The sequence below is a fragment of the Blastomonas ursincola genome (assembly GCF_013607875.1).
Lineage (GTDB): Bacteria > Pseudomonadota > Alphaproteobacteria > Sphingomonadales > Sphingomonadaceae > Blastomonas > Blastomonas ursincola.
Genome location: NZ_VDES01000002.1, coordinates 1,096,801 through 1,154,105, shown reverse-complemented (window position 1 = coordinate 1,154,105; position 57,305 = coordinate 1,096,801). Strand labels below are relative to the sequence as shown.

Sequence of the window (57,305 nt, the reverse complement as noted above, 5' to 3'; positions counted from 1 at the left end):
CAGCCGCGCGATTCGACGATCACCTGCTTGGAAACGCGCACCGCGAGCGGGCCATTGGCGCTGATCTTGTGCGCCAGTTCGAGCGCGCCATCGATCGCCGGGCCTTCGACCACGCGGTTGACGAAGCCGATCTCATAGCCGCGCTGCGCCGAGATGAAATCGCCGGTCAGCGCCAGTTCCATCGCGATGCGCGGCGGGATCTGGCGCGGCAGGCGCATCAGGCCGCCGGCGGCGGCAGCGAGGCCGCGCTTGGTTTCGGGAATGCCGAACTGCGCGCCGCTATTGGCGACGAGCAGGTCGCAGGTGATCGCCACCTCCATGCCGCCCGCCAGCGCATAGCCATCGACCGCGGCGATCAGCGGCTTCTTGGGCGGCGACTCCACAAAACCGGCGAAGCCCTTGCCCTTCACCATCGGCAGTTCGCCGGTGAGAAAGGCCTTGAGGTCCATGCCAGAGCAGAACGTGCCGCCCGCTCCCTTGATGATGCCGACCCGCAGCGCGTCATTGGCATCGAGCTCTTCCATCGCCGCAGCGACGCCTTCGGCCACCGCGCGGTTGACCGCATTCTTGGCCTCGGGCCGGTTGATGGTGATGATGAGGACGCCATCGTCGGCGAGGGTTTGCACTTCGGACATATCTAACTCTCCAGATCAAAACCGGCGCAGCCGGAACATTTCCTGTTTTCTTCGCGGCTTCGCGCCTTCGCGTGAACCCAGTCTTTTTGTTTCACGCGAAGACGCGAAGGCGCGAAGTTTTCTGTGTCTCCCGCCGCCAGGCTCAGAACAGCAATTCGGCCAGCTTCGCCCGGTGCCAGGCGGCATCGCCGAACTGGCTGGCGTGCCAGATCGCGCTGCGGCGATAGAGCCCGGCATCGCAATCGTGCGTGAAGCCGAAGCCGCCATGGAACTGGACCGCGCGATCGGCGGCGAAGCTGTACGCCTTGTCGGCGCTGGCCTTGGCCATGCGCACCGCGATCTCGCCCACGCCCTGCTGGCCGAAATTGTGCGCGGCGCTGAGCATGTGCGAGCGCGCCTTTTCGTAAGCGACATAGGCATTGGTGATCGGGTGCTTGAGCGCCTGATATTCGCCGATCAGCTTGCCGAACTGCTTGCGGGTTTTCAGATATTCGATCGTGTAGTCGATCGCGCTCTGCGTGCCGCCGCACATTTCCGCCGCCTGGAGCAGCGCGCTCGCCAGCTCGATCTGGGCGAGCGCGCTGGCCGATCGGCCCGCATCGAGCAGCGCCGAGGCCGGAATGCTGATGCCGTCGAGCGTGAGCTCGTAGGTGCGCCGGGTCTCGTCGACGATGATCTCGCGGCGCAAGGCGCTGTCCGCAATCGCGGCGCGCTCGATCAGCGCCAGCCGCACCGCGCCATCGACATTGACCGTGGCGATGACCAAGGCCGCGTCCTTGGCATAGGCGACGAACTGCTTGGTGCCGGACAGCGCATAGCCCTCGCCGCTCGGCTTCGCGGTCGACTCGACATGAGAGAGCGTCCAGTCACCGTGCGGCTCGTACAGCGCCAGCGTCGCGATCTCGCCCGCGACGATGCGCGGCAGCCACTCGCCGCACTGCGCCTCGTCGGCTGCGGTAAGCAGCGCCTGCGCCGCCACGGTGCAGCTCGCGAACGGCGTGGTCAGCAGCCGCCGCCCCATCTGCTCGGCGATCGGCGCGACCTCGGCCATCGACAGGCCGACGCCGCCATGCGCCTCGGGGATCGCGATGCCCAGCCAGCCCAGTTCGGCAATCTCCTGCCAGACTTGCGGGTCATAGCCGCGCTCGTCCTCCATCAGCTTGCGCACCTTGTCGATCGGCGACTTGTCGCGGCAGAAGCTGGTGGCGACGTCCATCAGCTCGATCTGCTCCTCGCTGTAACCAAGGCCGCCGAGGTGATTGGCGAGATTTTCTTCGCTAAAGGCCATGTTTAGCGTCCCTTCGGCAGGCCAAGCACATGCTCGGCGACGATGTTGCGCTGGATTTCGGACGTGCCGCCGCCGATCGTGGCGGAGAAGCTGTTGAGATAGCTGCGGTGCCAATAGCCATTGTCGACCGCGCACGGATCGTCGACATAATAACCGCCGCGCGTCCCCTGGAACGCCAGCGAGAATTCGGTCAGTTCGCGGATCATTTCGGTGCGCGCGAGCTTGTTCATCAGCGCGAGGCCCATCGGCCGGTCCTGCACCAGCGGCCCCATGCGGCGGCGCTGGTTGTTGAGGTTGAGCGCCTGGATGTCGATCATGAAATCGACCATCCGGTCCTTCATCACCGGATCGTCGAGCAGCGCCTTGCCGCCGCGCTGCGACTGGCGCGCCAGTTCGACCACGCCCATCGCATCGAGTTCCTTGAGGAAATAGCCGCCCGCCAGATTGACCTTGGCACCGCGTTCGTACTCGAGCGTCTTCATCGCGATCTGCCAGCCATCGCCTTCATTGCCCATCAGGCATTCGGCGGGGATGCGCGCATCGGTGAAGAAGCACTGGACGAAGCCATATTCGCCGGTCAGCTTCTTGATCCGCCGCGTCTCGATGCCCGGCGCGTGCATCGGCGCGAGGAAGAAGCTGAGGCCCGCGTACTTGTTCGGCCCCTCGTTCGAGGTGCGTGCGAGCAGGATCATGTATTTCGCGCGGTCGCCCAGCGAGGTCCAGATCTTGGAGCCGTTGAGCACATATTCATCGCCGTCCCGCACCGCCTTGAGCTGCGCATTGCCGAGGTCGGAGCCGTTTTCGGGCTCGGAGAAACCCTGGCACCAGATATCCTCTGCGCTCAGCATGCCCTTGATATATTTCTTCTTCTCTTCCTCGCTGCCGATGTCGAGGATCAGCGGTCCAGCCCAGCCGATGCCGATGGCGTTGAGCATGATCGGACCGTCGTACTTCTTCATCACCTTGGTGGCGATGCGCTGGAAATCGGGGTGCATGCCCCCGCCGCCATATTCCACCGGCCAGCTCGCGCCGAGATAGCCCGCCTCGTAGACCTTGCGCTGCCAGGCGCAGAGAAACTCAAACTGCTGGTCGGTGCTCACCTCCATGAAGGTCAGCGGCAGCATGAAGCCGGGGTCCTTGGGCGTGTTCTCGCGGAACCAGGCATCGGCCTGGGCCTCATAGTCCGCCAGCTCGGCAGCGGTGGGACGGGTTGCCATGTCGCTCTCCTGTTGCGCGTTCGATCCGGGCCGCTTCAAGGGATTCGCGGCCTCGTTTAATCGTTCGGTTAAAAGGAGATATGCAGGGGTCTGCGGCGCTTGTCTAGGGAGGGGAGCGAAATTCCTTACATCGCTGTCAGTGGGCCGCGCATCCTCGTCACCCCCGCGCAGGCGGGGGTCCCGCTTTCTGGCTCACCATTGACGCAGAAGCGGGATTCCCGCGTTCGCGGGAATGACGGATCAGCTTTTCAACGGCCTGCAGAACGACTTCTTCCGATAGGCATCCACCGCGCCGATCTCCGCCCGGTTGTTGAGCAGCACGCGGATCAGCGCGACGCCCTTGGCATCGGGCATCACGACCTTGCGCGCCGCCTTGGGCACGGCCTGATCCGCAGTCGCCAGCACAAGGCGGATCGGCTTGCCGCCGGTGTCGCGATCGCTTTCGACGAACGCGACATCGGTCACGCTGTCGAACACCGTCAGCGACCAGTAATGATCGGGCACCGGCGCGATCATCACCTCCAGCGGAGCCTGGGTGAGATCGAACGCGCAGATCGAATAGGCAAGGTCGGGGCTCGGCCGCACGATCGTCTGCCGCTCGGCGACGACCGGCGGGGTGTGCGCCATGCGGTTATAGCCCGCCTGATCCGCCAGCCGCATCCAGGCGCGGTCCATGATGACGCTGGGGGCGGCAGCGAGCGTGCCGTACCAGGCGGCGAGCGCGGCGATCACCGCCACGACAATGGGTCCGATCCAGCGGCTCATGCGTCGCACTCCCCGCGCTCGATCCGCGGCAGCGGCACGCTCCCGCGCCTGGCCAGCAGGTCGCGCGAGGGATGATAGGCGCGCAGCGTCAGTTCGAACGGCTGGTCGTCGGGCATCGCGATCCAGTGCGCGCCGGTGCGCTGGCGCGCGATATCGACGGTCCAGTTCGCCTTTTCCTCGGGCGGGATCGCTGCGCTGCCGACCGAATAGACACTGGCCGGGTTGGGGATGAGATAGCCCGCCTTGTCATAAAGCGTCAGGCTCCACCAACGCGCATTGATCGCACCGCCGGCGACGCGGTACCGGCACTTGCCGGACAGCTCGCGCCCTTGGCTGTCGGTCGATGCGTTGAAATAAATCGCCTCGCGCTCGGGCAGCGCCAGCAATCCGCGCAGCGCGACCGTCGCGCGGGTGGCGACGCTCGCATCGGCGGTGCCGACCTTCTCGCCGGTGCGCCACGGTCCGTTCTCGATCCCCATCGCGGCAAAGCTCTGCTTGAGCTGCAACGCCGCCGCGCCGGTGCCCAAAACGAGCCCGACGACCAGCATGATGCCATAGCGAAACCCGGTCCGCATGCGATCCCCTCCCTGTTTTGACACAGGCTATGCCGGAAGATCGGGGGGAATGGCAAGCGCGATTGGTGGGTGGGGCTGTGCGCCCTTTCTCCCCTGCCTGCCGGTCCCCTGCGCAGGCAGGGGCCCATCACCTGCCCAGGCGGCTCCTGCAATGGTTGCACGAGCGGGCAAAGCTCGGGAGATGGGCCCCTGCCTTCGCAGGGGACCGTATGATGCTCGGTGCTTCTCCCCTCCCCAAGGGAAGTGTGAGCACCCGCTCAGCCCTTCTTGAGCGCCGCCTGCGCCGCGGCCAGCCGGGCGATCGGCACGCGATAGGGCGAGGCGCTGACATAATCGAGGCCGGCGGTTTCGCAGAACGCGATGCTCGCCGGATCGCCGCCATGTTCGCCGCAGATGCCGAGCTTGATCTCGGGACGGGTCTTGCGGCCCTTTTCGACCGCGATCTCGATCAGCTGACCGACGCCCTCAATGTCGAGGCTGACGAACGGGTCGCGCGCAAAAATGCCCTTGTCGACATATTGGGTGAGGAACCGTCCGGCATCGTCGCGGCTGACGCCGAGCGTCGTCTGGGTGAGGTCATTGGTGCCGAAGCTGAAGAATTCGCCGACCTCGGCAATCTCGTCCGCCATCAGCGCGGCGCGCGGGAGTTCGATCATCGTGCCGACGAGATATTCGATCCGGCGGCCCTTCTCAGCGAACACCATCTCGGCGGCGGTATCGACCACCTTCTTCATCAGCTCGAGCTCGCGGCGGGTCGCGACCAGCGGGATCATCACCTCGGGGATAGGAGCCGCGCCGCTCTTCTCCGCGACATCGCACGCCGCCTCGAAGATCGCGCGCGCCTGCATCTCGTAGATTTCGGGATAGGTCACGCCCAGACGGCAGCCGCGATGGCCCAGCATCGGGTTGAACTCGTGCAGCTCGTTGGCGCGGCGCTTCAAGACCTCGACACCGACGCCGGCGGCTTCGGCGACCTCGGCAAACTCGCTCTCGCTGTGCGGCAGGAACTCGTGCAGCGGCGGATCGAGCAGGCGGATGGTGACCGGCAGGCCCGCCATCACCTCGAAGATGCTGTTGAAGTCGCCGCGCTGTTCGGGCAGCAGTTTCTCGAGCGCCGCGCGGCGGCCCGCTTCATCCTCGGCCAGGATCATCTGGCGCACCGCGGTGATGCGGCTCGCCTCGAAGAACATGTGCTCGGTGCGGCACAGACCGATGCCTTCCGCGCCGAAATCGCGCGCGACGCGGCAATCTTCGGGCGTCTCCGCATTGGTGCGCACCTTGAGGCGGCGGACCTTGTCGGCCCAGCCCATCAGCACGCCGAAATCGCCGACCAGCTCGGGCTGCACGGTGGGCACCTCGCCCAGCATCACTTCGCCCGAGGCGCCATCGATGGTGATCGTGTCGCCCTCGCGCAGCTCGCGCTTGCCGATGCGCAGCACGCGCTCCTTGTTGTCGATCGACAGGCTGCCCGCGCCCGAGACGCAGGGCCGGCCCATGCCGCGCGCCACCACCGCCGCGTGGCTGGTCATGCCGCCGCGCGCGGTGAGGATGCCCCTTGCGGCGTGCATGCCGTGAATGTCCTCGGGGCTGGTCTCGATGCGCACCAGGATCACCGCATCGCCCATCTCGTTGCGGCGCTCGGCGGTATCGGCGTCGAACACGATGATGCCGCTCGCCGCGCCCGGCGAGGCAGGCAGGCCCTTGGTGAGCACGTCGCGCGCCGCAGATGGGTCGAGCGACGGGTGGAGCAGCTGGTCGAGCGCCATCGGGTCGACGCGCGCGATCGCCTCTTCCTCGGTGATCAGGCCTTCATTGGCCATTTCCACCGCGATGCGCAAAGCCGCCTTGGCGGTGCGCTTGCCCGATCGGGTCTGCAGCATCCACAGCTTGCCGCGCTCGACGGTGAACTCGATGTCCTGCATGTCGCGATAGTGCTTTTCGAGAATGTCGAACACCCGCGCCAGCTCGGCATAGGTTTCCGGCATCGCCTCTTCCATGCTCAGCGGCTTGGCATTCGCCTCCTCGCGCGCCTGCTTGGTGAGATATTGCGGCGTGCGGATGCCCGCGACCACGTCCTCGCCCTGCGCGTTGATCAGGAACTCACCGTAATAGAGATTCTCGCCGGTCGAGGGGTTGCGCGTGAACGCCACGCCCGTCGCCGAGGTGTCGCCCATATTGCCGAACACCATCGCCTGCACGTTGACCGCAGTGCCCCATTCGGACGGAATGTCGTTGAGGCGGCGATAGACCTTCGCGCGCTCCGACTGCCAGGAGCCGAACACCGCCGCGACCGCGCCCCAGAGCTGGTCGTTCACGTCCTGCGGGAAGGGCTTGCCCCACTGGTCCTCGACCAGCGCCTTGTATTCGCCGACCAGCGCCTTCCAGTGCTTCGCCTCCATCTCGGTATCGCTGAAGAAGCCATTGTCTTCCTTCATGATTTCGAGCGCTTCCTCGAACGCATCATGGTCGAGGCCGAGCACCACGTCCGAATACATCTGGACGAAGCGGCGATAGCTGTCCCAGGCGAAACGCTCGTCGCCCGACACCTGGGCGAGGCCCTGCACGGTCTCGTCGTTGAGGCCGAGGTTGAGCACCGTGTCCATCATGCCCGGCATCGAGACGCGCGCGCCCGAACGGACCGAGACCAGCAGCGGATCGGCGGCATCGCCGAACTTCTTGCCGGTAACGCCCTCGATATGCGCGAGGCCCTCTGCCACTTCGGCCTTCAGGCTGTCGGGGAACACCTCGCCATCCTGATAATAGCGGGTGCACATTTCGGTGCTGATGGTGAAGCCGGGGGGCACCGGCAGGCCGATCGAGGCCATGCCATCGAGATTGGCGCCCTTGCCGCCGAGCAGATTCTTGTTGCCCGCACCGCCATCATTGGCGCCGCCCCCGAAACGGTACACATATTTGGTCATCAGCTTCAGCCTGTCCGTGTTTGAATGGGTTATCGGTCGAAGTTAACCCTCGATCTTCGAAAAATCGGCGACGCGGTGGACCGCAGCGCGGAACCGCGCGAGCAGGTTCAGCCGCGCCTCGCGCTTGGCCGCGTCCGCATCGTTGACGGTGACGCTCTCGAAAAACGCATCGATCGGCGCGCGCAAGGCCGCGAGCGCAGCCATCGCGCCTTCGAAATCCTCGGCGGCGATCGCAGCATCGGCAGCGGGTTCGGCGGCATCCAGCGCGGCGATCAACGCGGCCTCGGCAGGTTCCAGTTCGTAAGCCCTCTCCCCTTCAGGGGGGAGGGTTGGGAGGGGGGACTGCGCAAAGGTTGGCGACTTCCCCTCTCCTTCCGCCGCTTCGCGGCTCCCTCCTCTCCCCTCAAGGGGAGAGGGCATTTCCTTCTTCAGAATATTCGCCGCGCGCTTGTACCCGGCGAGCAGATTGCCCCCCTCGCCCGTCTCGACAAAGCCCTGCAAGGCCTTCACGCGGGCGAGCAGCCGGACCAGATCGTCCTCACCCCCGAGCGCGAACACCGCGTCGATCAGATCGTGCCGAACCCCTGCCTCGCGCTGCTGGACCTTGAGGCGGTCGGCGAAGAAATCACTCACCGACATCAAAGTTGCCCACATAATTACTGCAGCTAGACCATCGATCGGACCACTCGGATTACCCTCAAAGGTAGCTCGAATGCTCGACCGCCACTCATCAAAATTGATGTCAGGGAGAAGCAAGCCACGCTGTGTTTCAGCCAATGCATCAAGGAGTGGCAACCTGAGTTGATTGCGTGAAACCAAGCTGATTACAGCTAGGCCTGATCGTCTCAAGGCAAACGGGTCTCGCGATCCTGATGGGATCATCTCGTGAGAGAAAAATGAGAACAAAGTATCCAACTTGTCCGCCAGGCTCACCGCCACGGTCACCGGATCGGTCGGCACGTCATCGCCCTGGCCGACCGGCTTGTAATGGTCCCGGATGGCGGCGGCGACCTGGGGATCGAGGCCTTCCTTCGCCGCGTAATAACCGCCCATAAGGCCCTGAAGTTCGGGGAATTCGCCGACCATCTCGGTGACGAGATCGGCCTTGCAAAGGTGGGCGGCCTTTTCGGCGAGGGTGGCGAGATGCTCCCGATCCTCCCCGAGCGAGCTCGGGGAGGATTTGATGATCCCCTCTTCGCACAGCCAGCGGGCGAGCTTGGCGACGCGTTCGACCTTGTCGGCGACGGTGCCCAGCTTTTCGTGGAAGACGATATTCTTCAGCTTCTCGGCATGCTGTTCGAGCGTCTTCTTCTGGTCGAGCTCCCAGAAGAAGCGCGCGTCGGAGAGCCGCGCCGCCAGCACCTTCTCGTTGCCCGCGACGATCGCCCGGCCGCCGTCATGCGCGGCGATGTTGGCGGTGCAGACGAATGCCGGGGCGAGCGCGCCGCTCGCATCCTGCACAACGAAATATTTCTGGTTCACGCGGGCAGTTAGCTGGATGACCTCAGGCGGGACCTCAAGAAATGCCGGGTCGAAACGGCCGAGCAGCGGCACCGGCCATTCGGTCAGCCCGGCATTCTCGACGACCAGCCCCTCGTCCTCGACGAGGACAAAACCGGCGTCCGCCGCCGCCTTCACCGCGCCGTCGCGGATGATGCTCGCGCGTTCCTCATGGTCGACGATCACATGCGCGGCGCGCAGTGCATCGGCATAATCCTCGACACCCGAAACCGTGACCGCGCCCTTGTGGTGGAAGCGGTGGCCGACGGTGGTGTTGCCCGCGACCAGCCCGTCGACCTCGCACGGCACGACATAGCCGCCCAAGAGCGCGATGATGCCCTGCAGCGGACGCACCCAGCGCAGCGATTCCGTCGTCTGGCTCGCCGCACCCCAGCGCATCGACTTGGGCCAGGGAAAGGCGCGGACGATCGCGGGGATCGCGTCGGACAGCACATCGGCGGTGGCGCGGCCCGGCTTGGCGATGACCGCGAACAGCGTCGCACGCCCCTTGACGTCGCGGGTCTCGAGCGCGTCGCGGGTCAGCCCCGCCTTGCGCAGAAAGCCCTCGACTGCGGCATCGGGTGCATCGGCGGGCGGGCCTTTCAGCTCCTCGGACACCGCCTCGGTCGTCTCGGGCAACCCACGCGCGATCAGCACGAGACGGCGCGGGGTCGAGAAGGTCTGGAGGCTTTCCGCCTTCAGCCCGGCAGCAGCGAGCTGGTCGGCAAACAGCTTTTCGAGGTCGGTACGGGCCTTGGCCTGCATCCGCGCGGGGATTTCCTCGGAGAGGAGTTCGAGCAGGAAATCGGTCATGCCGCGCGCTCCCCGCCCATTTCGCATACCCCGTCATGCTGAACTTGTTTCAGCATCCATCGACCGTTACGAAGCCGATAGGGCGAAGGTGCTTGGTGCCCGATGGACCCTGAAACAAGTTCAGGGTGACGGTGGTTGGAGGTTCGCATCATCACGCCGCCCACCCGTTCTTCTCCATCCACGCCTGGCAGCTGCCTTTCGCCAGATCGCGCACGCGGCCCATATAGGCCTGGCGTTCGGCGACCGAGATCACGCCGCGCGCCTGGAGCAGGTTGAACACGTGGCTCGCCTGGATCGCCTGCTCGTACGCGGGAATCGGCAGCTTGGCGTCGAGGCAGTTCTCGCACTCGGCCACCGCCTTCCTGAACGCATCGAACAGGCTGTCGGTGTTCGCATGCTCGAAATTCCACGCGCTCATCTGGCGTTCGTTTTCGAGGAACACGTCGCCATAAGTCACGCCGCGACCATTGAAATCGAGGTCGTACACGCTGTCCTTGCCCTGGATGTACATGGCGAGACGTTCGAGCCCATAGGTCAGCTCGCCCGCCACCGGCTTGCAGTCGAACCCGCCCATCTGCTGGAAATAGGTGAACTGCGTCACCTCCATGCCGTCGCACCAGACCTCCCAGCCCAGGCCCCAGGCGCCCAGAGTCGGGCTTTCCCAGTCGTCCTCGACGAAGCGGATGTCGTGCAGCAGCGGGTCGACGCCGATCGCGGTGAGGCTGTCGAGATAGAGCTGCTGGATGTTGCCCGGCGAGGGCTTCAGGATCACCTGATACTGATAGTAATGCTGCAGCCGGTTGGGATTTTCGCCATAACGCCCGTCGGTGGGGCGGCGGCAGGGCTGGACAAACGCGGCGTTCCACGGATCGGGGCCAAGCGCGCGCAGGGTCGTGGCGGTGTGGAACGTGCCCGCACCCATCGGCATGTCATAAGGCTGCAGGATCAGGCAGCCGTGCTGGCTCCAGAAATTGTGCAGGGTCAGGATCATGTCCTGAAAGGAAAGGCTGTGCTCGCTCAAACGTCCGGCCTTTGCAGTTGCAAAAAGATGCGCCGCGCTTTGGCGGATGGGAGGGCGCGGGTCAAGGGAGAGGTGATTCAGGGTTGGTGTCAGGGGGTTTAGTTGAGCTTTGCCAACGATCACCCGTCATTCCCGCGAACGCGGGAATCCCGCTTCTGCGACCAAGCCGAAATGAAGCGGGACCCCCGTTTTCGCGGGGGTGACGGCTTTCGCTAGATACCGAAAGCTACTCCGCCGCCACCGCCTGTTCGACCTTTTCCAGCGTCACCGGCGTTCCGTTGAGCACGGCATTGCCCGAAATCGGGTCCATCGCCGCCGGATCGGTGAGGTCGTTGAGCGAGACGCCGGGACGCTTGGCCGCGACCGAGAGCCGCGTCCCCGGCTTGTCCTGGCCGAAGCCGTGCGGGATCGAGATCACGCCCGGCATCACATCCTCGCTCACTTCGGCCGCGAGTTGCACCGATCCCACGCGGCTGGTGACGCGCACCTGGTCGCCGGTGGCGATGCCGTGCGCCGCCGCGTCGTCGGGATGGATCATCGCGGTGCAGCGGTCGGGCCCCTTGGCGAGGCGCGGGCTGTTGTGCAGCCAGCTGTTGTTGTTGCGCACATGCCGCCGCCCGATCAGCAGCAACTGGCCTTCGGGCACCTGTGCCAGATCGGCGCGCCATTGCTTCAGCGCCTCGAGGCACAGCGGCGGCGCGCAGGCGATGCGCTTGTCGGGCGTCTGCAACCGCTCGGGCAAGCGCTGCACATGCGGTCCGAAATCGACGCCATTGGGGTTCGCCTCAAGCTCCTCCAGCGTCACCGGATAGTCCGAGCGCGCGAGCATCGAGGAGAGCACCGCGCGTGGCGGGACGATATTGGGCACCGCCTCGCCCTTGGCCGCCAGGATCGCGCGCGCCAGCTCTGCCACGATCTCCCAATCGGCCTTCGCCCCCTCCTCCATCGGCAGCGTGGGCGCCGAATAATCGGCATAGTTGCGGATCGCGATCGGGCCGAGCAGCAGCGGATAATGGTCCTTTTCCAGCGGCCCGCACGGCGGCAAGATGTAGTGCGCGTGCGCGCTGGTCGCGGTGACGTACATGTCGATCGACACCATCAGGTCGAGCTGCGGCAGCGCCTCGCCCCACGCGCCGGGAGCGGACAATGCAGGGTTGCCCGAGATCACGACCAGCGCCTTGACCTGCCCCTCGCCCGGCGTGGCGATCTCCTCGGGCAGCAGCGCGCAGGGGAATTCGCTGATCACCTCGGGCCGGTTGCCGATGCGTGAGCGGAAGCGGTCATAGGTGCCCGGCCCCGCCCCCGCGACCAGATCGACCACCGGCGAGGAGAACATCACCCCGCCCTCGCGGTCGAGATTGCCAGTGGCGATGTTGAGAAGCTGGATCAGCCAGAGGTTGAGCGTGCCTGCTTCGGTGACGGAAACGCCCATGCGGCCGTAGACGATCGCCGGATCGCCGCTGCCGAGCTTCGCGGCGAGATCGCGGATGACGGCTTCGTCGATCCCGCAATGCGCGGCGAGCGGTGCAACCTCGAAGCCGCGAATCGCCTGCCACGCGGCATCCCAGCCGTCGTCGAGCATCGGTGCGAGTCTGCCCGGCGCGACCAGCCCGGCCTCGTCGAGCGCCTTCAGCAGCGCGAGCAGCAGCGCGGTATCGGTGCCGGGGCGGATGAAATGGTGCGCGCTCGCGATCTTCGCGGTCTCGGTGCGGCGCGGATCAATGACGACCACCTGCCCGCCGCGCGCCTGCACCGCCTTCAGCCGCTTCTTCACATCGGGCACGGTCCAGACGCTGCCGTTGCTGGCGAGCGGATTGCCGCCAATGATGAGCATGAAGTGCGTGCGTTCGACATCGGGAATCGGGAACAGCGCATTGTGCCCGTACATCCACATCTGGACGAGCTGATGCGGGATCTGGTCGAGCGTCGAGGCGGAATAGAGCGTGCGCACCCCCAACGCCTTGCGCAGCACCCCGGTCTGCGTGCCGGTGGCATAATTGTGCGCATTGGGATTGCCCATATAGAGCGCGGGCTGGCCGCCGCTGGCGATGATCCCCGCCATCCGCGCGCCGATCTCGGCAAAGGCGGTTTCCCAGTCGATCTCCTGCCAGCCATCGGCGGTGCGCTTGATCGGGCGGCGAAGCCGGTCGGGATCGTCCTGAAGGTCGGCGAGCGCGGTCGCCTTGGGGCAGATATGGCCGCGGGAGAGCACATGATCGGGATTGCCTCTGATCGACACGGTCTTGCGCCCCTGCACCTCGACCAGAACGCCGCAATTGGCCTCGCACAGATGGCAGGTGCGCGCGTGGATGCTGGTCGCCGATTCGCTCGCCATGATGGTCTCTCCCTTGTCGCTTTTGGGCCAAGGCTATCAGCCGCCCGCCCCCCTGACCAGCCACTGGGAAACCGGCGTTTCCGTAGCGTATGTCAGGTGAGGATTGCAGATGGTAAGGGTCGCTTGACATAGTCAGCGAATCACGACATATAGTCAGGGTCACATGACAAAAGGTCAGTGTCCTTCGACACCTGGCAGAGAGTGTTTGGAATGAAAAACCGGCTGAAAGTGCTGCGTGCAGAGCGCGACTGGAGCCAGGCAGAACTGGGCGCGCGGCTCGATGTCTCGCGCCAGGCGGTCAATGCGATCGAGACGGGCAAGTACGACCCGTCGCTGCCGCTGGCTTTCCGGATCGCGCGGCTGTTCGGCATGACGATCGAGGAGATTTTCGATGATGGAGGCGACCATGGTTGATCAGGATTGGCAGATGCGCGCCCGGCAGCGGCAACGGCGCATCAACACCGTCGTCGGCGCGCTGTTCGCCGTCGGGCTGGTCTCGGGCTTTCTTGTCGGCTTTTTCGAGGATGACGAGGCCGGGCTGCTCGCAGCCAACAGCATTCCGCCCTGGCTGGCCGTCACCAGCGCGATCGTGTTCGTCGTCGCGATCGGCTTCGGCTCGTGGAAGCTGATGAAGGTATCCGACGAGCACGAACGTGTCATTCACACCAAGACCACGGTCGTTGCGGGCAATGTGATGCTGATCGGCTTTCCCACCTGGTTCATCCTGTGGAAGGGCGGCCTCGTCCCGGAGCCCGATGCGCTATGGCTGTTCATGGCCAGCATCATCGGCAGCGTGATTGCCTTTGCCTGGTACAAGTTCCGTTAAACCCCCTGCCCCTAACCCCTATCGACCCGAGAGGATGACCCCATGACCAAGTTGTTCAAGACGCTGAAATCGGGCGCGGCCACGCTGGCCGTCGCCGCGATCGCCACCATCGGCTTTGCCAGCGAGCCGCTGCTCGCCCAGCAGCCGACCTCGGTTGCCGAAGCACTCGGCCCCGCCCCTGCCCCGGCCATGAAGGACGTCAACCCCGCAATGTGGGTGGTGCGTGACCAGGACACGACCATCTATCTGTTCGGCACCGTCCATGTGCTGCGCCCCGGGCTCAACTGGCTGAAGGGCGACATCAAGACCGCGTTCGACGCTTCGGACGAGCTGATCCTGGAGGTGCAGGAACCGTCGGATCCCACCGCCATGCAGGCCACCGTCAACAAGCTGGCGACCAATCCGCAGGGCATCACGCTGCGCAGCCTGCTGACCCCGCCGGTGCTGACCAAGTACGAAAAGACGCTGGGCACGCTCAACATCCCGCCGGTGGCGCTCGACCAGTATGAGCCCTGGTTCGCCAGCGTCACGCTGACCACGCTGCCGCTGATGATGCAGGGCTATGACCTCAACAGCGGCGCGGAAAAGGTGCTGACCAGCGCCGCCAAGGCGCAGAACAAGCCGCTCGGCCAGCTCGAAACGGTCGAGCAGCAGCTCGGCATTTTCGACAGCCTGAGCACCGAGGAGCAGGTCGCGTTCCTTGACGTGACGCTTGACGGCGTGCCCGAAGTGACGACCCAGATCGATGCCCTGGTCGATGCCTGGGGCAAGGGCGATCAGGCTGCGCTCGACAAGCTGATGAACGAGGGCATGGAAAGCTATCCCGGCCTTTACGATGCGCTGCTGACGAACCGCAACGCGAACTGGGTCAGGTGGATCAAGGCGCGGATGGACAAGCCCGGCACCGTGTTCATGGCGGTCGGCGCAGCGCATCTGGTCGGCAAGGACAGCGTGCAGGCGCAGCTGGCCAAGGAAGGTATCAAGAGCGTTCAGGTCACCAGCAACTGATCTCCCCAGGTCGTGACCTGGCAGGCCCCGTCAGCGCGCTCGCGCTGGCGGGGTTTGCCGCTCAGAGACTGGCGCCCCGGAAACAGGCGCGAACTTCCTCGACAAAGATATCGGGCACTTCCAGCGCGGCGAAATGCCCGCCCTTGTCGACCTCGTTCCAGTAGATCAGGTTGCTGAAGCGCTTCTCCGCCCAGCGGCGCGAGGTCTGGAACAATTCCTTGGGGAAGATCGTCCCGCCGGTGGGCAGGCTGATCGGATCGAAGCCCATCGCATTGAAGCTGTGCCAGTAGAGCCGCGCCGACGAGGCCGCCGAGTTGGTCAGCCAGTAGAGCGTGATCGTATCGAGCAGCGCATCGCGGCTGAAGCCCGAGAACTGGTCGTCGCAATCTGACCAGTTGCGGAATTTCTCGAGGATCCACGCCATCTGCCCCACGGCGGAATCGGCGAGCGCATAGCCGATGGTCTGCGGCCGCGTCTTCTGGATCGACGAATAGCCGCTCTCTTTCTCCTGATAATATTGCATCCGCGCCGCCGCGCGCTTTTCCAAGTCGCTGAGGTCGCCCATCGTCGCAGGATCGGGCAGCGCCAGCACCATGTTCGAATGCACCGCCGCGCACGCACCCAGATTCTGCCGCGCGATCTCCAGCGTCACGCCGGATCCCCAGTCGCCGCCCTGCGCGAAATAGCGGTCATAACCCAAAGCCAGCATCAGGTCGTTCCACGCCGTCGCGATCTTCGTGATCGACCAGCCGGTCTCGCTCGGCTTGCCCGAAAAGCCGAAGCCGGGAAGCGAGGGGATGACCAGATGGAACGCATCCGCCGGGTCCGCCGGATTGGTCAGCGGCTCGATGACCCCCATGAACTCGAGCACCGATCCGGGCCAGCCATGCGTCATGATGAGCGGGCGCGCGCCCTCGTGCTTTGAGCGGATATGAAGGAAGTGGATGTCCACCCCATCGAGCTCGATCAGGAAATTGGGATAAGCGTTGAGCGCCGCCTCGCACGCGCGCCAGTCATATTGCTTGGCCCAATAGGTCGCGAAATCCTGCACTACGGCGAGCGGAATGCCCTGGTCCCAGTCGTCGACCTGCTCCTTGTCGGGCCAGCGGGCAGCGCGGATGCGGGCGTGGAGGTCGTCGATCGCGGCTTGCGGCACGTCGATGGTGAAGGGGCGTATCTCGGTCATGCCGCGAGGCTAGACCCGGCACCGGGCGTCTTGCAACTGACAATCGTGTCAGCGATCAGACCGGTCGGGCGCCCGATCCCTTGCCGCCGCGATTGGCATATTCCTGGGTGCCGAGGTGATAAACCTTGTCGCCGCCCAGCACGGCCTGGTTGGAATAGGTGAAGCCCGGCGTCAGACCGCGATACAGGTCGTCGAAATTGCGCTCGACCGTCTTGCGATAGAGCTCCTCGAAGCTGTCGATCACGAAATAGGTCGGCTGCATGTCCGAGATGACATAATCAGTTCGCATCACCCGGTCGACTTCGAGGTGAATCCGGTTGGGCGACTGCGCCTCGACCGAAAACACCGCTTCGAGCGGGCCTGACAGGATTCCCGCGCCGTAGGCCTTGATGCCGTCGGCCTCGCGGATCAGTCCGAATTCGACGGTGTACCAGTAGAGCGCCGACAGCGCCTTCAGCCGGTTATACGCCAGTGCCTTCCATCCGGCCCGGCCATATTCCTGCATGTAGTCGGCATAGACCGGGTCGGTCAGCATCGGCACATGGCCGAACACGTCGTGGAACACGTCGGGCTCGGAGATATAGTGGAATTCCTCGCGCGAGCGGATGAAATTGCCCGCCGGAAAGCGCCGGTTGGCGAGGTGATAAAAGAAGACGTGATCGGGGATCAGCATCGGCACCGGCACCACCGTCCAGCCGGTGATCGCCCGCAATTCCTCGCTCAAGCTGCCGAAATCGGGCACGCCGCCGCGTCCCAGATCGAGCCGGTCCAGCCCAGCCATGAAGCTGCTCGCCGCGCGGCCGGGCAGCACCTGCATCTGCTGCGCGAACAGATCGTCCCAGATGGCATGCTCTTCGCTCGTGTAGGCGCGCTGCTGCGGCTCCAGCCAGTCCTCGCCGAGATGCGCCGGGCGCACCAAGGGCGCGACAAAGGTGTCGGCGGGCACATCGGGAATGACCGAATAGTCCACCGCGCCGGGCGTGATGAGCAGGCTTTCCATGGCTTTCCCCCTGTTGAAGCTGAAGCGGGATGTATAGCACTGCGAAAGCGGAAAATCCTGCCTCATTCTTGCCCATGACGGACGATCGGAAGAAGGTTCTTCCATTTCGAGGCCAGAACTGGCAAATCCTTGCCATGATCGATCTGGACGCAGAAGACATCCGCATCCTGCGCGCGCTGCAGGACAACGGCCGCATGACCAATGCCGAGCTCGCCGAAACCGTCGGCATGTCCGCCTCGCCCTGCTGGCGGCGGGTGCGGCGGCTGGAGGCGGACGGCGTGATCCGCGGCTATGCGGCACGGCTGAGCAGGCGCGCGCTGGGCCTCGGCGTGCTCGCCTATGTCAGCGTCGAGATCGCCGACCATGGCGAGGCCGTGACGCGGGACTTCGAGGCAGCGGTGGCCGATCTCGACGAGGTCATCGCCTGCCACCAGGTCACCGGTGGCGCGGACTATATCCTCACCGTGGTGAGCCGCGACCTCGACAGCTATGCGGACTTCGCGAACAAGCGGTTGCGACCGATCGCAGGGACCAAGGCGATCAGCACCAGCTTCGTGCTGCGGGAAGCGAAGGCGCAGGGCGGGCTGCCAGTTTAGGGGATAAGTCCGGTTTTGGGGGCTGGTTATCAGGGCCTTGGCGGCGAGTTATGGGTGGAGTGCTGCCGCTGGCCAGTTTATCTCCGATCGCATGACCAACCGCGCCAACCTCACTGCTTTCGAAGTTGAAACGATGGGTGAAAGCACCGGTCACTGTGATTGTTGTGGAAAGGCAAGCCGCCGCGTCTGGGGGATGGTTCATCACCAAAACGGCCCCAGCGTAGCTGCATACTGGATCCACTGGACAGCCGGGCACCTCAGCGAACCGGGAGCCAGCCTCGACCTTGTCATCGGCAAATGGGGCGAGGGCACCGACGCAGACGACCGGTTTGGCGTTGCATTGGTGCATCGCCAACTGGATGACGGTACGCCGTCCCTCGTGGTTGTTGATCCGGATGAACGGTTCAGTGGCGTAGACTTGGCTGCCACAGCCTTGAAGCGAGACGATGTGATAAACACGCCATTAGCCGATCAGGTGTTTTCAGTCGTGGACGCAATTTACCTGCAGGACGGTCGCTTTTTTGAACTGGCTCATGTCTGAAGTGGGGTCGTTTGCAGCACGGCAGCTTCTTTTAGAGAGCCTCCAGAGCTGCCACTCACGTCGCTTAGCCTGAGCGTAGTCGAAGGCCCCACGCTAGCCACATCGTTACCCTGAACTCGTTTCAGGGTCCATTTCTCCCCACGCGGCTTCGGCTGTTGGGGCACGATGGATGCTGAAACAAGTTCAGCATGACGGGTTGTGGTCGGTCTTGCCCAATCTCCTGTTATCGCGCCGTTTTCCGGCGAAAGCCGGAATCCAGGGTTGTGCAAGCGACTCGATGCGCTTGACGGAGCCTTGAGACGACAGGCGACCTCTTCGCGGCTTCGCGGCTTCGCGGCTTCGCGTGAAACTGATCCTGAAACGGGTTCACGCGAAGGCGCGAAGCCGCGAAGAGGTTTTCGAATGGGGCCAGTTCGCGCTGCTGGACTCCCGGGCTCTGGCTTTCGCCGGAGAGCGGGCCTGGGATTGCCGTCTGCGCGGGGGCCTCGACAGGCTCAGCCTGAGCGGATGTGTGAAGCGACAGTGCGCCTCCTCACTCTTACCTCGCGATCACCCCGTACAGATCATGCTCGTCGGCATCCTCGACCAGCACATCGACGAACGATCCCGGCTCCAGCCCCTCAGGCACGTCGCGCAGATACACATGGCCGTCGATCTCGGGCGCATCGGCCTGCGAGCGGCCGGTGGCGCCGATCGAGCCGTCTTCCTCGTCGGGTTCGCCGACCTCGTCGATGATGACCGGCAGCGTGCGGCCGACCTTGGCGGCAAGCTTGGCGGCGCTGATCGCGGCGGTCTTCTCCATCAGCCGCTGGTAGCGCTCTTCCTTGACCTCTTCCGGCACCGGATCGGATAGCAGGTTCGCCGCCGCGCCCTCGACCGGTTCGAAGCGGAAGCCGCCGACGCGGTCGAGTTGCGCCTCGTCCAGCCAGTCGAGCAGATACTGGAAGTCCGCCTCGGTCTCGCCGGGAAAACCGACCACGAAGGACGAGCGGATGGTGATGTCGGGCGCGATCTGACGCCAGGCCTTGATCCGGTCGAGCACCTTCGCCTCGTTCGCCGGGCGCTTCATGCGCTTGAGCACGCTGGGCGCGGCGTGCTGGAACGGAATGTCGAGATAGGGGGTGAGCAGCCCTTCGGCCATCAGCGGGATGACCTGGTCGACATGCGGGTACGGGTAGACATAGTGCAGCCGTACCCAGGGGGCCTTGCCCTCTGCGGTGCGCAGGCCGCCCAGTTCGCGCGCCAGATCGGTCATGTGCGCGCGGACTTGTCGGCCCTTCCACTCGCGCGGTTCGTGCCGGGTGTCGACGCCATAAGCCGAAGTGTCCTGGCTGATGACCAGCAACTCGCGCGTGCCCGCCGCGACCAGCTTTTCCGCCTCGCGCAGCACCGCATCGATCCGGCGGCTGGCAAGATCGCCGCGCAAGGAAGGGATGATGCAGAACGAGCAGCGATGGTTGCAGCCTTCGGAAATCTTCAAATAGCTGTAATGGCGCGGGGTCAGCTTGATCCCGCCTTCGGGCACCAGATCGATGAACGCGCCGCGCGCGGGCGGGGCGGCATCGTGCACCGCCTGCACCACGTCCTCATACTGATGCGCGCCGGTGACGGCGAGCACGTCGGGGAAGCGCGCGCGGATCGCCTCCGCCTCGTTGCCCATGCAGCCGGTGACGATCACGCGGCCATTCTCGGCCATCGCCTCGCCGATCGCCTCCAGGCTTTCTTCCTTAGCGCTGTCGAGAAACCCGCAGGTGTTGACCAGCACCACGTCCGCACCGGCATAGTCGCCCGACATCTGATAGCCCTCGGCGCGCAGCTTGGTGAGGATGCGTTCGGAATCGACCAGGGCTTTCGGGCAGCCGAGCGAAACCATGCCGACTTTCGGCGGGGCGGGAATAGTGGTGGGGCTGGACATGATGGCCGGGCGCATAGGCGTTTTGCGCGGCTTTGTCATCGGGGAAGTCTTGCGGCCGGATTAGAGGCTTCGGGACAATCGGCAATAAGAGTGCGCAACGTCCTTCGACTTCCCGGCAAGCCGGGAAGTTTATCCTGAGCCGCTGGCTTGCCAGCCAACCGAAGGGCTCGGGACAAACGGAGGGGAGGCTTAATCCCGCTGCCAACCTTTCCGCGTTCCCGAGCGAAGTCGAGGGACGTATGCGCTACGATGCCTCGGAAGGTTCCTCCGCAAACAGCACCCGCCCCACGCCATAGGCCGCGAGCGCGCCTGCGAGCTGCGACACGATGAACAGCGGCACATCGTGCGGGGCGATTCCCGCAAAGCTGTTCGACAAGGACCGCGCCACCGCGATGGCCGGGTTGGCAAAGCTGGTCGAACTGGTGAACCAGTATCCCGCCACGATGTAGAGCGCGACCGCCGCGGGCACATTGTCCGGGCGGTGTCGCACCGCGCCCAAGATGGTCAGCAACAGGCCGAAGGTGGCGACGAACTCGCCCGTCCAGTTGCCGATCCCGGCGCGCGCCTTGGTCGAATATTGCAGGATCGGCAGGTCGAACATCAGGTGCGTCAGCCAGATGCCGATGATGCCACCTGCCAACTGGACGACGACGAAGGCCAGAGCCTCGCGCGTCGCGATCTCTCCGCGCAGCCGCATCACCAGCGTCACCGCCGGGTTGAAATGCGCGCCCGAAATCGGGCCGAATATCGTGATCAGCACATAGAGGATCGCACCGGTTGCCAGGGTGTTGCCCAGCAGCGCGATGGCGACATTGCCACCCGCCAGCGCCTCGGCCATGATGCCCGAACCGACGACACAGGCGAACAGCAGCCCCGATCCCAGCCCTTCAGCAATCAGCCGCCGCGTGCCCTGCCCCATCTGTCGCCCCCTCGAATCGGCCGATCGCCGCCAGCCGACGCTGGAGCACCTGCGGATCATCCGCAAGGTCGAGCTCGAGCAGCGCCGCGATCCGCGCCTGCATCTGGTCGTACGCGATTTCGAAAGCGGCACGCTGGCCCTCGCCTTCGACCGCTGCCGGATCGGCAATGCCCCAGTGCGCCTTGATCGCGCGGCCGGGGAAGATCGGGCAGAGCTCGCCCGCGGCATTGTCGCAGACGGTGATGACGATATCGATCGGCGGCGCGCCGGGCGCGGCAAATTCGTCCCAGCTCTTCGAGCGGAAGTCGCCCGTGATGCCGCGCTCGGCCAGAAGTTGCAGCGCCATCGGGTGCGGCGCGCCCTTGGGGAAGCTGCCCGCCGAATGGGCCTGGAGGCGCCCGCCACCCATATGGTTGGCGAGCGCTTCGGCCAGGATCGAGCGCGCCGAGTTGCCGGTGCACAGGAACAGGATGCTGGTCACGGCGCGCGATCCGTTCACATTGTCGGGCAGCAGGTGGTTTCGGGCGCGCTCAACGCCCCCTTGGCGAGCGGGCCGGGGTCGCCATAGACCGTCGCCTCGCCATCGGTGTAAAAGGCTTCCCACACGATGCCATTGGGATCCTTGACCCAGCTCTTTTCCGATCGGGCATAGCAGCAGGTGGTCTTGCCCTCTTCCAGCACCGGCTGGTCGGCCTTGGCAAGACCGGCATAGACTTGCGCCAGTTCATCGGTGTTTTCGGCCTGGATACCGAGATGTTCGATGCCCTCGCTGGCACCGCAACCGGCGACCGAGATGGCGAAATTGACGCGCGGATCGTCGAGTTGCCACTTGGCGTAATCGGGCTTCACCACCGTCGGCTCTGCGCCGAACATCGCGGAATAGAAGGCGATCGAGCCATCAAGATCGCGGGTCTTGGCGTGGACATGCATGCGCTTCATCGGACTTCTCCTTGGATGGGCGGGTTCAGCAGCCGGCGCCCCGGCAGCAATTTTCGGTGAGGAAGCCGACCAGCGCGGCCATCGCGGCGAAGTCGGCGGAATAGATCAGCGACCGGCTCTCGCGGCGCTGCACGATCAGCCCCGCCTGCATCATCTGGTTGAGGTGGAAGGACAGCGACGAGCGCGGGATGCTCAGCCGGTCGGCCAGATCGCCCGCGCTCACGCCATCGGGGCCAGCCTCCACCAGCAGGCGAAAGGCAGCGAGCCGATGCTCCTGCGCAAGCGCGGCGAGCGCGGCGATGACCTCCGCGCTGCCGAGAACGCGGCCTTCGGCAGGCGACGCGGCAACTGGCGAACATGGGGCAATCATCGATTCCATATTTCCAATATTATGGAAATGACAGTTTGAGTCAACCCGCCGCACGGTAAACTTTTCGTCAACCAATTTGCCGCAATTTTGCCGCGATGGCTCCCCGCTTTGCCCCCTTGCCCGTTCTGGCGATGGCCGCCGCGTTGCTGTTCGCCGCGCCCCCGGCCGCGGCGCAGGAACCGCTGCTGCAATGCGTGCCCTATGCCCGGCAGGTGAGCGGCATCCAGATCTTTGGCGATGCGCACAGCTGGTGGCAGCAGGCGGAGGGCAAATACCAGCGCGGCCAGCGCCCGGCGGTCGGTGCGGTGATGGCGTTCAAGCCCTATCGCTCGATGCAGCTTGGCCATGTCGCAACGGTCGCCAAGGTGATCGACAAGCGCCGCGTCCTGCTCGACCACGCCAACTGGTCGCCGATCGACGGCCGCAAGGGACAGATCGAACGCAATGTGCTGGCCGAGGATGTCTCGGTTGCCAATGACTGGAGCGAGGTGCGCGTCTGGTATGCGCCGATCGGCGCGCTGGGCACGACGCGCTACCCGGTACACGGCTTCATCTACCCGCAAGGCCGCGCGCCGAGCCAGCTGCAGGTCCCGCCGGTGCAGATCGCTTCAGCCGATCGCAGCGATGGACGCCTGAGCCGCGAGGAACGCCAGGCACAGCGTCAGGCCGAGAAGGAGGCGAAGCGCCGCCTCAAGCAGATCGAGAAGCAGCGCCGCGAATATGCGAAATATCTGAAACGCCAAGAAAAGGTGCGCAAGGCGACGGCCCAGGCCTCGCCGGCCCCGGTGCCCCGCCTGCAGGTCGATCCGATCGGTGACCTGATCGCCTCAACCGGCAGCTGAGCCGGGCGTTCAGGCCTTCGCGACCGGCGCGTCCTCGCCGAGATCCTTGTACCAGGCCTCGACCGGGCCGCTCAGCTTCAGCGTCAGCGGCTGGCCCTTGCGGTCCATGGTCTTGCCCGCCTGCACCCGGATCCAGCCCTCGGAAATGCAATATTCCTCGACATTGTTCTTCTCGACACCCTTGAACCGGATGCCGATGCCGCGGCCGAGCAGATCGGCGTCGAAATGAGGGCTGCGTGGATTGATCGCGAGCCGGTCCGGCGGCACGTCCGCGGCGCCGGTCGAAGCGGCGGGGGTCTGTTCGGGGGTTTCCGGGGTCTCGGTCATCATGGGGTCCGTTCTGGCAAAATCGTGCCGCGCCTTTAGACAGCCCTAGCGGACATCGCAATAGACCTGCCGGATGATCCCCCGGTCGAGCAACAGCTGAAACAGCCGCGCGGCACGATCCGGGCTGGACAGATCGGTAACCTCGCCGGACTCATCCACGGCCGCGCTGGCCACGACCAGCCGCAACACCGCCAGCGGGTCGGTTGTCAGCACCCGGCCCCGGCGCGGGGTGGACGCGGCGTTCACGCCGACCACCCTGCCCTGCTCGTCAAAGGTCGGCCCGCCGCTGATGCCGCCGAGCGGCCCATCGAAACTGGGGACGCGTTCGGCTTCGGCCCAGGCCAGGATCGGTTCGCTCTGCCCGCCCGGTCCACCACGCGAAGCATATGCAGCGCCCAGAAAGCGCGAGACCACCACCGCCGGATTGCCCGCTGGGAAACCCATATGATAGCCGAAGGCGCCCTCCTCCGGCAGCTCCTCGGTCAGCGCGAGCGCGAATTCGGGAAGCGGCCCCTGGCGGATGACCGACGCATCGGCCTCGCTGCTCTCGAGGACGTCGCTGATCGCATCGATACCGTCCTCCGCGACCAGCCCGATCCGGTCGCAGCCATGCGTGACATGCTGCGCGGTCAGCCAAGTGCCGTCGCGATCGACAGCGAAAGCCGTGCCTTGGCTGTCCTGCTGCGGGCCGGGATCGGCGATGACGAAGCTCTCCCCGATATCGGGCATCGGGCGGCGCGGGCTGCGCGGGTCGAACTGTTCGACGCTGAGCGGCGCATCGCCCCATTCCTCTTCGCTGCCGCCAAACCAGACGATCAGCAGCACCGCCCCCAGGACCCAGGGCAGGCAGCCGCGGCGGTTGGAAGTCCGCGCCTTGCTCATCCGCGCCGAGCGCTTTCGGAACCTTCCATCGCCTTGTGCATAATTGCGACGCTACCGGCGCTGGCGACAGAATCAAGCGGATAGGCATAGTTTCACGATACAAGTGTTGCTTGTCGCTGCGGCAATGCAACTGACCGCCAGTTTCTGAATATCGTGCTTACTTTCAATTAATGCTGCGTTCATGCTATCGATTCAGCATGATGCATGTGTGACAAAATCGCAACGCAAGCTCATCAATGTTCGTGATGTTGGAACCGAGCTGTGGGTCTGTAGGTTTGGCAACCGTCTGAATACCAAAAAGCAAGGACGCGAAACCATGAAGACCCCCATCAAATTTTCCGCCGCTTCGGCCATTGCTGTCGCCATGCTGGCGACGCCCGCATTCGCCCAGACGGTGAAGGACGATACCGATTTCGACGGCGTCTATGTCGGCGGCCATTTCGGCTATTCGGCTCAGTCGAGCCCGCGCGGTGAAGGCGTTGTCTTCGACACCAATGTCGATGGCGACTTCAACGACAGCGTGCTGAATACCGCAGGCCTCAATGCTTTCAGCCCGGGCTTCTGCCGTGGTTCGGCCAGGGGCAACAATGCTGATGCCGGCTGCCGTCAGGACCAGAACGGCATCGAATACGGTGTCCGCATCGGCGCCGACAAGCGCTATGGCAATTTCGTCATCGGTGCACTGGTCGAGGGCAGCAAGTCGGAAGCCAAGGATTTCGTCACCGCGTTCAGCACGACCCCGGCCAACTATACGTTCACGCGTGAACTCGATTACGCCATCTCGGCCCGAGCCCGCGCTGGCTATACCCCGGGCGGCGGCATCCTGTTCTACGGCACCGGCGGCGTCAGCTATGGTCGCATCGAGAACGGCTTCCGCACCTCGAACGCTGCCAACTCGTTCACGCCGCGCAACACCAAGGATTGGTCGTGGGGCTGGCAGGCCGGTGGCGGTGTTGAAGCCAAGATCGCTCCCAACATGAGCATCGGGCTCGAATATCTCTACAACACCTATACCAATGACGATTTCGCCGTGAACGTCGGTCCGGGCACTGCCCCTGCGACCAACCCGTTCCTGCTGCGTGCCGGCCAGACCGACATGCGCCGCAGCGATCCGAATTTCGAGTTCCACTCGATCCGCGTGACCACCGCGTTCCGCTTCTGATCGATGGCTGATCGTTGAAAATGGCGGGGCTGCGCAAGCGGCTCCGCCATTTTTCTATCCGGCGACGGCAGCCGCATTGAGCGCGGCCAAGGCGACCTTGGTCATGGCCAGGAAGATCGCAGCAGCCAGCTGATCCTCCTCGATCCGCTTCGACAGATTGCCGATCAGCAGATCGACCGCGCGAAACGCGATCAATTGCAGGATGAGCGTCACGCTGCCCCAGATCAGCACGTCCCAGACATTGACCGAAGCGGCGAGACAGAAGGCGAGCGGCAGCGCCAGCCCGAGTGCCGCACCGCCCAGTGAAACCGCCGCCGAGACATTGCCCGCGCGGATCAGCGCGAATTCCTTGTGCGGGGTAATCCACATATAGAGCGCCAGAGCCAGCGCCCACGCGACCGTCGCCGTGCCCAGATGCAGCATGAAGATAGGCAGCCCGGCAAACAGGCTCTGGATTACGGGCGCGGGATCGGTCATGGCCGCAACTGTTGACCCGAAAGGGCGGAACGATCAAGCCTGATCCGAACCCCGCCCCCTTCCCAGCCAGGCCAGTTCCATGCGCATCTGCATTCTCATCCCCGACGCCGCCGACCTCACCCGCTATGACGACTGGCAGGACCAGGCGGTCGTGATCGAGCCGCTGTTCGCCATGCATGGCCTGACGGTCGAATGGCGCGCCTGGACCGACAGCGCACCGTTCGAGGCCGATCTGGTGCTGCCGCTGATGGCCTGGGGCTATCATCGCGCGCTGCCGCGTTGGCACGCGCAGCTCGATCGCTGGCAGGGCGCACGCTTCCTCAACCCGCTCGAAATACTGCGCTGGAATACCGATAAACGCTATCTGCTCGAACTCGCACAGCGCGGCGTCGCCATCGTGCCGACGCGGTTTCACGAACGGCTGGACGCAGCCGCAGTGGACGAAGCACGCACCGCCTTCGGCACCGCCGATCTGGTGGTGAAGCCCCCGGTGTCGGCGGGATCGGACCATACCTGGCTGCTGCGCGATGGCGCCCCCTGCCCGCCCGAAGCGCTGGGCCGCGCGATGCTTGTCCAGCCGATGATGCCGATGATCGCCAGCGAGGGCGAATATTCGCTGTTCTGGCTGGCGGGCGAACTCGCGCATGCCATCCTCAAACGCCCGAAGAGCGGGGATTTTCGCGTGCAGGGCCAGTTCGGCGGCCAGTCGCAGGCGGTGGTGCCACCAGCGGCTGCGCGCGATCTCGCTCTTGCGACGCTCGGGGCGATCGATGCCGACCTGCTCTATGCCCGGATCGACATGGTCGGCGATGGCCGGGGAGGCTATGCGCTGATGGAAATCGAGCTGATCGAACCCTGGCTGTCGCTCGATCGCACCGCCGATGGCGGCAAGGCCTTTGCGGCAGCGATTGCAGCGGCGGCACGCCAGCCAGCCAGCGCCGGTTAAGGTCGAGCGCGTCACAGGAGCCGCCATGACGATATTCCCTGCTGTCTTGCTGCTCGCGGCCACCCAGGTCGGCCCCGCCGACGCCAATGCCTTGCCGCCCCTGCCTGCACCGGCACCCGCCGAGGCCGAGGTGCCGAAGCCCGGCCCCCGCGCGTCCGGCTTCACGGCGCCGCTGGCCGACGAGGCGCGCTTCGATGCCTGCATGGACACGGCAACCGACGATCCCAAGACAGGAATCGTCGCGGCCAATGAGTGGCTCATCGCGGGCGGCGGCTATTTCGCGCGGCATTGCCTGGGCTTTGCCTATTCCAAGGAAGGCCGCTGGGCCGCCGCAGCCGATGCGTTTGTCGACGCCGCGCGCGATGCCGAGCTTGCCCGCGACAAGCGCGCCGCGAATCTGTGGACCCAGGCGGGCAATGCGATGCTGGCGACCGGAGATGCCGACAAGGCGCTGACCTATTTCGACGCGGCGCTGGCGCAGGGCGTAGCGCAGGGGCTGCTGCTCGGCGAACTGCATCTCGACCGCGCCCGTGCGCTGGTGGTGGCAGGGCAGACCGATGCAGCGGAAATTGCGCTGGCCGAGGCGCACAAGCTTGCGCCCGAGGACCCGCTCGCCTGGCTGCTCTCGGCGACGCTGGCGCGCCGGCTGGGCAAGCTGGAGCGGGCGCAGGCCGATATTGACATTGCCGCGCGCCTCGCCCCGCGCGATCCCGAAGTCGCGCTGGAAGCCGGCAATATCGCGGCCAGCGCTGGCAAATACGACGTCGCCCGGCGCAACTGGACCCAGGCGATCGAGATCCGCCCCGAGGGGCCGATAGCGCGCACCGCGCGCGGCCATCTGAGCGACCTCGACCGGGCAGAGGCAGAGACGGCAGAGACCACCGCGAAGCCCTAGGCCTCTCCCCTCCCCAGGGGGAGGGGAAAGCAATGATCAATCCAGGTAGAAATCCACCGTCGTCACCACGCGTACCTTTTTGTACGGCGTGTCGCTGACGCCCCAGCCGCCACCGCTCTCGCCATCGCGCGATTCGACCGAGAAATAGCCCTGGGTCGCGCTCTTGATCCCGCCGACATCGGTGCCGCTGTCCTTGGCGAACTGCTCGGCCGAGGCACGCGCATCCTTGGTCGCTTCGGCCACCATCTTGGGTTTGATGTCGTTGAGCTTGGTAAAGCTGTACGCCATGCCCGATCCTTCGTCGAGCACGACGCCCCGCCGGATCAAGTCGAACTGGCGCTTCACCGCCGCCTGCGCCTTCTTGATGTCGTTGGTGCGCAGCGACATACGCTGGCGGATGGTATAGGTGGTCGATCCGTAATTGTTGTTGAACTGCGAGACGTTCGCGCCCGTGGGCTGCAGCGCGTCGCCATCGAAGCCGAGCTCGGTGAAGAAACCGCGCAGCGCCTTGGTATCGGCATCGATATCGGCCTGCGCGCTTGCGAGGTCGTCGGCCTGGGCCGAATAGGCGATGGTCCAGGTGGCAAGATCCGCCGTCACGTCCTTTTCGGCAAGGCCGCGCACGGTGACCGAACGGTCCGCCTGCTTGGCGCGCAACAGGCCATCGCCGAGCAGATAGCCGCCCGCGACCATGCCGATCGCCAGTATCCCGGCACCGGCGAGAAACACATTGTCGCGCACCCAGCCGCGCTTGCCCGATCCGTCCGATCCCCCACCATCAACCATGTCCGAAAGTCCTTCCAATGCGATGCGTGCCGCCTATATCTGCGGGGCACATCCACCCCCGACGACACGATGGATCGATTAGCCGAGCTGCGATGAACCGTGTCTTAACTGCGATGAATTGAGGCCAGTATAATGACCAAATATCTCCACACGATGATCCGCGTCACCGATCCCGATGCGACGATCAAGTTTTTCGAGCTGATCGGCCTCAAGGAAGTCCGCCGCTTCTCCAGCGAGCAGGGCCGCTTCACGCTGATCTTCCTCGCCGCGCCCGGTCAGGAGGGCGTGGCCGAGGTCGAGCTGACGCACAACTGGGACCCGGAGGAATATACCGGCGGACGCAATTTCGGGCACCTCGCCTATCGGGTGGAGAATGTCTACGAGACCTGCCAGCGGCTGATGGATGCGGGCGTGACGATCAACCGCCCTCCGCGCGACGGGCATATGGCTTTCGTGCGCAGCCCCGACGGCATCTCGGTCGAGCTGCTGCAGGAAGGCCATCTGGAACCTGCCGAGCCCTGGGTCTCGATGCCCAATACCGGCAGCTGGTAAGCCGCTGGCGACGCGCGGCGGGCTGGGGTATATTAAGGCTCTTCGGGGGCCCAGAACAAGGATGACGACCATGCGCAACATGCCCATCATGCTCAGCCTCGCCGCGCTCGCCTGTGCCACCCCGCTGATCGCCTCGGACAGCCGCGATGCAGAAATCCGCGCGCGCACCGCCGATGCCATCGCCAATCTCGACGAACGCGGTCAGAAGCTCGCGAAAATCTATCTCAAGGACCGGGTGGCGGGCGATCCGGTCGACTGCATCCCGCGCACCCGCCTGCGCCGCTCGACCGCGGCCAGCGACGACGTGCTGCTCTATGACGATGGCTCGGTGGTGTACGTCAATACGCCGTATCTCGGCTGCCCCCGCGCCCGCGACAACACGATGATCTCGCAGACCCCGGTCGGCCGCCTGTGCTCGGGCGACATCGTGCTGGTCCAGGACCTGCGCATCAACGTGCCCCTGGGCAGCTGCGCGCTGAGCGAGTTCGTGCCCTATCGCAAGGTGAAGAAGGGGGGCTAGGGGCAGCCCTTTCCGCCCCGCGCCTACACCCGCCTACCCAAACCCCGCCAGAAACGCTGCGACATTTGCGCCCAGCGCGTCGACCGCGTAGCCGCCTTCCATGACGATCACTGTCGGCAGATCGAGTGCGGCGATCGAGCGGGCGATGGGGGTATAATCGGCCGTCTGTAGCGCGAATTGCGAGATCGGGTCGCCGGCAAAGGTATCCGCGCCGAACGAGACGCACAGCATGTCCGCACCGAAAGCGCGGATCGCGGCCAGCCCCGTCTCCAGCGCCGCCATATAGCTGGCCAGGTCCGTGCCGCGCGGCAGCGGCAGGTTGAGCGTCGCGCCCTCGCCTGCCCCCTCGCCACGCTCGTCAGAATGGCCCCAGAAGAACGGATAGTCGGTCGCAGGATAGGCATGGATCGAGACGAACAGAACGTCGCCGCGATCGTAGAAAATATCCTGCGTGCCATTGCCATGGTGGTAATCGACATCGAGGATCGCAATGCGCTTCCGGCCCGCCGCGATGGCCGCTTCGGCCGCCACCGCGACATTGTTGATGAAGCAATAGCCGCCCAGATAATCCGCGCCGCAATGGTGTCCCGGCGGGCGGCACAGCGCGAAGGCTGAGCGATCGCCGCCGAGCACCGCCTCGGTCGCCGCGAGCGCCGATTGCGCCGCCCAATAGGCGCTGGACCAGGTTCCGGCAGCAATCGGGCTGGAAGCATCGAAGCTGAACTGGCCCAGATCCGCGTCGATCCGGTTCAGCTTGAGCGGCCGCCTGCCGACCACCGGCCAGGCATAGCCATGCGCATCGCCAGTGCGCCCTGCCTCGACCCAGCGCTTGTGCGCCGATTCCAGGAATTCGAGATAATTGTCGCGATGCACCCGGCGGATCGGTTCGAGCCCGTAATCGCGCGGCGTTTCGATATCGCTCAGCGCTTCGAGCACATTCTCCATGCGTCCGCGATGCTCGGCATAGGGCACATAAGCCCCGTTGTGCAGCTCCATCGCGGGCGCATGATCGTGCTGGCGCGGATCGAAGAACGTCCTCATTGTGCGAAGAGCTTCTTCAGGAACACCGTCTCGACCTCGCGGCGCAGATCGTTGTTCGCCTTCTTGAGGAAGCCATGGCCTTCATCGGCATAGAGCACGTACCAGGTCTCGACCCCGTTCGCGCGCAGCGCGGCGACCACCTGATCGGATTCGGATTGCGGCACGCGCGGGTCGTTCGCGCCCTGCATCACCAGCATCGGCTTGGTGATCTTGCCCACATTCTTGAGCGGCGCGATCCGTTCGAACACCGCGCGCATCTTGGGGTCGCGCTCGTCGCCATATTCGGCGCGGCGGTTGTCGCGGCGATAGGCTTCGGTATTGGCCATGAAGCTGATGAAATCGCTGATGCCATAGCGCTCGACCCCGCCGACCAGCTTGTCCGAATAGAAGGTCATGCTGGCGAGCGACATGTAGCCGCCATAGGACTGGCCATAAACCGCGATCCGCTTCGCATCCATGCCCGGCTGCTTGCCCGCCCAGTCGATCAGCGCGCCGATATCCTTGACGCTATCCTCGCGCAGCGGGCCGTTGTCGAGATTGAGATATTTGGTGCCATAGCCGTCCGATCCGCGCACGTTGGGCAGGATGACCACCGCGCCAAGCACATCGGCAAAATATTGCGCGCCTGGGTTCCAGCTCGGGCGCGTTTGTGCCTCGGGTCCGCCATGGATGTCGATGATCACCGGCAGCTTGGCATCGGGCGCGGCATTCTTCGGCCGATAGACAAAGGCAGGGACGGTGAGCCCGTCAAAGCTGGTGAAGCGCACGAGCTGCGGCTCGACGAGCTTGGCGGGATCGAGCTCGCCCGGCTCGGACTGGGTCCAGCGGGTGATCGCCTGGTTGCCCAGTTCCACGGTCCAGACATCTCCCGCAGTGGTCGCATTGGTCAGCCCCACCGCCAGCTTGCCACCGTCGGGCGAGAAGGACAGGGCCGTCACAACCCCGCGCGGAAGCGAGGGCGACATGCCCGCGCCACCCGCCAGCGGCATCACGATCACGCGCGAATAGCCGTCCTCGTTGAGCGTATAGGCGATCGTGCGGCCATCGGGCGACAGGTCATAGGCCTCGACATCCCAGCCCGGCTCGCGCGACAGCGCGGTCATCTTGCCAGTGGCGGCATCGATCCGCACCAGCCGCCGCGTGTCGGTGCCGGCGTTGGTGATCGCGACGATCGCCTTGCCGTCCTCGATGAAGCGCGGGTCCTCGAACCGCGCCTTGGCCTTGACCGACCAGTCGAGCGGGGTGACCTTGCCGCTCTCCATGTCGAGCAGCATCAGATGGTTCTCGCGGTTCGATATCCCCTTGGCGAGCAGCACCGTCGTCTTGTCCGCGCTGATGTCCTGCGGGCCGACCGCGCCGTTGCCCTGCCAGACCAGGCGGCGGCTCTTCGGGTCGGCAGGATCGGCGGCCATGATTGCATAATCGGCCGAACCCTTGGTGGCGCGCGACCAGACCAGCAGGCTGCCATCCTTGGCGAATACCGGCGACTGGTTGCGCGTCACCGGCTCGGTCAGCGGCTGGCCTACGCCGTCGAGATCGCGGACGAACAGCTGGAACCATTCATCGCCGCCGGTATCGCGGGTGAGCACGAAGCGCTTCTTGCCGGGCACGGTCTTCGCCCCGCTGACCGGCTCGCCATAATAGGTCAGCTGCCGCCGTGCCGCGCCGGGAGCGGGCACATGATGGACCTGAAATGTCGATCCGAAGCGCGTGGTGATCAGCATCGATCCATCGGGCAGCCAGTCCTGAAACCGCGCCTCGCGATAATTCTGGTAGCGCTGCACCGCATCGCGGATGTCCTGCGGAATCTCGGGCACATTCTCCAGCCGCGCCGTGCCGACCTGGCGCGTCTGGACGGGGGCCTGCTGCGCGGCGGCAGGAACGGCGATGAGCGCGGCAACAGCCAGCAGCGACGAACGGAACAGCATGCGATACTCCCCTGGATGGACCCAAATCTCGTTTCAGATGCAAACACTTAAGCTCAGAAAATGCCCATGGCCAGCCCCGCCCCGAACATCGCGCCCAATTCGCTGCAGGGGGCGAGCGCGGCCGCGTCCGGATGCTTGGGCGCAGCAATGGCCTCGGGCGTTTGCGCGTGTGTGCAGACGATCAGGCTCTCGGCGATGCGCTTCAATCGCCAGCCGGTAGCGATCCGCTCGATCTGCCGCACCGCCCCTGCCCCGTCCGATCCCGCCGCCACCGTCGCCGCATAGGGCCGCCCCTCGATCCGCCCCAGCAGCGGGTAATAGCAGCGATCGAAGAACTCCTTCATCGCCCCGGTCATGCTGGCGAGATTCTCGGGGCAGACGAAAATATAGCCCGAAGCGGCAATCAGGTCGGCGGCCTCTGCTTCCTCCGCCGCCACCAGCTGCACCGTACATTCGTTACGCGCAGCGGCAGCTGCCGCTTCCGCCATCACCTTGGAAGCGCCGGTGCGGCTGTGCCAGATGATCAACAGGATCGGCTGCTCTGTCATTCTGCCTTGATAGTGCCCAGCCTCCCGCAATCCAGTCCTTTCGACCCAGCACACCCTCGCCAAGCGGAATCGCGCTCGCTAGAGAGGGACCATGGCCACGCTCTACCCCGATCCCGTTCTCGGCATCACCCGATCGCTCACCGGCCAGCCCTGGCACTGGCGCGGTGCCGAGGGCGACCGGCGCGAGGCGGACCTGCAGCCCGACGACCTGGTGTCGCTGCTGCTGCTGAGCCGCGGCGTGCCGCGCGACGATCTGGAGCGGCATCGCGCACCCACGATCCGCGGCTTCATGCCCGATCCATCGATCTTCCGCGACATGGACAATGCCGCCGACCGCCTCGCCCAGGCGGTGATCGCGCGCGAGAAGGTCACCATCTATGGTGATTATGACGTCGACGGCGCGACCAGCGCGGCGCTGCTGATCCGGCTGCTGCGCGATCTGGGCCTGGACGCCGGCGCCTATATCCCCGACCGGCTGATGGAAGGCTATGGCCCCTCGGGCGCGGCGCTCACCAAACTCGCTCAGGACGGGTCGACATTGATCGTCACCGTCGATTGCGGCGCGATGGCCTATGAGGCGCTGCAGATGGCGCACGAGGCAGGCGTCGACGTCGTCGTGGTCGATCACCACAAATGCGCCGCCGAGCTGCCGCGCGCCTTTGCCCTCGTCAATCCCAACCGACTCGACGAAGAGGACGAGGCGGCAGCGCACGGGCATCTCGCCGCTGTCGGCGTCGCCTTCCTGCTCGCCGCCGCTGTGGTCCGCACGCTGCGCGCGCAAGGCTTTTTCGCCAGCCGCACCGAGCCCGCGCTGATGGAACTGCTCGATCTGGTAGCCTTGGGCACCGTCGCCGATGTCGCGCAATTGAAGGGCCTCAACCGCGCATTCGTCGCGCAGGGGCTGAAGATCATGGGGCGCAGGCGCAATATCGGCATGGCGGCGCTGATCGAGGCCAGCCGGCTGACCCGCGCCCCGGTCTGCTCGGACCTGGGCTTTGCACTGGGTCCGCGAATCAACGCGGGCGGGCGCGTCGGATCGGCGGACTTGGGCGTGCGGCTGCTGACCACGCAGGACGAGAGCGAAGCGCGCGCCATCGCCGCCGAACTGTCGCGCCTCAACGACGAGCGCCGCGCGATCGAGGCGATGGTGCAGGAAGAGGCCGAAGCTTTGCTCTCTGCGCAGCACAACCGCGCGGTCGCGGTGCTCGCGGGCCGCGCCTGGCATCCCGGCGTCATCGGCATCGTCGCCGGGCGGATCAAGGAAAAGACGAATCGCCCCTCGCTGGTCATCGCGCTCGACGAGTCGGGCATCGGCAAGGGATCTGGTCGCTCGATCCCCGGCGTCGATCTGGGCGCGGCGATCATCGCGGCCAAGGATGCAGGGCTGCTCGTTGCGGGCGGCGGCCATGCCATGGCGGCAGGGCTGACGATCAACGCCGACCTGCTCGACCGATTCGGCGAGTTTCTGGAAGATCGGCTCGCCGCCCCGGTCGCCGCTGCCTCGGGCGCGGCGCGGCTGCTGGTCGATGCGCTGGTCGCGCCGCGCGGGCTCACCCCCGATCTGGTCGAGCGCATGGAGGCGGCGGGTCCCTATGGCATGGGCTGGCCTGCGCCGCGCCTCGCCACCGGGCCGGTGCGAATCGTGCGCTGCGACGTCGTCGGCACCACGCATGTCCGCGCGATCGCAGCGGGCGATGACGGCGCATCGTTCAAGGCGATGGCATTTCGCAGCGTCGATACCCCGCTCGGCCAGGCTTTGCTCGGCGCCCCGCGCGACCGGCGTTTCTGGCTCGCGGGCCGCGTGAAGATCGACAGCTGGAACGGCAATCACGCCACCGAAATGCATGTCGACGACCTCGCTCCGGTCGATTTATGAAAAAGCGAAAAAACCGGAAACGGGCGCTTGACTGCCCCCGATCAACTGCTTAGAGGGGCGCTTCCCGCACAGATGGCCCCTTCGTCTAGCGGTTAGGACGCGGCCCTTTCACGGCTGAAACACGGGTTCGATTCCCGTAGGGGTCACCACTTTTCAATGACTTAGGTCATTTGCGGTGATTTTTCCCTAATGGTTCCCTAATAAGCGGTTTTTTTGCCGCGCCCATTAGCGTGTAAAAATCTGGAAGATTCGCTCACCATCCAGGTGCGTTGCCCAGCTTCAGAAACAGGCTCGCCATCGTCGCGGCGCAGGCATCATCCAGCTCGAAATAGCGTTCCCAATGCCGATCATAGGTGCGCCGCCACATGCCCTTCGGACGCGGTGCCAGTCCCGCTTCCCAGCCTTGCGTCCCGCCCAGCTTCTTTTGCAGGCGGAACAGGGCGTCAAACGGCTTGTCGCGCTCGCTGGAACGTTGCGAGCGATAGCCCAGCCGCCAGGCCTGCCGCGATGCGAACAGCTCGCCGCCGGGCGGCACGAACAACTTGCCGACACGCTGGCCGGTCCTGGGGCAGTGCATCCACCAACGCCGCCCACCGTAATTGGGGCGGGTGCAAGATAGCCCGATGCGCTGCGCATGATCGCGGCTGGCCCCGGTCGAACGCTGGCTGACGGTAAAGCGCAGCTCCAGCCACGCATCCTCCAGTTCGCGCATATCGCAGGTGTAACGGATGTCGCCGCTGGGTTGATCCCCGCATGACCAGGACAGCCCGCCCTGCCGATACTCGCCCGGCACCGCGCGCCCGGTGCGGATCATCCAGGCCAGATCGATGAACAGGCAGCTTTCCGCCACCGGTCTACCGTTCTGCCGCCCTGATCCGTAACCGCCCATGCTGGTGTTATAGCAGGGCAACACGGCCAAGCAAAATCAGTAATCCGCGTTTTCCTCGGCATAGGCACGGCAACCTTCGACAAAGCTCCAACTGTTGCCACCGCAGCTATCAGGATCGGTTATCCCGTTGTCCGATGCCCAATTGTAACCCGCCTCATGCCCGCTGCAATCAACGGTGCAGCCAGATCCGGCATAGCTTCCCTGTTCGCCATCCAGCGCATCGCGGCGCTCGTCATATTCGTCATAGGTTTCCCCAGCCACGACCTCGCCAGTCTCCCCGTAGCTGGAGTCGCTTTCCGCCTCGCCCTCATATTCCGCAGCTTCACTTTCGGCATCTTCCGACGCCGCCCCGCAAGCGGTCAAAGCCAGCATCATGACTGCTGCAATAGCTGGTCTCATGCCTCTATCTCCCCCGGTGGCATTTCGATGGTCTGCATGATGCGGTGAGTTTCACCCAAAATCTTGATGATGCGCTGGTAATGCCGGATGTCATCCCAAGACAGGACGCGCCCCTTGCGGTCTTTCAGCCACTTTTGCGCAGGCTGATAGCCGCCAATCTGGAAATTCCAGGCGATGCCAGACACCCCTTCGAAATGCTGCCCCTCCAGCCCCTTGCCGTTGATATAGACCCGCCCTGTCTCGAAGCGCGGCTTGTCCACCATGCAGTCCTGCCCGTCCGGAGCAGCGCCCTGAAAGGGGAACGGGGTTTCACCGATGGCGGCATTCTCCATCAGGTGAAGGCGACGCAGCTTCTCGCCCTTTTCGCTGATCACGCGGAACACTTCCGGCGAAGGCGGCAACGGAAAGCGCGGGAAATCGATTTTCAGAAATTCGGCATAGGTTTCACGATAGGCAGGCGAGTGCAGCACGCCATAGATGTAGTCGAAAACCTTGACCTCATCAGGCCGCGCATCGCCGGTTGCTGTGCGAAAAGCCCCGCTTTCAACCATGGCCCTATCGGGCGCTGCCGCCTTACCGGTTAGACCAGCCGCCGCGCGGAATTTGGCATAGAGCTTAGGGTCGAAGTTGACGCGCATCGACTGGTCCAGGTCTTGCTCGTCCGGGTATATATAGAGGGGGAATACGGCGGACTGGGTGCTGCTTTCGGCGCACTTGGTTTCCATCATGTGCTGAGTTATAAAAAAATGGTCAGGTGTGGGGTTCTTGTTACTTCTTGCAGTTGCTAGACCGATATTCTCACCAAGCACAAAATTTCGCATGATCTTTTCAACTGGCCATCCAACAAAACCCCTCGAACGACCGGTGAAATAGATAAAGCGCTGGTCAAATGGTCGATATGAAATCGGTTTAATTTTATCGGTCGATGGGGCGTTGCTAAGGTCGTCGATTGCCCATTCGTACTGCCAGTCGCGGACATCGTCCGGCAGATTGTATTTCGAGCGCACCCAAGCTTCAGGCCGGGTGAGCATGTCTTTGACGGCTTGCCAAACCCCTTCCTTTTCTCGATGGATAGTAAGATTATCGCGTTTGGTAACAACCCCAGTGCCTCCGATTGGAAAAAGGTCTGGGACACTGTGCCAAAGCGAATAGTTGCGCTCCAAGCCTTCATCGCGATGCACAAATGAGAAAAAGGGTGATCGAGGGCGTACGTTAGTCTGCGAGCAATGGCCCGGAGTTCCATCCCACAATACTGCATACTTGCCCTCTCTAGCGCCCCAAAGGTCGCCATGTAGCACTTGGGCTAGAGGTTTCGGCGCCTTGCTATTGCGCGCCCTCTTGATAGCGATAACGATTGCGACGCCTTGTTGGATGTCGAACACGTTTCTGTCCGCCGAACCGTCTGGGGCGACTTCCTTCTTTTTCGAATTGCCGTGCAGGTCGAGCACGTAAATCCGATCGAAGCTGTCCAAAAGGTGCCAGCGCATCCCACGAAACGTTGGGTTATCAAGATAACCGTGGTTAGTGATGTAACCCAGCACGCCCTCGCCGGTCTGATCAATCATGTGCTGGGCGAACCGGATGAATTTTACGTAATCGTCATTGATCCATTTCGGGTTGCGTTCTTTCAGGCGCTGTTTACCGCCGGGTTCCTGCTTGTAATCTTCCATAAGGCCCATGATCCAAGGCCCCTTGTTCGCGCTCTCGCCCGAGTAGGGCGGGTTGCCGACCACGCACATGATCGGGGTTTGACGCTTGATGTCGCTCGCGGCTTTGGCTTCCTCTGCAATGGCACGTGACAGCCCAAACAGCGTCTGTTCCACCCGTTCGCCTTCCTCCAGGGAGTTGGTAAGATAAACCCCCAGGCGAGGCGGGTTGGTGGATGGCTTATAGCCCAGTCCCGTCAGAATCATGTCGAGCTTCATATGGCACATGGCATAGCTGGCCATCAGCAGCTCAAACCCGTGAATGCGCGGGATCAGGTCACTTTCGACATATTGCGACCACTGGCCAGGCGCGACGCCCTTCACCCGCTCTGCCACCAGCTTGACCACCTCGGCCAGGAAGGTACCAGTTCCGGTTGCAGGGTCCAGAACCTGTACCCGGTGCACTTCGCGCTTGATGGTCGCTGGCTTGCCTGTTTTCGGGTCGTTCTGGCCAGTGTCCCAGTCGATGGTGACGCGGCTGGTATCGGCCAGGCCATCGGCCAGCCCGAATTCGGTTTTCAGCACCTCATCGACCGCCCGGACGATGAAGTTGACCACCGGCTCGGGCGTGTACCAGACCCCCCGCGCCTTGCGCTTGGCGGGGTTATATTCGGCCAGGAAGTTCTCATAGAAGTGCAGGAACGGGTCCTGCCTTGCCGTCACCTTGCCGAAATGGCGCAGGACCTCGCCCATGTCGGTCGCCAGGAACACTGCGCACAGATCATCGACCACGCGGCGCAGGCGGTCGTCCAAGTTAGGCCCGGCGATGTAGATGAACAGTTCGCGCAGGAAAGGATTGGATTTGGGCAACAGCTCCAGCGCCTCGGCACGGTTGAAGCTGGCCGGGGTTTCATCATGCAGGCGCGCCGCGAACAGGCCATAGGCGATGGTCTCGGCATAGATGTCGGCGAATTCCTCTACCGTGATGTCGTGTATCAGGTTGGACTTGAACGCTTCATATTGGCCGATCAGGTCGGTTGGCGGTGCGCCGCCGTCCTTTGCCTTGAAATCTGCCACTAGGGCGCGGCCCATGATGTCCTTGATGAGCGACGCCTTGCCCGCCATCAGTTCGGCCAGCCGCTTCGATGACGTTACGCTTAGCGGGGTGACAGTGGCAAAATTGGCAAGCAAGGCTTGCAGGGTGGCAAAGGCTTCCGGCTTGGCAGGCAGGCCGGGCGCAAGGTCCGCGATGGCGACGAAATCGACCACCTCGCCTTCGCGGATGAATTCGAAGTCCAGCCCGTTGGTGTAGATCAGATTGGGCAGGCCCTTGCGGTATCGGTCTTTCTGCGCCTTGCTGTAGTCGTTCGCCGCGAATTTGCGGACGTCCTTTCCGATGTCCTTTGCCTCGCACCAGCCGATGGAAACCGCCCCACGCTGGAAAACGAAATCGGGCGCGCCCACGTCAACAGTGCGACGGGGTTCATTGATGACAGTCAGGCCAGGATCGATCGACTCGAACAAGCGCGCCAGGGCTGGCCGGAAACTGTGTTCCGTCGTCTGCCCGCCCTGATAGAGCTTGCGAACCTCGTTCAAATAACCCTGAATATCCATGCGAACGGCCAGCCTCCAAGCAATTGCCCATGGCTTAGCCCGATGCTGCACCGCTCGCCAGATTTTCCTAAATCATCAGTCAACTTGGGGCTAATGCGCTCTATTTTAGTGGTCAGCCCGGCTTTCGCAGCCATTGGGCCTCGGCGGCACGCTTGCCATGGACAGTGCAATATTGCCCCCACGGCTTGTCCCCCCAGCCCTGAATGCCAAGCACCGCCTCCAGTTCGGGCGGCGCGGCCTTCATCATGTAATGCAGCTTGGTGCGGAGATTCGCCCAATACAGGTCCGGTTCGCTGTAAGCGCTGCTTGCCCCCCTGATCGGCTTGGTATCGATGACGCCCTTGATATAGGCCCCAGGCAGGATGTCCTTCGCCCAGCGCAGCGGCATTGGTGCGAACAGCGGGGCGAGTTCTGGCGGCACGTGCAACAGCATATGCGCATGCGCTCCATAGCCCTGCCCGTATTCCTGCACCCAGGCCCAGCCCAGCCGATAGCCGTGCCGTCGCATCCAATCCCGCGCCCGCTTGATGAATTCGCCGGTCGCGGTGCAGCAATCGCGCGCATCGACCCCGCCCTTTTGCCAATGGGCAGTCATCCAGCGGTTGAACGGCTGGCCATGGTTATAAGCCCTGTCCGCTGCTGCCAGCAGATCGCGGCATTGCTGTTCGTCCAGCCGATCACTGGTGCGGTCTCTGAAGTTGCGAGCACCACCGCGGGGGAACAATGGCCGGTATGGTGGCAGGATGTCCAATTCGGCACGCCTATAATAGGGCTCATTAGGCAAAGCGGCATAAGCAATTGATTCACCACGATTTCAGCGGCCAAGGACTGAAATGCAAGGAAACAAACGGGTACATTCGCGCGCCAGTTTCAAAGGAACGCCTGGGGACGCTTACGCCCCCAGACTATCTAGCCAGCCCTTCAGGTCCGACGCCCTGATCCGAGTGGCGCGGCCAACCTTTACGAAGGGCAATCGGGATGCAAGATTTTCGCGGTAGACGGTCGAGCGACCGATGCCTGCGATGTCGCAAACCTGCTTGATGGTATAAAGTCGGTCCATGATGATGCACCCTGGTGATTGTCGGTGCACCCTGAATAAGTCTATCCGGCAACTGTCGGAAGGTGACTTAATCGCGGTCATTTTGGGCATGAATCAATCGTCGCTGATTTCATCACTATTTGATGGAAGCCGGGTAGCGGTCAGAAACCCAATTTTGCTCTGCGGTTTAGCAGCTGCATCTGACAGGTCGTTTTCGAGCATCGCTATCGGCAAAGTCATGTCCGGTTCGCCAAGCAAATCTCGATACCGCAGCAGCATCCCGCGCGCCCTATCGGCCAAGTCGGTCATCATGAGACCCCAGTTCGGAATTTCACCCAGCGCAGCGACAGCACGCAGATATTCGGCAACAGGGCGATGGTACTCGGCATGCTGGACAGCGTGGATCAAGATGAACCGCAACCGTTTGTCTGCGAGCTTCTGCATTACCCGGCGATGCGTTGAAACCGGACTTTGTCCAGGCGTCCGTTCTGACACATATTTTGCTAGCTGGTAATTGGTCCGTATTTCCATCGGATCTCGGCCATCGAGCCAATCTATTGCATCCATCGCCAAAAATTCAGAGAGTATAGGCCAGTCGTTTTCAGGCTTACGACCAGGTTTTTTCTTGGTATTACGTTTCACACTATCACGCACGGCATCAACCCCGTGCTGGTCAACCAGCCGCTTAATTTGATTGTCTAGGCTGTCGCGGTATCCCGCTAGCAATGCATTTAATATAGGGGGTTTTGAATCACTCAATTTGCTTCCCCTATTCAGCAATTCTCACCACTTTGCTGTTTTCGGCTTGCACAATGCCAAGCCCAGCGACAGCCTGCCGCACGGTATCGGCAACATAGGATTTTGACAAATGGGCGTAGTGCCGCCGAGTGATGCGTTCGTCGCTGTGCCCAAGAGCCTCTGCAATCACGGCCATGGGCACGCCCCGCAATGCCAGCCGCGCGCCATAGGTTCGGCGCAGATCGTGAAACCCGGCGGGATCAATCCGCGCCTTCTTGCAGGCCGCAGCCAGCGGGCGCGCCTGCTGCGACGCCCCCCATCGCTTACCATCCGGGCGCGGGAAAATCAGGTCGCCAGTCTTCTTGCCGATGGCCGCGCTCTCGAACAAGGCAAAGCCTTCATCCTCCAGATAGACGGCCCTTGCAGTTCCCGACTTGGTTTCGCGCAACCAAACCGTTTGGGCTTGTCGGTCAAAATCCCGGACCTCCAGCCCCGTCAGTTCGGAATACCGTGCCCCCGTCAGCAGCGCTGCCTTCACCATCGAACGGAACGCGGGATCGCAGGCATTGACCAGGCGGCGCGCTTCATCATCGCTCAGATAGCGCAACCGGGGCGTTTCCGCCTTGGGAAATGGTTTGACGCGCCGCCAAGCATCATCGCTGCCCACTTTGCTGTTTCCATAGGCAACGTTCAGCGCGGCCTTCAGAATAGTCAGGATGCGGTTTGCACTCGAACGGCGGCGGCGGCGCGCTTCCTCGGTGTCTGGCGTCTGGCGATAATTCTGATCCGCGCCTTTGGCCGTGCGCAACCTAGCAGGTGCATCAGCCAAGGCGCGGTGCCAGTCGGCAATAATGTCTTTTGTCAGCTTGGCGATAACGTGGTGCCCCATTTGCGGGCGGACAATCGCTTCGATCCGGCGACGGGTGTTTGCAGAGTCCTTGCCAGTGAACCCGGCCATGTAGTCGTCGAGGGCATCACTTACGGTATATGGCCCGGACCTGCGCCCACCGCTGCGCTCTAGGCTGGCAAACCACGCCCTGGCGGCAGCTTGCGCCTGCTTGAAATCCAGGATTGTCTCGCCATTGGCATCTGCCACGTCATCGGCCTGCGCCAGGGTCCTTTCCTGATAATTTTCAGTGGTGCCCGCGCGCCGATATCGTGCCACCCATTTGCTGACCCGCGCCCCGCGATAATAGCCTAGGTGCTCGCCCTCATTCAGGGTCATCCAATGCGGTTTCTTGCTGATCGCCAGCCGCAACCGCTGTTCCCGCTTAGCCAGCTTCGCATCCTGCACCACGCGCGCCATGTTGTGCCCTTTCCCAGACTTCCCCAACGCTTCCCTAATATCCATTGGGGATCATGCTGGAGCAACTAGGCACTTCATAGCGCCAAAACCCACGAATATCTAACGTTTTCCGGCGTTTCAGAAAGGTTCTGGAAATCCCGGAAATCGGCTTGTTTACGCCCTTTCACGGCTGAAACACGGGTTCGATTCCCGTAGGGGTCACCACGGATGCTTTGTGATAGCATACCGGACGGTGCCAGCGATGATGGATCGCTCAGGTTTTCCCGATATATTGACTCCACACTGGGCTGACCGCAAGCCGTTGTATTCGCAATAGTCCGATCGTGTTCGCGCTCGGCGATGCTTGCTGCCCAATCATTCCTGCCTGGATTCGCTGCAATCGCCCCTCCCCCGGAAATGCCGGCGCGATCGCTGCGAAAAGCCGCTCGACCAGCGTTCGCCTGCCCTGTGTGATCGGTCGCCTCAAGCCTGTGAGTTTGCTTGATTTTCCCCGTGCGCCAACCGATGGTGGTTCCAACGGAAACAATCTGGAATCGGCTGCCGCCGGGTCGCGGATCCTATCAGACAGGAAGAGGGGGCGTAGATGAAGCTCAGACACAAATGGATCGGGCTGGCGATGTGCTGGCTGCCCGCCAGCGCCGTGCTGGCGCAGGACGCGAACGAGCTCGACAAGGCCAAGGAGGCCGCCGATGCGCCGTTGCCCGAGGACGAGCAGGCCTATTTCACCTCGCTGACCTGGCGCAATATCGGCCCCGATCGCGGCGGCCGCTCGATCTCCGCCACCGGCAGCGCGGCGCGCCCGCATGAATATTATTTCACCGCCGTGGGCGGCGGCCTGTGGAAGACGACGGATAGCGGCCAGAGCTGGAAGCCGGTCACCGACGGCCAGCTCGATACCGCCGCAGTCGGCGGGGTCGCGGTGTGCGAGGCCAATCCCGATATCCTGTACCTGACCACCGGCGAGACGCAGCTGCGCGGCAACATCCTGCCCGGCAATGGCGTGTGGAAATCGGTCGACGCGGGCAAGACCTGGGCGAAGACCGGGCTTGCCGATGTCCAGAATTTCGCGCGGGTGCGGATCGATCCGGCCAATTGCGACACCGCGTTCGTCGCGGGCTTCGGCCATTATGGCGAGGCCAATGCCGAGCGCGGCGTGTTCAAGACCACCGACGGCGGCAAGAGCTGGCGCAAGGTGCTGTTCCGCGACGCCAAGACCGGCGCGGTCGACATCTCGATCGATCCGAAGAACCCGCGCAACATCTATGCTGCGCTCTGGGAGGCGTGGCGCAAGCCCTGGGGCATGAGCTCGGGCGGTCCCGGCAGCGGGCTGTTCCACAGCACCGATGGCGGCGAGACGTGGAAGGAACTGACCCGCGCGCCGGGGCTGCCGCAAACGGGGCTGATCGGGAAGATCGGGGTCAGCGTCTCGCCGGTCGATGCAAATCGCGTCTACGCCATTGTCGAGCATGCCGAGGAAGGCGGCCTGTTCGTCTCCGACGATGCCGGGGCGAGCTGGCGGCGCAGCAACGACAGCCGCGACCTGCGCCAGCGCGCCTTCTATTATTCGCGCTTGCTCGCCGATCCGGTCGAGAAGGACCGGGTCTACATCCTCAACGTCGACTTCTTCCGCTCGGACGACGCGGGCGCGACGCTCAAGAAGATCAAGGTGCCGCATGGCGACAACCACGATCTTTGGATCGATCCCGCAAACAACCAGCGGATGATCCAGGCCAATGACGGCGGCGCGAATGTCAGCGTCAATGGCGGCGAAAGCTGGACGCGGCAGAACTACCCGACCGCGCAGATGTACCGCGTCTCGGTGAGCAGCCATTTCCCCTATTTCGTCTGCGGCGGCCAGCAGGACAATTCGACCATCTGCGTCCCCTCGCGCGACTGGAAGCATGTCAACGTGCTCGGCGGCGGCCAGTACGGCTTTGCCGCAGGCGGCGGCGAGAGCGGCTATGTCACCAACGATCCGCTCAATCCGGAGATTTTCTACGCGGGCAGCTATGGCGGCACGCTCGACCGCTATGACCGCGCCACCGGCCAGGCGCGCGCGATCAACGTGCTGCCCGACAATCCGATGGGCTATTCAGCGGGCGAGATTGCCGAGCGGTTCCAGTGGACCTTCCCGATCGTGTTCGATCCGCACGATCCCAAGAGCCTCTATGTCACCTCGCAGCATGTCTGGCGCAGCCGCAACGAGGGGCAGAGCTGGGAGAAGATCAGCCCCGACCTGACGCTGGCCGATCCCAAGACGCTCGGCCCCTCGGGCGGACCGATCACGCGCGACCAGACCGGCGTCGAGACCTATGCCACCGTATTTGCGCTCGCCCCGTCGCGGCGCGAGCGCGGGCTGATCTGGGCTGGGTCGGACGATGGCCTGGTGCATGTGACGCGCGATGGCGGCGGCAAATGGTCCAACGTCACGCCCAAGACGCTGCCGCGCTATGTGAAGATCACGACGGTCGAGGATTCGCCACATTCCGACGGCACCGCCTATATGACCGGCCATCGCTTCCTGCTGAACGACTTCAAGCCCTATGTGCTGAAGACCACCGACTATGGCCGGACCTGGACCTCGATCGCTGGGGGCCTGCCTGCCGACGAGATGGCGCGCAGCATCCGCGAGGACATCGTTCGCCCCGGCCTGCTCTATCTCGGCACCGAACGCGGCGTCTGGGTATCGTTCAACGGCGGCAAGGACTGGCGCAAGCTACAGCGCAACCTGCCGGCGGTTCAGGTCTCGGACCTCGCCGTCACCGCCAACGATCTGGTGATCGCGACGCATGGCCGATCGTTCTGGGTGCTCGACAATATCGGCGTGCTGCGCCAGCTCGAAAGCGGCGCGCCGCGTACCGAGCGGCTGTTCGCCCCCGCCGCTGCGGTGCGCGAGGTCGATGAAGGCGTGGCGATCGATTATTTCCTGCCCACCCGCCCCAAGACGCTGGCGCTCGACATTCTCGGCCCCGATGGCGCGCTGATCCAGAGCTTTGCCGGCAATCCGGTCGAGCCCAAGAAGGACGAAAAGAAGGACGACGAGGACAACGATCCGTTCAAGCCCAAGCCCAAGCCGACCACGACGATGAAGCCCGGCCTCAACCGGTTCGTGTGGAAGATGCGCTACCCGGGCTTTACCGATTTCCCCGGCATGATCCTGTGGACCAGTCGCAACGGCGGCATCACGGCGGCACCGGGCCGCTATCAGGCGCGCCTGACCGTCGACGGCAAGAGCTTCACCCAGCCGTTCGAGATCCGCACCGACCCGCGCCTGACCAATGTCACCCAGGCGGACCTGGTCGCGCGGTTCGATTTCGCCAACCGCGTCAGCAGCCGCGTCAGCCAGGCGAACGAGGCGGTGCTGCTGATCCGCGGCATCAAGGAGCAGACCGCAGCAGCGGCGGGCAATGCCTCGGCCAATGCCGCGCTACGCACATCCCTAGGCGCGTTTGATGCGAAACTCAGCGCGATCGAGGGTGAGCTCTATCAGGTGCGCAACCGTTCGCGTCAGGACCCGCTCAACTATCCGATCAAGCTCAACGACAAGCTCGCCGGGCTGATCGGCGTTGCGGAGAGCGCCGAGGCGCGCCCGACCGATCAGAGCGAAGCGGTGTTCGCGACGCTTTCGGCCGAGCTCGACCGGCAGCTGGCGGCACTCGAAGCGGCGATCGGCAGCGATATGCCGAAGCTCAACGCCCAATTGAGCGCGGCGGGCATCGCGGAGATCGTGCGCAGGCCGCTGGCCGTGCCGGCGGCCGATCCGGCAGCCGAATGAACAAACGCTACCTGGCGGCTGCTCTTGGCTTCCCCGCCGCACTGACGAGCGGAACGGCGGCAGCCGAAACCAGGCTGCCACCGATCATCGTCACTGCGCCTGCCCAGGCCGGGCGGGTGCTGCCGCCGCAGACCGTGGTCACGCAGGACGAGCTGGTCGATCGCCAGCCGCGCAGCCTTGCCGATGTGCTGCGCGGCGTCGCAGGGGTGACCGTACGCGCCAATTCGCGCGGCGAGACGGTGGCGCGCATTCGCGGCGCGGAAGAACGCCAGACGCAGGTGTTTCTCGACGGCGCACCGCTTGCCGTGCCGTGGGATGGGCGGGTTGATCTGGGGCTGCTGCCCGCCGGGCTGATCGGCGATGTCCGCATTACCAAGGGCGCCGCGCCGATCGAATATGGCACCAATACCGTCGCGGGCGTGGTTGATTTCCAGACTCGGCAGAGCGCGCAGGGCAGCTTCGCGCATGCCGAAGCGGGCAGCCTGGGATCGGGCAGCGCATCGGTGGTGCTGGCCGAACGGATTGGTGCGGTCGAGGCGACGCTGGCGGCGGGCGGGATCACCCGCGATGCCGAACCGCTCGCCGGGCCCCTGCCCTTCAGCCAGGCCTCGCGCAGCCGGCGTACCAACAGCGATCTCGACGCCGCCAGCTTCTTCGCGGCGCTTGGAACCGAACAGGGCGATCTTCGCCTGCGTGCATCGGTGCTGCACCTTGCGGCAGAACGCGGCATCGCGCCCGAATCCGACCGACCGGCCGAGGCGGGAACGCGCTTCTGGCGCTATCCCGATATCGCGCTGACCCAGGCCACGCTGAACCTCGGCCTGACGCTCGCCGACCATGCCGAATTCAGGGCGACGGCCTGGCATCAGGATTTCAGCCAGCGCATCGCACAATATCGCAGCGTCAGCTATGCCGCGCTGCGCCGCACGCAGGACGATGACGACAGCACCACCGGCGGGCGGATAAGGCTGGCGCACCGGCTGGGGCCGCTCGACCTTCGCTGGGCGGCATCGGCGCAGTCGAGCACGCACCGGCAGGTCGAGACCGATTTCCCCTCGGGCATCGCAGGCCCCCGGCTCAGATATCGGCAGAATCTCTACAGCGCAGGCGTGGAGGCGGACGCGCAGCTCGCCCAGGGCATCCGCGCGACGCTGGGCGCAGCCTATGATGCGGTCGACAATCCGCTGACCGGCGACAAGCCTCGCCAGCCCTCGCTCGGCGCCGGCGCCTTTTCCTCGGCGCTGCAGTTCGATCTGGGCAGCGGCGCGGCGCTGACCTTCAGCGGCGGCAGGCGGACGCGCTTTCCGACCGCGCGCGAGCTGTTCGGCGAAGCGCTCGGCCGCTTTGCGATCAATCCCGATCTGCGGCCCGAACAGGCCTGGCTCGCCGATGTCGAACTGCGGCTGACGCGCACCGGCTTTGCGCTGACGCTCAACCCGTTCCTGATCCGATCGGAAAACACCCTGGCGCAGCGCGTGGTTGCCGATGGTCGCCGTCAGCGGTTCAACCTTTCCGGCGCGACCAGCTTCGGCATCGACGCCAGGCTGGCGCATGACCTGACCGAAACGCTGCGGCTCGAGCTGTCGGGCACCGCGCTCAGCGCACGCGCCGATGCGGGCAGCGCACCCATCCGCCGGCTGCCGCAACGGCCCTCGTACGAAGCGCTGGCGGTGCTCGACTGGAACGTTTCCGGCAGGTTCGATCTGCGCGCCGAGCTGCGCGCGATCGGCAAGGCGATCGATCTCGATGCTGCAGGCCAGCGGGTCGAACTGCCCGCGGCTGCGGAAATCGCATTGCGCGCAGCCATCCCGATTGCGCGCATGGGCGCACGCGACCTCGTGCTCACCTTCGCCGTCGACAATCTGACCGATGCGCAGATCTTCCCGCAGGCAGGCCTGCCCTCGCCCGGCAGGCTGTGGCGCATCGGGCTGCGGTTCGACTAGAGGCCATGCAGCCAGGGCAGCGGGCATTGAGGGCCTCCACAGATACCGGACACCGCATGGCCGGCGTCGCCCATGGCGCTAGCGCTGCAGCCGTGACGGGTTGAACAGGATCGAAAAATAGATCCCGTCATCCTGCAGGTTGCGATTGCCCGCTACACGCGTCTTCTGGAAGTCATGCGCCCAGGTGACGCGAGCGCTCAAGGCGGGATGCGGCGTCCAGGCCAGCGACAGGCCCGCCCCCGAGATGAAATCGCGCGGAGGATTGGGCGGCTCGCGGTTCCTGAACCAGGCTGCGTCGACAAAGGCGCCGATGACGAACTGGCCCGGCCCGGTGACGTCTGCTCCACCCCCAAGGTTCAAGGGCTGCGATAGCTCGATCGAGCCGATCACCGCATTGTCGACCAGATAGAGCGTTTCGCGATAGCCACGGACCGAGTTGAGGCCACCGATCGGTAAGCGCTCTCCGGCACAAGTCACGCTGCTGCTATACTGGGCCGTCAACCGACCGCGCAATTCGGTTCCCGCTCCATTGAGCCTGCGCGCGTAATTTGCTTGGCCGAGCATGCCGATGAAATTGCGGTCGGGAGCCGGAACTCCGGCAATGTCGCTTCGGGTGCCATCGATGCCGACCGAAAGGGTGACGCTGAGCGCCAGCACCTGGCGGATCGAGCGCGACACGAAATCGAGTGCCAGGCGCGCAGCGTAATAGCGCGACACGCCATCGACCGATCCGGGCGCGAAGCTGAAGCGCTCGCCCAGCAGGAAGGTTTTCGTGTCACGGAAATCGAACTGCGCGCGCGCTACCAGCGAGGTCGAGGGCGCGAATGTCCCGTCGCCTTTGGGCATGAGCGGGGTCTTGATCAGTTGATGCGCCAGGCCGGTGTAGAGCTGGATGCCCTCCGTGCGAATGTCCAGCGGCGCGAGGATGGAATCGACCACCGCCGCATCGTTGAAGCCCAATCCCACGAAGAACTGCCAACTTGGCGAGAAAATGGGTTCCTCGAAACTTGCCGCCACATCGATCACCCCGCGTGTCCGCCCGAATTCGATGGCGAGCCGGTCACCGGGTGTCAGCAGATTTCTGATGCTGCCGCCGATCGCCGTGCGCTGCGCGCCGATGGACGGCGTGCGGCTGTTGGCAAGGCTGATATACGCGTCCAGCCGCTCTGCAGGCATGACCGTGACCGCCAGCGCCGCTTCGCCTGGTCGGCCATGGGGGCGCAGATCGGCATTGACGGTGGTAACCGCAGGACCCTCTGCCAGCAGCCGGAACTGGCGCTCGAAATCAGCGGCATTGAACGGATAGGCCGTGGCGGATGGCAGCCGGTCGAGGACGAACCGGCGGTCCAGCCCGCGTCCGGGATCGGCTATGTTCAACCCATCGGCCGCCACACGGCCAAGCACCAGCCTGAGCCGCAAGGGGCCGCTTTCGCGGATCGGCGGCTGGCTGGGGACTAGCAGACCCGAATTGACATAGCCGTTCACGGCGAACTGCGCATTGATCAGCTGGATCAGCGCGATGATCCGGGCGTAGGGAACAGGCGGGCCGACCAGATCGTTGGCGGCAAACTGGCGCTGCACCCAGGCGGGGTCGATGAGTTCGTCCGGCTCCAGTGAGACGACAAGCCCGCTTGCCGCATCGCGGGCCGGTGCCCATGCCTCAACCGGCTTCATGGCGCGGTCACCCTCGACGATGAGTTGGGTCAGCGTGACCGCCCCCTGGTCCGGGACGCCGGGGACATCGCCGGGCACGCGCGGAACCGATGGCGCCGTCGGCGTTTCGGACCGTCCGGGTGCCGGGCGCGGCACCGGATCGGCATAAACGGGGGGCGGCAGCCGTGATGCGCCCGCATCCGGTCTCAGCGCTCCATCCGGCACCACCTGCGCCGCCGCCGGTGCCCAAAGGCCCGACATGAGCGCGATCAGGCCTGCGGTCGCAAGAGCCGGTCTCAGCCGCACGGCCGATCCGGAGCGGCGCGGTCCAGCAGCGCGACAGGCCCGGCTGGACGTTCACCGGGTGCGGCCTCGGGCTCTGCTAGGCCATAGGGTCCAATCGCGGCGATGCTCAACTGGCTCGCCCCGCCGCTGGCACGCGCCGCCCGGCACCGTCCTGCCAGCACCGCACTTGCATCGAGCAGGTCGATATCCCTCGGCTCCTCACCCGAGGCGACATAATCGAGCTGGCCCTGGAAGACGAAATTGCCGTTGACCCGGATCTGATCGAGCCGGTCGGCGGCATCGATATAGAATTGCGAGCGAATCACGACATTCGCCCCCGCCTGCTCGCCCAGCGCGAATATGTTGCCGCCCTGGCTGATGATGGCAAGCGGATTGCCGATGGTGATGACGCCGCCGGTGCCTGGCCCCGACGACGTCGTCACGATGCTGGGCCCGAACGCCCCATCGCTGAGCCGCAACAGGCCCCCCGAGGGAAGGTCCAGGCGGATGGCCCCGGCGGGACCGAAAGCCGAATTGGTGGTGATCTGCGCCCCATTGGCGAGCGTGAGATTGCGCGCACCCACGGTGATCGTCCCCGCGCTCGCCGCGTCGGTCGCGAGCCCATCGTTGCTCGAGGCAATCCGCGAGCCATTGGCCAGTACGATATCCCCGGACGTGGTAATGGTGATGTTGCCGGCACCGCCCCGGGCCGCCGGTGCCACTGCGGTCGCAATCGCCGAATTGTCGAGCCGGAGTTCGCTCGCCGAAATCGAGATCGATCCGGCATTGCCCGCGCCCGTCGTGCTGCTGGTGACCGTCACGCCCCGCTCCATGGCAAGGCCTTGCGCTGCCCGTATGGTGATCGACCCGGCCTGCCCCAGGCTGGTGGTATCCGAACTGATCAAGGCACCATTGGCCAGGCTGATGGTATCGGCGGTGATCTGAAGCGTGCCGGCATCGCCGGTGCCGGCTGCGGTCAGCTCGATGCGACCGCCATCCATGCGGAAATCTCTGGCGGCAATCCCGATGTCTCCCGGGCTACCCGACCCCAGCGAATTGGCGGTGATGCTGGCGTTTCCACTCAGCCGGATGTCGGGAGCCTCGAAGCGGATCAAGCCGGCAAACGCCCTTCGGCCGCCGCTGCTGTTGTTGCTCGTGATGGCGGCATTGCCCGCGAGCCGGATCGATTCGGCCGCCCTGAACTGCACGAACCCGGCGACGCCACGCGAAAGACCGTTGGTCTCGATGACGCTGGCGCCATCGACGACTATGGTGCGGCCATCGACGAAGATGTTCCCGGCATCGCCTAGCCCTGTGGAGAGCGCCGATATCCGCGAGTCCCGGATCCTGACATCGCTGCCTTCCATCGCGATGAACCCCTGCAGCCCGGTTCCGCTCTGGTTGCTGAACAGCGTGGTTCGGTCCAGGATAAGGGCATTTCGCGCAGTGAAGATGATCGCTCCTGCTCCCCTGTCGCCAGACGCGCTCGTGTTGATCAGGCTGTCCGTGAGCGTGATCGAATCGGTGGCGAACATGACCAGCGTTGGCTCGAACAGTGCGTCGACGCTTATCGCCGTTCGCGACATCACGATCGATCCGGCATCGATTTCCACATCCTCGCGGGCGGACGTGATCGTGGCATTGCTGACAGTTAGGCGGCCCGTGGCGATCATCGGGTCGGTGCTGTTGGGGTTGATGGGCAGCACGACGGGACTGTTGCCCGCTGCGATGAGCCGGAAGCCGGATCCCCGCGAAAATCGCTCCCCGACGACCAGCGCACGATCGGATATGGAAAGGTCGCGCCCGGCCAGGGTGATGGCCCCTGGCGCTGCGATCGGCCGACTTGCCGGGCTGCCGAAAACCGCCAGCGCGCCCTCGGTTCCCTGAAACCCGAAACTCTCAGGGACGGTCATCGAGAATGTCGATCCGCCGGGTGTGACCGCCGAGAAGCGACCACCTCTGAAAAAATCGAGATGTGAAGCGGCGGCAAAATGCGCGCCGGCAGCGACATTGAGCTGCGCATTCTCGCCCAACACGATGCCAGCAGGGTTGATGAACCAGAAATCCGCATTGGGAAGCGCGGCGCTGTCGATCGTGCCATTGATTGTCGACAGCTCGCCTCCGGTCACCCGCGTGATGACGTTCTGGATCAAGGCGGGATTCGCGAAAGAAAATGTCCAGGCTGCGGTATCGCCCGCATTCAAGCGGAAAGTAGCAAGCGAGTGGAACAGGTTTCTGCCCGCCAGCCTGCCGCCGTCAATCGTCGTCCGGGTGCCATCGCGGTTGACGATGGTCCCCAGGTTCCGGTCGGGGGCCGTATCGGCGACAATGACCGTCTGCGCCTGGGCGGCGATCGGCAGCCATGCAGGCAGGGCCGCCATCAGCGCGGTACCCAGCAGGGTGCGGCGCCGCGTCATCGCCAGGCCCCCAGCAGCGTGAATGCCGCCCATATATTGGGATCGGAAAACGCACCATCGGCAAGCAGAGCGAGCTGGGCCTGGCGCAACGCCTCGGCCTTGCTCTGACCCGCATCATAGCGCGCGTAGAACTGCCGCATCAGCTCTGCCGTGCCTGCATCGTTGACCTGCCAGAGCGAGGCTATCGCGCTGGCAGCACCGGCCTGGATCGCGGCGCCGGCCAGCCCCATATTGGCCTCGTCGTCTCCGACGGCGGTCTCGCAGGCGCTGAGCACGATGAGGTCGAGCGCTCCGCCACGCGCCGAGTTGCCGGCAATCATCCGGCGCAGTTCTGAAAGCGGGATGGCTTCGCCATTGGCGACGATGAAGCTGCGGTTGGAGCCGCCGTTGAACGAGGCGTGCGTGGCCAGGTGCAGGACATCGATCGCACCGCCCCGCAGCGCCTCGGCCAGATCGGCGCGGCGGAAATCCTCGATGAACCGGCTACCCGAGCGCTTGCCGACGGCAGCGGCTATGCGCGCCTCCTCGGTCGTCCCTTCGAGCGCCGGAAAGGTGCCGCCGAAAATCTCGACGCTTTGCTGCAACGAGGCCGCAACGACGCGAAGCTGGTCATCGCGCCTGCCGGAACCGGGCTGCGAATAGCCGAGCGCAGGGCTGCCGCCCAGCCGGGTGCGCTCGACGAGGAAACGACCTGCTGCATCGGGCAGCGCCGCAAAGGGCAGCGCGCGCAACGGGCCATCGGGAATGATCACCAGGGTGGTCTGGGGCGAGAGCAGGGCTGCCACAGGCTCGATGAGCAGCGCATCAAGCTCGCGCGCGGGCTTACGCCATGCATCGTCAAAGCCTTCGCTCAGCCCCAGATTGACCTTTTCGACCAGCGCCGCGACGCGCTGGCGATCGGCAGCCTGGTTAGGCGGCAACCGCCTGTAGATGGCCGGTCCGCCCGATGCCGGACGCTCAGCCAGGATGATCTCGAGCCGGTCCGCGAGCAGAACCGGATAGAGCAGCACCTCGCCCGCCGCGAGGTCCGATGGCGTGAAGGCAATGCGCGGCGGCACGCATTCGCTGCCGAACAGGCTCTGGATCTCCGCCTCGCGAAAGGTCTCGATCATCGCCTGGGCGGCGAGGATCACCTCACCCTCGCGGCTGTCGCCCGGCGGGATCGACGACAGCGTCACATCGACCGCCTTTTCGAAGACCTTGTGCATCCGCAGGGCAAAGGTGGATTCTTCGGTCAGCGGATCGACCGCGGGCAAGAGCGGCCTTATCGCCTCGAGCGCCCGGTAGCCGGCAAGCGCATGGGCAGCGCGGCGCTCCGGGTCGATCTCTGCCAGCAGCACGTACCATTCGGGCAGCCGCACGGGTATGGGACGCTGCGCCTCGAGAAAGATCGCCTGGTTGATGCGTTCGCGCGCGGTGCCCGCATCTCCTTGCGCCAATGCCAGCCTCGCCTCCATCGCAGCCGCATAGGCCGCGCTGGCCACGTCGTTCCCTGCCGCAGAGCGCATGGCAGCGATCCGGGTGCCGAGCGTCGCCGCGTCGACCGCACCGCTTTCGAGCGCCACTTCGGCGAGCCGCCCGGTGATCTCGCTGCGCATGGCCGCGCCCGGAATGGATGCGGCGGCGGCAAAGCCCTGCTCCAGAGCGCTCGCGATGGTCGATCTGAGATAGTCCTGACGGTCGTCGGATTTGGCCAGCAGGCCGAGGGCAATTCTTGCAAGGCGCAGCTGCGCCAGCGCTGCTGTCTGGTAATCCTGTGTGGTCAGGCTGCGCACCGATGCACAGCGCAAGGCAACGGACGCGACATATTGCGGCGGCGTCGTGCCCAGCTGGACCGCGGACAGGGCGCCGCAGACGCCATCGCTGATCGCATCGGCCTGCGCCACGGTCTGCACCGCGCCGCGCGTCCCCGATCGCGAACGTCTCGCCCCGCGGGTCGCCGGTATGGTTGCTGCATTGAGCGACACCAGGCCAAGTCTGTAGGCCGCGCGCGACGCGACCTGCTGTTCTCCGGCGGCCTCCGCCATCCGGAACGCGGTCAGCAGAAAGGATTGCGCCGCAGACTGGGTCCCGCCACTGCCGGTGCGCATCAGTTCGCCCGCTGCGGCGCAATAGGCCGCAAGCTCGCGCAATTCTGCGGCACCCGATGCTGCGTCCTCTAGGTTGAGCAGTTCCATTGCGCCGTCGGCGCTTTCGTTCGATCCGCTGCGGCGCGCCAGCCGCTGTTCGATCATCTCGGTCGATCTGCGCAAGGCCGCGCCATCGATCGGTGCGGCCGCACGGCCCCGGTCGAACGATTGGCACAGTTGCGCCGGACTGGCAGCAAGGACGGGCGATGCGCTCATGACGAGCCCAGCAGCAGCCAGCTTGCCGACAACAGTCAGGCCGCCGGTAACGAGGCCGCGCCGAGAATGAAACATCCCTGCCATCATCAAGCCCTTGTCTGGGGTGAGGCTCCGCTGCCTATCGGAGGGCTGTCAAAGTTATGCCTAGCCAATGGCAAGTTACAAGTCGATTTCACAAGGCATGCGCCAAGGCTCGACCGGTCGTTACCGTCTGCCCGGCGCACGGCGACTCGCATGCCATTTGCGGGTCAGCACGTACCACCAGATTGGAACAGAAATTTTACATCCCGAAACAAGCTGCCGCACTGCGCGACCCGACGGCTCGCCAGCCTGTCGGACGGACTTTTGACCGATCCATCGATGCACTCTGTCAGACTGGCTGGACAGGGGCATCGTCGAAATGACTTCATTTTGATTTCAAACGGTTTTACCCGGTTAATGCACGCGCGGACATGGCCAATCCTCCTGCCGGCATTAACCAATCGATCGATAGCTCATCGAAGTTGAACGGGTCTGATTATCGATCAGATCGCGCTTCAAGGTAGAAAATCTCGGTAATTCTATGGGAAATTTCCATTAACCATTGCTTATGCAGTGCCGGATTAAGCGGTGTCATCCAGGCTGGACAGCGGGACGCCAGAGGAGACCGAAATGCTTAAAGACTTTTACGCCCATTATCCAATTCGCAAGAAATTCGACATAATCCTCGGCGTGCTGCTGGCCATTGCGATTATTCCCGCCGCGCACAGCGCTGTCGAGCTCGTCGGCGGCAACGGCGACGTCCTGTGGGAAATGATCGGCGAGCTGGCGGTGCTGATGGCGGTGGGGGCGTTCGTGCTATATGCAAAAAAGGCGGTCTGTGACCCCTATGTGAGTACGGTCGTCCGTATGGAGGGGCTTGCGGCTGGCGATCTGAACAGTGCCATCGCCTTTACCGATCACCGCGACTGCGTCGGCCGGATGAACAAGGCGATGCTGGTGTTCAAGGACAATGCTGCCGAACGCGTCCGCGCGGATGCGGCTCTGCGTGTGGTCGTGTCCGAGATAACGTCGGGCCTGCATCACATGAAGAACGGCAATCTCAGCTATTCGATCGACTCGGCCTTTGACCCTGAATTCGACAGCCTGCGCCGGGATTTCAACGATACCATGGGCCAGCTTTGTCAGCTGCTGACCCAGACATCGAGCGCCGCGTCGAACGTGCTCAACGGCGCCTCGGAAATCCGCTCGGCCTCGGACGATCTGGCCAGCCGCACCGAACAGCAGGCCGCCAGCCTGGAGGAAAGCGCCGCAGCGATGCGCGAAGTGACCGGCATGGTGCAGCAGACCGCGCAGAACGCCTCTGAGGTCGGCAAGCAGGTCAGCGAGGCGCATCACGCCGCAACCGATGGCGGGGCCGTCGTGCGCCGCGCCGTTACCGCGATGGACGCGATCCAGAAATCCTCGAGCGAGATCACCAACATCATCGATGTCATCGACGGTATCGCGTTCCAGACCAACCTGCTGGCATTGAATGCCGGGGTCGAGGCCGCACGCGCTGGCGATGCGGGCAAGGGCTTTGCGGTGGTCGCCAACGAGGTGCGCGCGCTCGCACAGCGTTCCGCCGATGCCGCCAAGGACATCAAGGAACTGATCACCGCTTCGACCGCAGGTGTGTCCGACGGCGTGGCGCTGGTCGATGAGACCGGCACCGTTCTCTTGCAGATCAGCGACCGCGTCGCCGCGATCAACACGCGAATCTCCGAAATCTCGCCGTCCGCCCAGGCGCAGGCGCTGCGTCTGCAGCAGGTGAATCTCGCGGTGAACGAGATGGACAAGATGACCCAGCAAAATGCTGCGATGGTCGAGGAATCGAACGCCGCTGCCCGCAGCCTTGCAGAGGAAGCCACTGATTTGGCTCAGGTTGTCCAGCGCTTCCAGACAGGAAACATCGCGCCGATCAAGCAGCCTGCGGCCGCGAAGGCACCCCGCCGTGCCCCTGCCGCACGCACGCCGATGGTTTCAGGAAACCTAGCATTAACCATTTCCGAAGAAGACTGGTCGGAATTCTGAGGAACAGGAGAACAGAGTGATGCATCAACTGACTCTGCCCAGCCGGTGCGAT

The 57,305-nt window shown here is 64.4% G+C and carries 49 protein-coding genes and 1 tRNA gene (2 of these 50 only partly in view); 17 read left to right on the top strand and 33 right to left on the bottom strand.

Annotation, left to right across the window (positions count from 1 at the left end):
• The 9 genes from FG486_RS11670 to FG486_RS11630 form a co-directional block, all read right to left on the bottom strand.
• Positions 1–635, bottom strand: the 5' portion of a protein-coding gene (locus FG486_RS11670) for a crotonase/enoyl-CoA hydratase family protein (protein ID WP_181267602.1). It extends 124 nt beyond the left edge of the window; 635 of the gene's 759 nt are visible here — the first part of the coding sequence; the start codon lies at positions 633–635; its stop codon lies beyond the left edge, outside the window.
• A gap of 142 nt (positions 636–777) precedes the next feature.
• Entirely contained in the window at positions 778–1,923 is a 1,146-nt protein-coding gene (locus tag FG486_RS11665) for an acyl-CoA dehydrogenase family protein (protein WP_181267601.1), read from the bottom strand.
• A 2-nt stretch (positions 1,924–1,925) separates the two neighbouring features.
• Positions 1,926–3,140, bottom strand: a complete 1,215-nt coding sequence (locus FG486_RS11660; protein WP_181267600.1) for an acyl-CoA dehydrogenase family protein — start codon at positions 3,138–3,140, stop codon at positions 1,926–1,928.
• Positions 3,141–3,380: 240 nt separating this feature from the next.
• A complete protein-coding gene (locus tag FG486_RS11655; RefSeq protein WP_181267599.1) occupies positions 3,381–3,905 on the bottom strand; it encodes a DUF1254 domain-containing protein in 525 nt (174 codons plus the stop codon).
• On the bottom strand, positions 3,902–4,480 hold the full coding sequence (locus tag FG486_RS11650; protein WP_181267598.1) for a DUF1214 domain-containing protein: 579 nt from the start codon (positions 4,478–4,480) through the stop codon (positions 3,902–3,904). The genes FG486_RS11655 and FG486_RS11650 overlap by 4 nt, the downstream gene beginning before the upstream one ends.
• A 257-nt stretch (positions 4,481–4,737) precedes the next feature.
• Positions 4,738–7,401: a pyruvate, phosphate dikinase gene (ppdK, locus tag FG486_RS11645; protein ID WP_181267597.1), complete on the bottom strand. Its 2,664-nt coding sequence runs from the start codon at positions 7,399–7,401 to the stop codon at positions 4,738–4,740.
• 42 nt (positions 7,402–7,443) lie between these two features.
• On the bottom strand, positions 7,444–9,714 hold the full coding sequence (glyS, locus tag FG486_RS11640; RefSeq protein WP_181267596.1) for a glycine--tRNA ligase subunit beta: 2,271 nt from the start codon (positions 9,712–9,714) through the stop codon (positions 7,444–7,446).
• A 151-nt stretch (positions 9,715–9,865) separates the two neighbouring features.
• Positions 9,866–10,705, bottom strand: coding sequence for a glycine--tRNA ligase subunit alpha (locus FG486_RS11635; RefSeq protein WP_181267981.1), 840 nt, complete (start codon positions 10,703–10,705; stop codon positions 9,866–9,868).
• A gap of 256 nt (positions 10,706–10,961) precedes the next feature.
• Complete coding sequence (locus FG486_RS11630; protein WP_181267595.1) at positions 10,962–13,070, bottom strand: molybdopterin oxidoreductase family protein; 2,109 nt, start codon at positions 13,068–13,070, stop codon at positions 10,962–10,964.
• 210 nt (positions 13,071–13,280) lie between these two features.
• On the opposite strand from FG486_RS11630, the gene FG486_RS11625 reads away from it, so the two are divergent.
• The 3 genes from FG486_RS11625 to FG486_RS11615 are packed head-to-tail and all read left to right on the top strand — an operon-like array spanning position 13,281 to position 14,904.
• Positions 13,281–13,484 (top strand): helix-turn-helix transcriptional regulator, encoded by a 204-nt coding sequence (locus tag FG486_RS11625; protein ID WP_066281161.1) that lies wholly within the window; start codon positions 13,281–13,283, stop codon positions 13,482–13,484.
• Positions 13,477–13,896, top strand: a complete 420-nt coding sequence (locus FG486_RS11620) for a hypothetical protein (RefSeq protein WP_181267594.1) — start codon at positions 13,477–13,479, stop codon at positions 13,894–13,896. The genes FG486_RS11625 and FG486_RS11620 overlap by 8 nt, the downstream gene beginning before the upstream one ends.
• A 42-nt stretch (positions 13,897–13,938) precedes the next feature.
• Positions 13,939–14,904: a TraB/GumN family protein gene (locus tag FG486_RS11615; RefSeq protein ID WP_181267593.1), complete on the top strand. Its 966-nt coding sequence runs from the start codon at positions 13,939–13,941 to the stop codon at positions 14,902–14,904.
• A 61-nt stretch (positions 14,905–14,965) separates the two neighbouring features.
• Here the strand turns inward: FG486_RS11615 and FG486_RS11610 are convergent, their stop codons facing one another.
• Both FG486_RS11610 and phhA read right to left on the bottom strand, forming a co-directional pair.
• Positions 14,966–16,090, bottom strand: a complete 1,125-nt coding sequence (locus FG486_RS11610) for an epoxide hydrolase family protein (RefSeq protein WP_181267592.1) — start codon at positions 16,088–16,090, stop codon at positions 14,966–14,968.
• A 55-nt stretch (positions 16,091–16,145) separates the two neighbouring features.
• Positions 16,146–17,090 carry a phenylalanine 4-monooxygenase gene (phhA, locus tag FG486_RS11605; RefSeq protein ID WP_181267591.1) on the bottom strand — a complete coding sequence of 315 codons (945 nt, stop codon included), beginning with the start codon at positions 17,088–17,090 and terminating at the stop codon, positions 16,146–16,148.
• A 134-nt stretch (positions 17,091–17,224) separates the two neighbouring features.
• Between phhA and FG486_RS11600 the strand changes: the two genes are divergently transcribed.
• Positions 17,225–17,686, top strand: coding sequence for an Lrp/AsnC family transcriptional regulator (locus FG486_RS11600; protein WP_181267590.1), 462 nt, complete (start codon positions 17,225–17,227; stop codon positions 17,684–17,686).
• A gap of 91 nt (positions 17,687–17,777) precedes the next feature.
• Positions 17,778–18,227 (top strand): hypothetical protein, encoded by a 450-nt coding sequence (locus FG486_RS11595; RefSeq protein ID WP_181267589.1) that lies wholly within the window; start codon positions 17,778–17,780, stop codon positions 18,225–18,227.
• 538 nt (positions 18,228–18,765) lie between these two features.
• On the opposite strand, the gene rimO is transcribed toward FG486_RS11595, so the two are convergent.
• The 5 genes from rimO to FG486_RS11570 all read right to left on the bottom strand — a co-directional run bounded on the left by rimO (position 18,766) and on the right by FG486_RS11570 (position 22,370).
• Positions 18,766–20,157: a 30S ribosomal protein S12 methylthiotransferase RimO gene (rimO, locus tag FG486_RS11590; protein WP_181267980.1), complete on the bottom strand. Its 1,392-nt coding sequence runs from the start codon at positions 20,155–20,157 to the stop codon at positions 18,766–18,768.
• 229 nt (positions 20,158–20,386) lie between these two features.
• Complete coding sequence (locus FG486_RS11585) at positions 20,387–21,061, bottom strand: aquaporin (protein ID WP_181267588.1); 675 nt, start codon at positions 21,059–21,061, stop codon at positions 20,387–20,389.
• Complete coding sequence (locus FG486_RS11580) at positions 21,030–21,542, bottom strand: arsenate reductase ArsC (RefSeq protein ID WP_181267587.1); 513 nt, start codon at positions 21,540–21,542, stop codon at positions 21,030–21,032. The genes FG486_RS11585 and FG486_RS11580 overlap by 32 nt, the downstream gene beginning before the upstream one ends.
• 14 nt (positions 21,543–21,556) lie before the next feature.
• Complete coding sequence (locus FG486_RS11575) at positions 21,557–22,000, bottom strand: ArsI/CadI family heavy metal resistance metalloenzyme (protein WP_066281125.1); 444 nt, start codon at positions 21,998–22,000, stop codon at positions 21,557–21,559.
• 25 nt (positions 22,001–22,025) lie between these two features.
• The gene (locus tag FG486_RS11570; RefSeq protein WP_181267586.1) at positions 22,026–22,370 is read right to left on the bottom strand and encodes an ArsR/SmtB family transcription factor; all 345 of its coding nucleotides are present in this window, start codon (positions 22,368–22,370) and stop codon (positions 22,026–22,028) included.
• A 95-nt stretch (positions 22,371–22,465) separates the two neighbouring features.
• Here FG486_RS11570 and FG486_RS11565 point away from each other — a divergent pair, with 95 nt between their 5' ends.
• Positions 22,466–23,212 carry a CHAP domain-containing protein gene (locus tag FG486_RS11565; RefSeq protein WP_181267585.1) on the top strand — a complete coding sequence of 249 codons (747 nt, stop codon included), beginning with the start codon at positions 22,466–22,468 and terminating at the stop codon, positions 23,210–23,212.
• A 9-nt stretch (positions 23,213–23,221) separates the two neighbouring features.
• Here the strand turns inward: FG486_RS11565 and FG486_RS11560 are convergent, their stop codons facing one another.
• Positions 23,222–23,539, bottom strand: a complete 318-nt coding sequence (locus tag FG486_RS11560; protein WP_060977765.1) for a DUF3297 family protein — start codon at positions 23,537–23,539, stop codon at positions 23,222–23,224.
• Positions 23,540–23,584: 45 nt separating this feature from the next.
• Entirely contained in the window at positions 23,585–24,421 is an 837-nt protein-coding gene (locus tag FG486_RS11555) for a S1 family peptidase (RefSeq protein ID WP_066281116.1), read from the bottom strand.
• 316 nt (positions 24,422–24,737) lie between these two features.
• On the opposite strand from FG486_RS11555, the gene FG486_RS11550 reads away from it, so the two are divergent.
• Complete coding sequence (locus tag FG486_RS11550; protein WP_181267584.1) at positions 24,738–25,583, top strand: outer membrane protein; 846 nt, start codon at positions 24,738–24,740, stop codon at positions 25,581–25,583.
• A gap of 54 nt (positions 25,584–25,637) precedes the next feature.
• Here FG486_RS11550 and FG486_RS11545 read toward each other — a convergent pair whose 3' ends face one another.
• Positions 25,638–26,060, bottom strand: coding sequence for a DUF350 domain-containing protein (locus FG486_RS11545; protein WP_066281111.1), 423 nt, complete (start codon positions 26,058–26,060; stop codon positions 25,638–25,640).
• Between the two features lie 79 nt (positions 26,061–26,139).
• Between FG486_RS11545 and FG486_RS11540 the strand changes: the two genes are divergently transcribed.
• Together FG486_RS11540 and FG486_RS11535 are read left to right on the top strand one after the other, a co-directional pair.
• On the top strand, positions 26,140–27,006 hold the full coding sequence (locus FG486_RS11540; protein ID WP_181267583.1) for an ATP-grasp domain-containing protein: 867 nt from the start codon (positions 26,140–26,142) through the stop codon (positions 27,004–27,006).
• A 25-nt stretch (positions 27,007–27,031) separates the two neighbouring features.
• A complete protein-coding gene (locus FG486_RS11535; protein ID WP_181267582.1) occupies positions 27,032–27,901 on the top strand; it encodes a tetratricopeptide repeat protein in 870 nt (289 codons plus the stop codon).
• A gap of 36 nt (positions 27,902–27,937) precedes the next feature.
• On the opposite strand, the gene FG486_RS11530 is transcribed toward FG486_RS11535, so the two are convergent.
• Positions 27,938–28,687 carry an SIMPL domain-containing protein gene (locus tag FG486_RS11530; protein ID WP_241695701.1) on the bottom strand — a complete coding sequence of 250 codons (750 nt, stop codon included), beginning with the start codon at positions 28,685–28,687 and terminating at the stop codon, positions 27,938–27,940.
• Positions 28,688–28,819: 132 nt separating this feature from the next.
• On the opposite strand from FG486_RS11530, the gene FG486_RS11525 reads away from it, so the two are divergent.
• Both FG486_RS11525 and FG486_RS11520 read left to right on the top strand, forming a co-directional pair.
• Positions 28,820–29,239, top strand: a complete 420-nt coding sequence (locus FG486_RS11525; protein WP_023838048.1) for a VOC family protein — start codon at positions 28,820–28,822, stop codon at positions 29,237–29,239.
• Between the two features lie 70 nt (positions 29,240–29,309).
• Positions 29,310–29,759 carry a hypothetical protein gene (locus FG486_RS11520; protein WP_181267581.1) on the top strand — a complete coding sequence of 150 codons (450 nt, stop codon included), beginning with the start codon at positions 29,310–29,312 and terminating at the stop codon, positions 29,757–29,759.
• 33 nt (positions 29,760–29,792) lie between these two features.
• On the opposite strand, the gene FG486_RS11515 is transcribed toward FG486_RS11520, so the two are convergent.
• The 3 genes from FG486_RS11515 to FG486_RS11505 are packed head-to-tail and all read right to left on the bottom strand — an operon-like array spanning position 29,793 to position 33,276.
• Positions 29,793–30,800, bottom strand: a complete 1,008-nt coding sequence (locus FG486_RS11515) for a histone deacetylase family protein (RefSeq protein ID WP_181267580.1) — start codon at positions 30,798–30,800, stop codon at positions 29,793–29,795.
• Positions 30,797–32,728 (bottom strand): S9 family peptidase, encoded by a 1,932-nt coding sequence (locus FG486_RS11510; RefSeq protein ID WP_181267579.1) that lies wholly within the window; start codon positions 32,726–32,728, stop codon positions 30,797–30,799. The genes FG486_RS11515 and FG486_RS11510 overlap by 4 nt, the downstream gene beginning before the upstream one ends.
• A 53-nt stretch (positions 32,729–32,781) precedes the next feature.
• Entirely contained in the window at positions 32,782–33,276 is a 495-nt protein-coding gene (locus FG486_RS11505; RefSeq protein ID WP_066281094.1) for an NAD(P)H-dependent oxidoreductase, read from the bottom strand.
• 91 nt (positions 33,277–33,367) lie between these two features.
• Between FG486_RS11505 and recJ the strand changes: the two genes are divergently transcribed.
• Both recJ and FG486_RS11495 read left to right on the top strand, forming a co-directional pair.
• The gene (gene recJ, locus FG486_RS11500; RefSeq protein ID WP_181267578.1) at positions 33,368–35,152 is read left to right on the top strand and encodes a single-stranded-DNA-specific exonuclease RecJ; all 1,785 of its coding nucleotides are present in this window, start codon (positions 33,368–33,370) and stop codon (positions 35,150–35,152) included.
• A gap of 74 nt (positions 35,153–35,226) precedes the next feature.
• Positions 35,227–35,301: transfer RNA gene (locus FG486_RS11495), tRNA-Glu, on the top strand.
• A 104-nt stretch (positions 35,302–35,405) separates the two neighbouring features.
• Here the strand turns inward: FG486_RS11495 and FG486_RS11490 are convergent.
• The 7 genes from FG486_RS11490 to FG486_RS11460 all read right to left on the bottom strand — a co-directional run bounded on the left by FG486_RS11490 (position 35,406) and on the right by FG486_RS11460 (position 42,783).
• Positions 35,406–36,071 carry a hypothetical protein gene (locus tag FG486_RS11490; RefSeq protein ID WP_181267577.1) on the bottom strand — a complete coding sequence of 222 codons (666 nt, stop codon included), beginning with the start codon at positions 36,069–36,071 and terminating at the stop codon, positions 35,406–35,408.
• 6 nt (positions 36,072–36,077) lie between these two features.
• Positions 36,078–36,416 carry a hypothetical protein gene (locus tag FG486_RS11485; protein ID WP_181267576.1) on the bottom strand — a complete coding sequence of 113 codons (339 nt, stop codon included), beginning with the start codon at positions 36,414–36,416 and terminating at the stop codon, positions 36,078–36,080.
• A gap of 20 nt (positions 36,417–36,436) precedes the next feature.
• A complete protein-coding gene (locus FG486_RS11480) occupies positions 36,437–39,700 on the bottom strand; it encodes a type ISP restriction/modification enzyme (protein WP_181267575.1) in 3,264 nt (1,087 codons plus the stop codon).
• 112 nt (positions 39,701–39,812) lie between these two features.
• Positions 39,813–40,295 (bottom strand): rolling circle replication-associated protein, encoded by a 483-nt coding sequence (locus FG486_RS11475; RefSeq protein ID WP_181267574.1) that lies wholly within the window; start codon positions 40,293–40,295, stop codon positions 39,813–39,815.
• 297 nt (positions 40,296–40,592) lie between these two features.
• Positions 40,593–40,760, bottom strand: a complete 168-nt coding sequence (locus FG486_RS18405; RefSeq protein WP_181267573.1) for a helix-turn-helix transcriptional regulator — start codon at positions 40,758–40,760, stop codon at positions 40,593–40,595.
• 93 nt (positions 40,761–40,853) lie between these two features.
• Positions 40,854–41,498 carry a hypothetical protein gene (locus FG486_RS11465; protein ID WP_181267572.1) on the bottom strand — a complete coding sequence of 215 codons (645 nt, stop codon included), beginning with the start codon at positions 41,496–41,498 and terminating at the stop codon, positions 40,854–40,856.
• Positions 41,499–41,508: 10 nt separating this feature from the next.
• Positions 41,509–42,783 carry a tyrosine-type recombinase/integrase gene (locus FG486_RS11460; protein WP_181267571.1) on the bottom strand — a complete coding sequence of 425 codons (1,275 nt, stop codon included), beginning with the start codon at positions 42,781–42,783 and terminating at the stop codon, positions 41,509–41,511.
• Between the two features lie 583 nt (positions 42,784–43,366).
• On the opposite strand from FG486_RS11460, the gene FG486_RS11455 reads away from it, so the two are divergent.
• Positions 43,367–46,558, top strand: a complete 3,192-nt coding sequence (locus tag FG486_RS11455; protein ID WP_241695700.1) for a WD40/YVTN/BNR-like repeat-containing protein — start codon at positions 43,367–43,369, stop codon at positions 46,556–46,558.
• A complete protein-coding gene (locus FG486_RS11450; RefSeq protein WP_181267570.1) occupies positions 46,555–48,501 on the top strand; it encodes a TonB-dependent receptor plug domain-containing protein in 1,947 nt (648 codons plus the stop codon). The genes FG486_RS11455 and FG486_RS11450 overlap by 4 nt, the downstream gene beginning before the upstream one ends.
• A 78-nt stretch (positions 48,502–48,579) precedes the next feature.
• On the opposite strand, the gene FG486_RS11445 is transcribed toward FG486_RS11450, so the two are convergent.
• The 3 genes from FG486_RS11445 to FG486_RS11435 are packed head-to-tail and all read right to left on the bottom strand — an operon-like array spanning position 48,580 to position 55,276.
• Complete coding sequence (locus FG486_RS11445; RefSeq protein WP_181267569.1) at positions 48,580–50,460, bottom strand: ShlB/FhaC/HecB family hemolysin secretion/activation protein; 1,881 nt, start codon at positions 50,458–50,460, stop codon at positions 48,580–48,582.
• On the bottom strand, positions 50,451–52,856 hold the full coding sequence (locus FG486_RS11440; protein WP_181267568.1) for a two-partner secretion domain-containing protein: 2,406 nt from the start codon (positions 52,854–52,856) through the stop codon (positions 50,451–50,453). The genes FG486_RS11445 and FG486_RS11440 overlap by 10 nt, the downstream gene beginning before the upstream one ends.
• Positions 52,853–55,276 (bottom strand): CHAT domain-containing protein, encoded by a 2,424-nt coding sequence (locus FG486_RS11435; protein ID WP_181267567.1) that lies wholly within the window; start codon positions 55,274–55,276, stop codon positions 52,853–52,855. Before FG486_RS11435 ends, FG486_RS11440 begins: the two co-directional genes overlap by 4 nt.
• Before the next feature lie 576 nt (positions 55,277–55,852).
• On the opposite strand from FG486_RS11435, the gene FG486_RS11430 reads away from it, so the two are divergent.
• Together FG486_RS11430 and FG486_RS11425 are read left to right on the top strand one after the other, a co-directional pair.
• Positions 55,853–57,253, top strand: coding sequence for a methyl-accepting chemotaxis protein (locus FG486_RS11430; protein WP_181267566.1), 1,401 nt, complete (start codon positions 55,853–55,855; stop codon positions 57,251–57,253).
• Positions 57,254–57,272: 19 nt separating this feature from the next.
• Positions 57,273–57,305, top strand: the beginning of a protein-coding gene (locus tag FG486_RS11425; RefSeq protein WP_060977763.1) for an STAS domain-containing protein. The gene runs 246 nt beyond the window's last position; the window shows 33 of its 279 coding nt (coding positions 1–33); it begins with the start codon at positions 57,273–57,275; the stop codon falls past the right edge of the window.

Excerpts from the sequence above, each read along its gene's own strand:
- FG486_RS11540 (WP_181267583.1), top strand. The coding sequence starts at position 26,140 with ATGCGCATCTGCATTCTCATCCCCGACGCCGCCGACCTCACCCGCTAT.
- FG486_RS11505 (WP_066281094.1), bottom strand. The coding sequence starts at position 33,276 with ATGACAGAGCAGCCGATCCTGTTGATCATCTGGCACAGCCGCACCGGC.
- FG486_RS11525 (WP_023838048.1), top strand. The coding sequence starts at position 28,820 with ATGACCAAATATCTCCACACGATGATCCGCGTCACCGATCCCGATGCG.
- FG486_RS11515 (WP_181267580.1), bottom strand. The coding sequence starts at position 30,800 with ATGAGGACGTTCTTCGATCCGCGCCAGCACGATCATGCGCCCGCGATG.
- FG486_RS11585 (WP_181267588.1), bottom strand. The coding sequence starts at position 21,061 with ATGGGGCAGGGCACGCGGCGGCTGATTGCTGAAGGGCTGGGATCGGGG.
- recJ (WP_181267578.1), top strand. The coding sequence starts at position 33,368 with ATGGCCACGCTCTACCCCGATCCCGTTCTCGGCATCACCCGATCGCTC.
- FG486_RS11560 (WP_060977765.1), bottom strand. The coding sequence starts at position 23,539 with ATGACCGAGACCCCGGAAACCCCCGAACAGACCCCCGCCGCTTCGACC.
- ppdK (WP_181267597.1), bottom strand. The coding sequence starts at position 7,401 with ATGACCAAATATGTGTACCGTTTCGGGGGCGGCGCCAATGATGGCGGT.
- FG486_RS11625 (WP_066281161.1), top strand. The coding sequence starts at position 13,281 with ATGAAAAACCGGCTGAAAGTGCTGCGTGCAGAGCGCGACTGGAGCCAG.
- FG486_RS11430 (WP_181267566.1), top strand. The coding sequence starts at position 55,853 with ATGCTTAAAGACTTTTACGCCCATTATCCAATTCGCAAGAAATTCGAC.
- FG486_RS11520 (WP_181267581.1), top strand. The coding sequence starts at position 29,310 with ATGCGCAACATGCCCATCATGCTCAGCCTCGCCGCGCTCGCCTGTGCC.
- FG486_RS11615 (WP_181267593.1), top strand. The coding sequence starts at position 13,939 with ATGACCAAGTTGTTCAAGACGCTGAAATCGGGCGCGGCCACGCTGGCC.
- FG486_RS11510 (WP_181267579.1), bottom strand. The coding sequence starts at position 32,728 with ATGCTGTTCCGTTCGTCGCTGCTGGCTGTTGCCGCGCTCATCGCCGTT.
- FG486_RS11555 (WP_066281116.1), bottom strand. The coding sequence starts at position 24,421 with ATGAGCAAGGCGCGGACTTCCAACCGCCGCGGCTGCCTGCCCTGGGTC.
- FG486_RS11570 (WP_181267586.1), bottom strand. The coding sequence starts at position 22,370 with ATGATTGCCCCATGTTCGCCAGTTGCCGCGTCGCCTGCCGAAGGCCGC.
- FG486_RS11630 (WP_181267595.1), bottom strand. The coding sequence starts at position 13,070 with ATGGCGAGCGAATCGGCGACCAGCATCCACGCGCGCACCTGCCATCTG.
- FG486_RS11550 (WP_181267584.1), top strand. The coding sequence starts at position 24,738 with ATGAAGACCCCCATCAAATTTTCCGCCGCTTCGGCCATTGCTGTCGCC.
- FG486_RS11440 (WP_181267568.1), bottom strand. The coding sequence starts at position 52,856 with ATGACGCGGCGCCGCACCCTGCTGGGTACCGCGCTGATGGCGGCCCTG.
- phhA (WP_181267591.1), bottom strand. The coding sequence starts at position 17,090 with ATGGAAAGCCTGCTCATCACGCCCGGCGCGGTGGACTATTCGGTCATT.
- FG486_RS11575 (WP_066281125.1), bottom strand. The coding sequence starts at position 22,000 with ATGAAGCGCATGCATGTCCACGCCAAGACCCGCGATCTTGATGGCTCG.
- FG486_RS11450 (WP_181267570.1), top strand. The coding sequence starts at position 46,555 with ATGAACAAACGCTACCTGGCGGCTGCTCTTGGCTTCCCCGCCGCACTG.
- glyS (WP_181267596.1), bottom strand. The coding sequence starts at position 9,714 with ATGACCGATTTCCTGCTCGAACTCCTCTCCGAGGAAATCCCCGCGCGG.
- FG486_RS11460 (WP_181267571.1), bottom strand. The coding sequence starts at position 42,783 with ATGGCGCGCGTGGTGCAGGATGCGAAGCTGGCTAAGCGGGAACAGCGG.
- FG486_RS11545 (WP_066281111.1), bottom strand. The coding sequence starts at position 26,060 with ATGACCGATCCCGCGCCCGTAATCCAGAGCCTGTTTGCCGGGCTGCCT.
- FG486_RS11655 (WP_181267599.1), bottom strand. The coding sequence starts at position 3,905 with ATGAGCCGCTGGATCGGACCCATTGTCGTGGCGGTGATCGCCGCGCTC.
- FG486_RS11485 (WP_181267576.1), bottom strand. The coding sequence starts at position 36,416 with ATGATGCTGGCTTTGACCGCTTGCGGGGCGGCGTCGGAAGATGCCGAA.
- FG486_RS11665 (WP_181267601.1), bottom strand. The coding sequence starts at position 1,923 with ATGGCCTTTAGCGAAGAAAATCTCGCCAATCACCTCGGCGGCCTTGGT.
- FG486_RS11610 (WP_181267592.1), bottom strand. The coding sequence starts at position 16,090 with ATGACCGAGATACGCCCCTTCACCATCGACGTGCCGCAAGCCGCGATC.
- FG486_RS11480 (WP_181267575.1), bottom strand. The coding sequence starts at position 39,700 with ATGGATATTCAGGGTTATTTGAACGAGGTTCGCAAGCTCTATCAGGGC.
- FG486_RS11530 (WP_241695701.1), bottom strand. The coding sequence starts at position 28,687 with ATGGTTGATGGTGGGGGATCGGACGGATCGGGCAAGCGCGGCTGGGTG.
- FG486_RS11600 (WP_181267590.1), top strand. The coding sequence starts at position 17,225 with ATGATCGATCTGGACGCAGAAGACATCCGCATCCTGCGCGCGCTGCAG.
- FG486_RS11620 (WP_181267594.1), top strand. The coding sequence starts at position 13,477 with ATGGTTGATCAGGATTGGCAGATGCGCGCCCGGCAGCGGCAACGGCGC.
- FG486_RS11650 (WP_181267598.1), bottom strand. The coding sequence starts at position 4,480 with ATGCGGACCGGGTTTCGCTATGGCATCATGCTGGTCGTCGGGCTCGTT.
- FG486_RS11535 (WP_181267582.1), top strand. The coding sequence starts at position 27,032 with ATGACGATATTCCCTGCTGTCTTGCTGCTCGCGGCCACCCAGGTCGGC.
- FG486_RS18405 (WP_181267573.1), bottom strand. The coding sequence starts at position 40,760 with ATGGACCGACTTTATACCATCAAGCAGGTTTGCGACATCGCAGGCATC.
- FG486_RS11435 (WP_181267567.1), bottom strand. The coding sequence starts at position 55,276 with ATGTTTCATTCTCGGCGCGGCCTCGTTACCGGCGGCCTGACTGTTGTC.
- FG486_RS11660 (WP_181267600.1), bottom strand. The coding sequence starts at position 3,140 with ATGGCAACCCGTCCCACCGCTGCCGAGCTGGCGGACTATGAGGCCCAG.
- FG486_RS11595 (WP_181267589.1), top strand. The coding sequence starts at position 17,778 with ATGACCAACCGCGCCAACCTCACTGCTTTCGAAGTTGAAACGATGGGT.
- FG486_RS11635 (WP_181267981.1), bottom strand. The coding sequence starts at position 10,705 with ATGATCCTGACCCTGCACAATTTCTGGAGCCAGCACGGCTGCCTGATC.
- rimO (WP_181267980.1), bottom strand. The coding sequence starts at position 20,157 with ATGCGCCCGGCCATCATGTCCAGCCCCACCACTATTCCCGCCCCGCCG.
- FG486_RS11565 (WP_181267585.1), top strand. The coding sequence starts at position 22,466 with ATGGCTCCCCGCTTTGCCCCCTTGCCCGTTCTGGCGATGGCCGCCGCG.
- FG486_RS11455 (WP_241695700.1), top strand. The coding sequence starts at position 43,367 with ATGAAGCTCAGACACAAATGGATCGGGCTGGCGATGTGCTGGCTGCCC.
- FG486_RS11475 (WP_181267574.1), bottom strand. The coding sequence starts at position 40,295 with ATGACTGCCCATTGGCAAAAGGGCGGGGTCGATGCGCGCGATTGCTGC.